This window comes from Streptomyces sp. NPDC056222 (genome assembly GCF_042264065.1).
Lineage (GTDB): Bacteria > Actinomycetota > Actinomycetes > Streptomycetales > Streptomycetaceae > Streptomyces.
In genome coordinates, this window is record NZ_JBHJTL010000021.1 from 1 (window position 1) to 57671 (window position 57671).

Consider the following 57671-nt stretch of genomic DNA (forward strand, 5'->3'; position numbering starts at 1 on the left):
GGCGTGTGCCGGTCGGGGCCTTCGGTGTGCGCGGCGTCCACGTGCGCGAGCACCCGCCCGCGGGGCAGGAAACACACCAGGCCCGGCAGATGGTGTTGAATTTCCTCTGGGGCCCTGGTGCCGTTCGGCACCGGGCCCCTCGACGCGTTCCCAAGAAGAGGTGCAGATGACAGCGGACGACTCGCTCGGTGGCCGACTGGACGACGACGACTACCCCGCCTACACGATGGGCAGGGCCGCCGAGCTGCTCGGCACCACCCCCGGCTTCCTGCGTGCCATCGGCGAGGCCCGCCTGATCACCCCGCTCCGCTCGGAGGGCGGACACCGCCGCTACTCCCGCTACCAGCTGCGCATCGCCGCCCGCGCGCGGGAACTCGTCGACCAGGGCATGCAGGTCGAGGCCGCCTGCCGCATCGTCATCCTCGAGGACCAGCTCGAAGAGGCCCAGCGCCTCAACGAGGAGTTCCGCCGCGCCGCGGGCACACCCCCCGACACGTCCGACTGAGCCGGCGCCCGACACGTCCTGAGCCGGCGCCCGGCCGCCGGAAGGCGGCGGCCCGCTGTGCCGGAATGCCCTCATGGCCGGCCTTGTCGCCTCCGCCTCGGTCCACGACTCCGCCGATGGCGCGTAACTGCTGACGGGCCGGCCGCCGCCTTCCGGGCGCGGCATCTGCAGGAAGTCGCAGGGTTCCATTGCAGCACCGCGGGGCCGGCGGCGCACTTCGAGTTCCACGCACGCCGACGCCCTGGCTCCCCCGTCGTCGAGACGACCGCGCCGTCGACATGCACCAGGCGAGGCATGGCGTCAGATTGGAGGCATCCGACCCGTCGCAAGCAAGCCTGCCCGGCGGGTCGGCCGGACGGCAGGAGGAACTGTCATGACCACACATGTGAGCGATCCCGGCCGGGGAGAGACCACGCGCGGCAGCGGCTGGCTGCTGTTCGCCGCCGTGATCATGATCTTCGGCGGCATCATGACGCTGCTCGCCGGCGTCTCGGCCATCGCGGAGGACGAGGTCTTCCTCACCACCCGCAACTACGTCTACGAGTTCGATCTCACCGGATGGGGCTGGATCCATCTCATCCTGGGCATCGTGATCACGCTGGCCGGCATCGCCCTGTTCTCCGGCGCAACCTGGGCCAGGGTCGTGGGCATCGTGCTCGCGGGCCTCAGCATGATCGCCAACTTCATCTGGCTTCCCTACCAGCCGTGGTGGGCACTGTTGATCATCGCGCTGGACGCCGTCGTCATCTGGGCGCTGTGCGTCGCCCCCCGGCCGCTGAGGGACTGACGTCCAGGCCGCCATGGCACGCGGGACGAGCACCGTGACGCTGCCGGACGTGGTTCTCGTCGTCGGTGTCTCCGGGTCGGGCAAGTCGACGGTCGGACGGCTCCTCGCGGACCGACTCGGCCGGCCGTATCGGGACGCGGACGAGTTCCACTCCGAGGCCAACCGCGCCAAGATGGCCGCCGGTCACGCTCTCACGGACAGCGACCGGGCGCCGTGGCTCGAAGCCATCGGCGCGTGGATGGACCGTGAGATCGCGGCCGGTCGTCCGGCCGTCGTGACCTGCTCCGCTCTCAAGCGCGACTACCGGGACAGGCTGCTGGCGGGGCGCCCCGGAGTCCGTCTCGTCTACCTGCACGGATCGCGTGATCTCCTTCGCTCCCGACTGGCCGCCCGGCACGGTCACTTCTTTCCGGCGGACCTCTTGGACAGCCAGCTCGCGGACCTGCAGGAGCCGGGGCCCGACGAACACCCGCTGGTGGTGGAGATCGACCGGACTCCGGAGGCGATCGTCACGGCGGTGCTCTCGCTCTTGCGCCGGGAATCCGCCTCCGGGGCTCTGCCGGCCGGATCCGTCACGGAACATGCCGCCGTCCATGAGGAGCCTTCGATGACCCCCAGTCCCACGGGCACACAGTGGCGGTTGACCCGTGACGGACAGAGCGCCGTGGTCGCCCAGTTGGGCGGAGCGCTGCGCGACTACGTCGTGAACGGCCGAGCGCTGCTCGACGGGTTCTCCGCCGAGTCCGCCGTCACGGGCGGGCGGGGGCAGCTGCTCGCCCCCTGGCCGAACCGCGTGGGTGGCGGACGCTACCGCTTCGGCGGCCGGGAGCACCAACTACCCCTGACCGAACCGGAGAACAACAACGCGATCCATGGGCTGGTCCGCTGGACGCCGTGGACGCTGCTCGCCCGCACCGACGACGCGGTCAGAGTCGGCACGACGCTCTGCCCTCAGCCCGGATATCCCTTCCTCCTGGAAGTCTGCGCCGAATACCGGTTGGGGCCCGAAGGGCTCGAGACCGCGATCTTCGCCACCAACTCCGGCACGGGGCCTGCTCCCTACGGAGTGGGCCAGCACCCCTATCTGACGGTCGGCACCGACCTCGTCGACAGCGCGCTGCTGACCGTTCCCGCCCGGTACCGGCTCCGCACCGACGGCCACGGACTGCCGATCGGCCAGGAGCCCGTCGACGGCACCGCGTACGACTTCCGCACCGAGCGCCCCATCGGCGGCCTGCGGCTGGACACCGCCTTCACCGGACTCGACCGCTCCCCCGGCGGCCGGGCCGTGGTGCGCCTGGCGCATCCGTCCGGGCTGCGGGGCGTCGATCTGTGGCTCGGCGACGGCACCCGGTGCGTACAGGTCTACACGGGCGACACACTGGCCGAACCGGAACGGCGGCGCCGCGGTGTCGCCGTCGAGGCCATGTCCTGTCCGCCGGACGCGTTTCGCACCGGCACGGATCTCACGGTCCTGGAGCCGGGCGCGACACACGTGCTCCGGTGGGGTCTCAGCCCGTGGGGGTCGCCGTGACCCCGACCCCGCGGCCTCCGCTCGTACCCGGCATGAGCGCGCAGGACTTCCGCGTGCTCTACGAGCGACTGCGGCGCGGGGCGTCCCGGTCGGCCCCGGACGGTCGGCCCGGCGCCCTGCGCCATGCGACGCCCGAGCGTGTGGTGGCAGCCGCCGCGGAAGTCCGCCTCGGACGTACGGTGTCGCTGGCCGCTCCGATCGAGACCGTACCGGGCCCCGACGACCCCGAGCCGGCCCGGCACCGGATGACCGGACCGGCCCCGGGCGAACTGGGCGCGGACGGGCTGCACTTCGCCACCGATCGCTTCGCCATGAACGTGCACGGGGACGCGGACAGCCATCTCGACGCCCTGTGTCACGTGGTGCTCGACGGGGAGTTGTACGGAGGGGTGCCGGCGAGCAGTGTGACGGCCGAGGGGGCCCGTGCGCTCTCCGTGGGCCTGGCGGCCGACGGCATCGTCGGTCGGGGCGTGCTGCTGGACATCCCCCGGCTGCGTGGCGTGCGCTGGCTGGAACCGGGCGACAGTGTGACCTCGGACGATCTGACGGCTGCCGAGGCCGCGCAGGGGGTACGCGTCGGGCCGGGGGACCTGCTGTTCGTCCGAGTGGGGCATCGCCTCCGCCGTACGGAACTCGGACCGTGGGACGCGGCGGCGGCTCGGGCCGGCCTCCACCCGACCGCCGTGGCGTTCCTGGCCGAGCGGAAGGTGGCGGCCCTGGGCGGGGACGGCAACAACGACACCGCGCCCAGCGCCGTGGAGGACCTCGCCTTCCCGGTGCATGTCCTCGCCATCCACGCCCTCGGCATCCATCTGATGGACTACCTGCAGTTCGAGGACCTGGTTCGGGTTTGCGTGCCGGTGGGACGCTGGAGCTTCCTGTGTGTGGTGGCTCCCCTACGGCTGCCCGGGGCCACGGGCTCGCCGGTGAACCCGATCGCGGTGCTGTGAGCCCGGTGCAGACAGTGCCCTCGGGTCGCCGTCTGTCAGGAGGGCGGCTACGTTCGTCGGGGTGGGGAAACGCAGGGTCTCCGCCGTCCGGGTGGGGACGCAGGGTCTGCGTGGCGCGGAGCGACAGGTCCTGACGCCAGGCAGGGCCATGAGCTCAAGGACGGTGGTCGCCGTGGGCGACGCTCCCCACTACGACGTCATCATTGTCGGTACGGGCGCCGGCGGCGGCACCCTCGCCCATCGACTCGCCCCGTCCGGCAAACGGGTCCTCCTCGTCGAACGCGGCGGCTACCTGCCGCGCGAGCGCGACAACTGGGACTCGACCGCCGTCTTCGTCAAGGGCAAGTACCGAGCCCCGGAATTCTGGCTGGACAAGAACGGCGACGAATTCCCGCCCGAGGTCAATTACTACGTCGGCGGAAACACGAAGTTCTACGGCGCCGCCCTGTTCCGGCTGCGGCCCCAGGACTTCGGCGAGCTCGCCCATCACGGCGGCCTCTCTCCCGCCTGGCCGATCCGGTACGAGGATCTGGAGCCGTACTACACGCAGGCCGAGCACCTCTACCTCGTGCACGGACGGCACGGCGAGGATCCCGGCGAGGGTCCGGTGAGCGCGCAGTACGCCCATCCGCCCGTGGAGCACGAGCCGCGTATCCAGCAACTGAGCGACGACCTGGAGAAACGCGGGCTGCACCCCTTCCACCTGCCGATCGGTGTCAATCTCAGCCAGGAGGACGGTGGCCGGGCCACCCACTCGAGTGTCTGCATCCGATGCAACCGGGTGGACGGGTTTCCGTGTCTGGTGCGCGGCAAGTCCGACGCCGAGGTGATCTGTGTCGAGCCGGCCCTGCGGCACCCCGACGTCGAGATGGTCACGGACACGCATGTGGTCCGCCTGGAGACCGATGCGAACGGACGCCGGGTCAGTGCGGTCGTCGGACGGCTCCCCGACGGCTCGGAGGTCCGGTTCACGGCGGATGTGGTGGTCGTCTCCTGTGGGGCGGTCAACTCCGCGGCGCTGCTGCTGGCCTCGGCGAACGAGCACCATCCCCACGGTCTCGCGAACGGCTCCGACGTGGTCGGGCGCTTCTACATGCGACACAACAACCTGGCGCTGATGGCCGTGTCGAAGGAACCCAACGACACCCAGTTCCAGAAGACTCTGGCCCTGCACGACTGGTATCTCGGTGCGGACGACTGGGATTTCCCGCTGGGCGGCATCCAGATGCTGGGCAAGTCGGATGCCGAGCAGATCCACGGCGAGGCCCCGCGGTGGGCCGGCGCGGTCGCACCGGACATGCCGTTCGAGGTGCTGGCGCATCATGCCGTCGACTTCTGGTTGTGCGGTGAGGACCTGCCGCTGGCCGACAACCGGGTCACCCTCGACGGCGACGGCCGCATCCACCTGGCTCTCGACGAGAAGAACAACGTCGAAGGCCTGAAGCGGCTGCGGCACAAGCTCCAGGGCATGCTCGGCCACCTGGGCATGCACAAGGACCACCTGCTGTCCCGCAGCATCTATCTGCACAAGGGCATGCCGATCGGTGCGACCGCGCACCAGGCGGGCACCGTGCGCTTCGGCACCGACCCCGCCACCTCCGCGCTGGACGTCAACTGCAAGGCCCACGAGCTCGACAACCTCTACGTCGTCGACACGAGCTTCTTCCCCAGCATCGGCGCGGTCAATCCGTCCTTGACGGCGATCGCCAATGCCCTGCGGGTCGGTGACCACCTTCTGGAGCGGCTGGGCTGAGGCCGGCGCCCGCTGGACCGATCGGACGAAGATGTTCGGCCCAACGGCTCAACGGCCGTTCTCCCTGCATGCCGACCACCTCGGCCGGTGATTGCGTGACCTCCGTGCCCGCCCCGGCAACAGCCCGGGTGGGACGCAGCCACGCAGCGAGGAGGCAGGGCGTCATGGGTTCGACCATGGAGGAAGCACCGCAGGGTGTGATCCCCGCACGTCTGCTGCAGGGCCAGAAGGCGCTGGTCACCGGCGCCAATTCGGGCATCGGCAAGGCCACGGCCATCGGCTTGGGCCGCGCGGGCGCAGACGTGGTGGTCAACTACGTCGCGGACCCCGAGTCCGCGGAGAAGGTCGTCGAGGAGATCGCCTCGTTCGGGGTGCGCGCGGTGGCCATCGAGGCGGACGTGTCCAAGGAGGACCAGGTCACGGCGATGATGGACCGGATGGTCGAGGAGTTCGGGACCATCGACGTCCTGGTCGCCAACGCGGGACTGCAACGGGACGCCCGGTTCACCGACATGACCCTCGCCCAGTGGCAGAAGGTCATCGACGTCAATCTCACCGGTCAGTTCCTGTGCGCCCGGGAGGCGGTCAAGGAGTTCCGGCGCCGTGGCGTGGTTCCCGAGGTGTCCCGCGCCGCCGGGAAGATCGTCTGCATGAGTTCGGTGCACCAGATCATCCCCTGGGCGGGCCACGTCAACTACGCGTCCTCCAAGGGCGGTGTGCAGATGATGATGCAGACCCTGGCCCAGGAGCTCGCACCGGAGAAGATCCGGGTGAACGCGGTCGCCCCGGGGGCGATCAAGACGCCGATCAACCGCGACGCCTGGGAGACGCCCGAGGCCCGGGAGGACCTCCTGAAGCTCATCCCGTACGACCGGATCGGTGACCCCGAGGACATCGCCAACGCCGTCGTCGCACTCGCCTCCGACCTCATGGACTACGTGGTCGGGACCACCCTGTACGTCGACGGTGGGATGACCCTCTTCCCGGGTTTCGCCACCGGCGGCTGATCCCTCCCGGACCGTCACGAACAGCGAAGGCGTGCATGTCCACCTCGTTCCATCTGCTGGCAGATGCCCCGGCCCAACTCCTGCCGGCACGCGAACTCATGGCCTTCACCCTGGCGTCCCACATCATCCTGGTCCCCTTGGGCGTCGCCTTTCCCTTCATCACGTTGGTCATGCACTACCGCGGGCTGCGCCGCAAGGACGAGACGGCCCTGCTCCTTGCGCGGCGCTGGTCGGCGGTCATGGCGGTGCAGTTCGCGCTCGGCATCGTCACCGGCACGGTGCTCTCCTTCGAGTTCGGCCTGCTCTGGCCGGGGCTGATGGGCAGGTGGGGTGATGTCTTCGGCATCGGATTCGGCGTCGAGGCCTGGGCGTTCTTCCTGGAGGCCGTCCTCATCGCCATCTATCTGTACGGGTGGCGGCGGCTGAAGCCCCGTACGCACTTCCTGCTCGGGCTGCCCCTCCCGGCCGCCGCGCTCCTCGGCGCGTTCGGCATTCTGGCCGCCAACTCCTGGATGAACACACCACAGGGCTTCTCCCTGGACTCCGAGGGCAACCCGGTCGACGTGAACGTCTGGAAGGCGATCTTCACCCCGATGTTCGGGCCGCAGTACTGGCACTTCGTCGTGGCGATGATCATCACCGCGGGGTTCGTGGTGTCGGGCGTCTACGCCGTGGGGTGGCTGCGCGGCCGACGGGACCACTACCACCGGCTGGGTTTCGCCGTTCCGTTCACCATCGCCGCGGTGGCCACTCCGGTGCAGTTCGTCCTGGGCGACTCCATCGCCCGGTCGGTGTTCCACAAACAGCCGGTGAAGTTCGCCGCGTTGGAGATCGTCTGGGAGACCGACACCCGGGTGCCGGAGTACCTCTTCGGACGTCTGCAGGAGGACGGGAGCGTCAAGGGCGGCATCAAGATCCCCCTGCTCGACTCCATCCTGGCCGGATTCAGTCCGGACACCAAGGTGGTGGGACTGACCTCCGTTCCGGCGGACCAGCGCCCCACGGCCACTCAGGCGACCATCGCCCACTGGGCCTTCGACCTCATGGTCGTGATCGGCTCCGTACTGGTGCTGCTCGCCCTCTGGTACGGGCTGGTCTGGCTGCGGCACCGCCGGCTTCCCGCCTCGAAGTGGTTCTACCGCTCGGCGGCCTGCGCGGGCGTCGCCTCCGTCGTGGCCGTCGAGTGCGGCTGGATCGCCACCGAGGTGGGACGCCAGCCCTGGATCGTCTACCAGAACATGCGGGTCGCCGAGGCGGTGACCTCGACCCGCTCCACCACCCTGTGGATCATGCTCGCCGTGGTGATGGTGGTGTACGTGTTCCTCTTCGGCTCATTCCTCGTCATTCTGCTCAGGATGCGTACGCGCTGGCGGCTCGCCGACGAGCAACGGGCCGCGGGAGGTGCGGTCCACGCGCCGGAGGCGGACACCCCCTACGGACCGAGGGAGCCCCTCCCCGCGGGCGACGCCCCCGCCGGCGGCGGAGCGGCCCGTGCCGAGGACGGCCGCCCATGACCGCCGACCTCATCGCCGTGGTGTTGCTCCTCGCCGTGGCCGCGTACGCCTGCGGGGGCGGCACGGACTACGGGGCCGGCTTCTGGGATCTGACCGCCGGGGGCACGGAACGCGGCAGGCGGCCCCGATGGCTCATCGACCATGCCATGGCCCCCGTCTGGGAGGTCAACAACGTCTGGCTGATCTTCGTCCTCGTCATCATGTGGACCGGCTTCCCCGTCCTGTTCCAGACCGTGTTCTCCGCGATGTGGCTCCCGCTGGCGCTGGCCGCCATGGGCCTCGTCCTGCGCGGCGCCGGCTTCGCGTTCCGCAAGCCCACCCAGCGGCTCGCCGGCCGGCGGCTGTACGGTGCCCTGTTCGCCGTGGCCTCGGTCGTCACGCCGTTCTTCCTCGGGGCCGCCGTAGGCGGGGTCGCGTCGGGGCGGGCGGCACGCGGCACCGAGGCTTCGGCGGACGCCTGGGCCAACCCCACCTCCGTGATGTTCGGGCTGGTCGCCATCGCGACCACGGCGCTCCTGGGCGCGGTGTTCCTCACCGGGGACGCCCGTCGGTTCGATGCCCCCGATCTGGTCGGCTACTTCCGGCTGCGGGCGCTGAGTGCTCTCGCCGTGCTCACCGTCCTGGCCGTGATCACCGGGTTCGTCACCCATGAGGACTCCCCGCACGTGTGGCGGGGACTCACGCACGGCCTGGGGCTGCTCTTCGTCGTACTGGCCGGGGTGGCCGCACTCGCGACGGCCTGGCTGCTCCTACGGACGCCGAGCGCGTGGCTGCGCGTCGCGGCGGTGGCGGTCGTCGCCTGCGCCGTCATCGCCTGGGGCATGGCCCAGCGCCCCTACCTGATCCCCACGTCACTGACGGTGGCCGACGCGGCGGGCGCACCCGCCACGCTGACCTGGCTGGCGATCGTCACCCTGGTGGCCCTGGTGGTGGTCATGCCTGCCGTCGCCCTCCTCTACTGGCTGGACACCCACGGCGAGCTGGAAGAGCTCACCGAGGCCGAACTGCGCAGTGGAAGCGGCGCGGACGGTGAGGGTGCTCCACCCGGCGGCTGACCGCCCGGACCCCGCTCGACATCCCCTCGCGCCCGGACGCCGACGAAGGAAGCCGCTGTGACCGACGACGAGATCCTCCTCGGACTCGCCCTGACGCTGGTGCTCGCCACCGGCTCGCAGATCCTGGCGAGCAAGCTGCGCCTCCCTGCGCTGATCATCCTGCTTCCGGTCGGGTTCGCCGCCGGCGCGATCACTGATGTCATCCATCCGGACAGGTTGATGGGGCCGGCCTTCTCCGCCCTGGTATCGCTGTCCGTCGCGGTGATCCTTTACGACGCGGGTCTGGGGCTCGACCTGCGCAAGCTCAAGGGCCACACCCGGGGCATCGTGGGACGACTCCTGGTGTACGGCGTGCTGCTGACGTTTCTGATCACCGCTTCGGTGTCACCCGCGATGTTCGACATGCCCCTCAGGGTGGCATCGATGCTCGGCGTGATCCTCGTCGTCTCGGGCCCCACCGTCGTGGGTCCGCTGCTCGACTTCGTGCGGCCGACCGACAAGGTGCGGCGCATCCTGATCTGGGAGGGGACGCTGACCGACCCGATCGGCGGCATCCTCGGCGCACTCACCTTCCACGCCATCGCCACGACGCACCAGGTAGACATCGGCCGGGGATACCAAATCGGCCAGTTCGCCATCAGCCTCGCCGTCGGTCTGGTCGGCGGGGCCGTGGGAACAGCACTCCTCTGGTTCACACTGCGCACCCTGAGACTCGGCGAGACCCTGGGGACACTGTCGCAACTGGCCACGGTGATCGCCGTGTCGGCGGGCTGCGACATCGTGCGGGACGACACGGGGCTCATCGCCGCGATCGTCGTGGGACTGGCCGTCGCCAACATCCGCGGCTTCGACATGCCCTCTCGGCGCCCCTTCCTCGAGACCCTCGTGCAGCTGATCATCGGTCTGCTCTTCATCTCCATCTCCTCCACCGTCACCCCGGCATCCCTGGTACCGGTCCTTCTTCCCTCGCTCGCCCTCATCGCGATCCTCGTCCTGGTGGTGCGGCCGCTCGTGGCCTACCTCTCGACGACGCACTCGGGTCTCACACGAGGCGAGCGGGCCTTCATCGGATGGATGGACCCGCGCGGCATCGTCGCGGCGGCCACGGCGTCGGCCTTCTCCGCCAGCCTGGTCGACCGGGGGATCAGCGGGGCCGGGAGGATCCTTCCCGTCACCTTTCTGGTGATCGTGGGAACCGTCCTGCTCTACTCGCTGACGGCGGCACCGGTCGCCCGACGGCTGGGCGTCGTCAGACAGGCGGGCACGCGCATTCTCCTGGTGGGCGGGGAGCCGTGGGTGGTCGACCTGGGACGGGCCCTGCGGTCCGCGGGACTGGACGTGCTGATGTGGGCGGGACTCGACGAGCAGCGCGAACGCATCAAGGAGACGGGGATCGACCTGGCCACAGGCGATTTGCTGGCCACGGCCATCAACCCCGGGGCCCGGCTGGAAGGAGTGACGGCCGTGTTCCTGGCCACCGACGACGACGACTTCAACGCGCTCGCCTCGGTCGTGATGCAGGACAACGTCGAAGGGCCTGTCTACCGAGTCGGCCCACCGCACGACAGCCACGGAGTGGTCGCTCCCTACACCGGCGGCGACATCCTCTTCGGCCGTTCCCTCGTCCGTCACGTCCTGACGGAGCGCTACGAGCGGGGCGCCCGGTTCCTGGTGCAGCCCGCCTCCGCCCCGGTGCCGCCGGAGCACGACACTCTCTTCGTGGTGCGGGCCGACCACCGACTGGAACCTGTCACCGAGCGGCAGCGGACCGTCCCGCAGGAGGGCGACACCGTCGTCCTCCTCGGTTCCGTCCCGACAGCCGCCGGACAGTGAACGTCGCGCACGGGCTCCGTGCGACTACTTCCCGCCCCTACGCGTTTCCTCGAGCATTTTGTCCAGGGTGATCGCCGCGTCGATCAGGGCAAGATGGGTGAAGGCCTGGGGAAAGTTGCCCAGCTGGCGCCCCGTCAGGCCGATCTCCTCGGAGAACAGCCCCAGGTGGTTGGCGTAGGTGAGCATCTTCTCCAGCACCAGTCTGGCCATGTCGGTGCGTCCGGCCCGTGCCAGGGCGTCGACATACATGAACGTACAGAGAGAGAACGTTCCCTCGGAGCCGCGCAGTCCGTCGGGTGACGCCTCGGGGTTGTAGCGGTAGACCAGGCTGTCGCTGACCAGCTCACGTTCCATCGCGTCCAACGTCGACTTCCACATCGGATCGTCCGGCGTGATGAACCCGACCGTCGGCATGCGCAGCAACGACGAGTCGAGCACGTCGTCGCCGTAATGCTGCACGAAGGCCTGCTTGTTCGGGTCCCATCCCCGGCTGAGCACCTGCGCGTAGATCTCGTCACGCGCGTCGACCCAGCGGCCGCCGGCAGCGGGTCGGCCGTCGTCGGTGGCGATCCGCAGGGCGCGGTCGAAGGCCACCCAGGACATCACGCGGCCGTACGTGAAGTCCTTCCGGCCGCCACGTGTCTCCCACAGTCCTTCTCCGGCGGCGTCCCAGTGGTCGACCAGCCAGTCGAGGAGCGTGTGCAGCGCTTTCCAGCCCCCGGTGTCGAGATGCATGCCGTGCTGGTGCGCGAAGTAGATGCTGTCGAGCGCCTCACCGTAGATGTCCAGTTGGAGCTGGCTCGCCGCCCCGTTGCCGATGCGGACCGGGGAGGATCCGCAGTACCCCTCCCAATGCTCCAGGGTCTCCTCGACCAGGTCGGAGGAGCCGTCGACGCGATACATGATGTTCAGTGGCCCGGTGCCGTCTCCTTCGCCGGCCTTCTCCTTGACGCGGTCGTGCAGCCAGCTGATGAACGCCCGCGCCTCGCCCCTGAAGCCCAGGCCCAGCAAGGCGTACACCGAGAACGAGGCGTCACGGATCCAGGTGAACCGGTAGTCCCAGTTACGCTCGCCGCCCAACTGCTCGGGCAGACCCGTCGTGGGGGCTGCCACCAGGGCGCCGCTCGGGGCGTAGGTCATGAGCTTCAGCGCCACCGCCGAGCGTTCCACCGCTTCCCGCCAGCGGCCCGAGTAGGTGGACTGGCCCAGCCACGAGCGCCAGAAACGGACCGTCTCGTCGAAGAGCTGCTCGAACTCCGTCAGGCGGACCTCGTGCGGCGGCCCGCCGGGGAACGACTCCATGATCATGCCGCGCTGCTGCCCCGCCTGCAGGGTCAGACGGAAACGGAGGTCCTTGTCTCCCGAGAGGGCGGTCAGCAGCCGGTCGTCCTGCGGCTCTCGGACGGCGTGGACGGCGAGGTCCATCACCTCCGAAGTGAACAGGGCCCCGTGCTCCGTGATGTGCATCTCGTGCGGCTTGCGGCCGTAGTCGAAGCGCGGAGCGATCTCCCCTTCGAAGGTCATGCTGCCCCGGACACAGCGCAGCATGCGGACCAGACGGTGCCGGTCCGTCGCCGTCGTTCCGGTCACCGGCATGAAGTCGACCACCTCGCCCGCCCCGGCCTCGGTCATGAAGCGCGTCACGAGAACGGCGGTGTCAGGGTGGTACAGCTGCTTGGTGGTGTAGGTGCCCGCGGCCGGCCTGACGGTGAAGTGGCCACCGTTCCGCCGGTCGAGCAGGGCCCCGAAGACACTGGGCGAATCGAAGCGGGGACAGCAGAACCAGTCGATCGTCGCATCGGTGGTCACGAGGGCCGCGGTCTGCAGATCACCGATGAGGCCGTGGTTCTCGATCAGGGGGTAGTCGTCCATCGTGAGCCCCTTTCGGCCCCGGAAGACGACGATCGGGCACCGTCCCGCAGAGCCCGAGGTGATCCAGGCGCCATTCGGCCAGCTTAGGCCGACGGTGTCGTCCCGTCCTGGCGAGCACGTCGCATCGGGCGTCGACAGGAGCTCTGCCGCTGCGCGGCTCCGAGAACCGCTCTACCGTGAGGTGACAGAGCTCCCGCTGAGGGAGCCCGCGGTCTCGTGTGCCTCGATGAACAACGGAACCCTCCGGGTGAAGGGGGCGTGACGTGGGCATCCTGACGTCCTGGGCGGCCAGATTCAGGCTGCGGCAATACATCAAGGCAAGCCTGTGGATCGTGCCGTTGCTCGGTCTCGTCCTCGGCGTCCTCCTCGCTGAGCTCGCCCTCACCGCCGACAGCACGGACTGGCCGCCGAGCGGGTGGCACTACTCCGCGACGACGGCGAGCGGCGTTCTCTCCGCCATCGTGGGGGCGATGGTGGCACTGCTCGGATTCGTCGTCACCATCGGCGTACTCGTCGTACAGCAGGCGACGGGAACCCTCTCCCCCCGCTACATGCGCCTGTGGTACCGGGACCGGCTGCAGAAAGCGGTACTGGCGACCTTCACCGGGACGTTCGCGTTCGCGTTCTCCTTGCTGCGCAGCGTCGAAACCGACTCCGTCCCCGACCTCGGGGTCACCCTGGCCGGCGTGGCGGTGGCCGTCAGTCTCGTGCTCCTGCTCGTCTACCTCAACCGGTTCACCCACAGTCTCAGACCGGTGGCCATCGCCGAACTGGTCACCCGCATGGGAGAGGCCGTCTTCGCCGGCGGAACCGTGGCGATCCGGAACGCGGCGCCACGCGGCGAAGGAGCCGGGCCGTTCGACGGCCCGGTAATGCGCCTGCGTACCGAACGCGGTGGAGCCATCCAGGCGTTCAACGCGGCCGGGCTGATCGCGGAGGCGGCGCGCCACGACTGCGTCTTCGTCGTGACCCGGCTGATCGGGGACTTCGTACCGCCCGGGACCGTCCTGGTCGAGGTCCACGGGGGCAGGTCGCATCCGGACCCGGAGCGGGTGACCTCGCTCGTCGCCCTCGGGGCCGAGCGCACCATCGAACAGGATCCTGCCTTCGCCCTGAGGGTCCTCGTCGACATCGCCATCAGGGCCCTCTCCCCCGCGGTGAACGACCCTACGACCGCGGTACAGGTGCTCAACTACATCGAGTCGTACCTGCACAGAGTCGGCAGCGTGAATCTCCCCGGTCGTTACGTCCTGGCCGACAGCGACGGGCACGCCCGGCTCGTGCTACCGGGGCGGAACTGGGAGAACTACCTTCAGCTCGCCGTCTGCGAGATCCGCGACTACGGAGAGTCGTCCGTGCAGATCTGCCGACGGCTCCGAGCGTTGCTCAACGGCTTGCTCGACGCCCTGCCGCCTTCTCAGCACGCCGCTGTGCGGGCGGAGATCAGCCTGTTGCAGGAGTCGATCGATCGGGAGTTCACCGACCCGGCCCGCCGGGCCATCGCGCAACAGCCCGACCACCAGGGCATCGGCGGGCTGCACCCCTCGTAGAGGAGCTCAGACGTACGGCGCGGGCCGCCCCGGCCGTCGATCAGGGGAGGCCGGTGTGCGGTGGCGGCCTGCGCGAGTCGGGAGAGGGGCAGCCGCCGCCCTCGCAGGGACCGCCCACGCCGCACCTGCCTCGGTTCGGCCCACGCCAGGGACCGGTGCGCCGGATCCGGCCATAATTGCACGACCATGGGCAAAAAGCTGACCTCAGCGCTCCTCGCGCAGAACACGGGACAGACCGAGCGCCGCCGTCCGTACCGCCGGGGCCAGTTGGGCGGGGCGGAAGCGCGAGCGCGGCACCGCCACGGTCAGGGCGGCCACCGCGACGCCTCCGGCGAAGACGAGCGGCGATGCAGCTCACACGCGGTGCGGCCTCCTGCTCCTCATAAGCGAGGCCCGAGACCTGGATCTTCTCCAGGGCCATACGCAGGCGGGCCGGGTCGGTGATCGAGTGCGGCGTGAGGCTGGGCAGTGGCCGGGACAGGACCTCCTCGGTCAGCTCCGCGCCGGAGAACGCCGGCAGGGCCTTGCCCACCCCGGTGAACAGACGTTGCCCCATCGAAGCGGTGCTGACTAGATCGACAGGTATCGCCATCCACCCGGGGACGCCGACGCGCACCGCACGTGACTCGCCCCCCACCGCCCAGGCCGGGGCGGAGGCGTTGGAGTTCTACCCGTACGAGCCGCCCGACGCCCCGTACCGGGGGCTCGCCCTCCACGGAGGCGTGGCACTGGGTGGCACTGGGCCATGTCCCGGGTCTTCGGTGACCGGTACGCGGAGGAACGCCCCGAACCGACCTTCGCTCCGGGTGAGTACGACGAACTCCGACCGGTGCGGGCCTGGTTTAATGATCTCCGTTTGAAATGAACATCGCCAACAGCGGCGGTCCGGCCTGGCGTTGAGTGCAGTGTCACGACCCCCCGCGCCACGCCCACTGTGCGTCAGTCAACGGCACGGCCGTACCCAACGATCCGATGATCGGTAAGACATGCCCTGGCCGAGTCACGGCGTGCCGCTCCCCGACAGGGGTGCGCGGGCGGTCCGTTGCGTGGGGAAGGGGCCAAGGGCCGAGCACAGCAGGGGAGCCCACACGGACGTACCGCTGAATCCGCCGCCACCGGCCGGAGCCGTGGTCATCACGACGCGGTCGGGGCGCAGGAGGACCGCGTCCGCCCGGCCCGCACGCAGCCAGGCTGCGAGGGTTCCGTCGTCGACGACGACCGTTTCGCCGGGGTCGGCGTCGACGACGCCCGAGGCGTACAGGTGAATGATCCGTGCGCCGAGAGCCTGGGCGACGGCCCGGACGACAGGCGCGGGCGGCACGGCCGACAGGACCGCGAAGGAGTCGCCGAGCACGTCGTCGAGGCGGGCGCGCTCGCCGTCCGTCGTCACCCACGGCTGGGGCACCAGCGTGCCCGCCAGACGGCGGCCGGACAGGCGCCCGTGCTGCACCAGGGCGCCACGGACCAGGGCCGGGCCGAGGCCGTTGACGGAGAGGTACGAGGCGAGGCCGGGGATACGGCAGACCGCCCCGAGCGCGGTACGGCGTACGGCGGCGGCCTTGTCCTGACCGCCGGTCATCGCCCAGCCCATGGCGACCGCGAGGCGGATCATGTGCCGGACGTGGGGCTTGCGCTCACTCTCGTAGGAGTCGAGCAGGCGCTCGTGCGCGCCCTGCTCCAGCACGCGGGCAAGCTTCCAGGAGATGTTGTAGGCATCGCGCAGCCCCGAGCACAGGCCCTGCCCGACGAACGGCGGGGTCAGGTGCGCGGCGTCCCCGAGGAGGAACACGCGGCCCCGGCGCCAGCGGTCGGCGATGCGCGCCTTGAAGGTGTACCGCGTCTGCCGTACGACCTCGAAGCCGGCGCCGTCGTGCGGGACGTCAACCCAGGGCGCCACCAGTTCGCGCAGGCGCCCGGGATCCGGCTGCTCGCCGTCTCGCAGCCGGAACTCCCAGCGGTAGCGGTCCTCGCCGACGCGCATGAAAGTCCCCGGTCGGGCGGGGTCGCAGACCTGGTCGACTCCTTCCCAGGTCCGTACCGGCAGGCTGGTACGGACGTCGAGGACCGTCCACGCCTCCTCGAAGTTCAGGTCCTCCCACCCGGCGCCGATCTCGTCACGGGTGAGACTGTTGGCACCGTCGCAGCCCAGGACGGCGTCCGCCCACATGTGCTCCACCGTGTCCGTGGCCTCGTCGCGCAGCGTGACCCGCACCCGGCCCGGTGCACCGTCCGGTGCGTCCTGCGCGTCCTGCTCGACGGCGATCACCTCTGCCCCGCCCCGCAGTTCGCACTCCGGATGGCGAGCCAGGGCGTCCCGCAGCAGCCGTTCGAGTTCGGGCTGGTCGTACAGGGTGGTCTGCGGGAAGCCGTGGTGGCCGTGCGGATCGTCCCGCCGGAACTCGGCCATCACCCGGTGCCCGGCGTCCAGCAGCCTGAGGCCGTTGGCGGGCCGTGCGATGGCGGTGAACTCCTCGTGAATGCCCACGGCCTGGAGGATCCGGCGGACCTCGTCGTCCATGGCCACGGCGCGCGGCAGCGGGTACACGTCCCGGTGCCGCTCCAGCAGGATGCTGCGCACCCCTCGGCGGGCGAGCAGGATCGCGGCGGTGACACCGACGGGACCCGCCCCGACGATGACCACCGACGCCGCCCGGGCTTCGCCGCCCGGAACGTCCTGGGTCGATTTCATGCGCGGCTCACTCCGTGTGCTGGTCGGCGTGGGTGACGGCGGTGCGCTGTTCGCCGAGGTCGATCCGCCCGTCCGGCGTGGCGATGGTCGCCGTCACGACATCGCCCTCGTGGAGGTAGTGCGGGTTCTTGGCCTGGCTCCTGAAGAACGCCTTCCACTTCACGGCGGGCGGGAGGAGCGCGCCGATCTTCTCGACCGGCTTGGGCGGGGCCTTCAGAGCGGTGCCGCCGGGGGTGCCGGTCAGCAGCAGGTCGCCCGCGTCGAGGGTCTGGAAGCGGGCCAGCAGGGTCAGCGCCTCCGCCGGCCGGACGATCATGTCGGCGAGGGTGCGGTCCTGGCGCAGGTCACCGTTGACGGACAGCTTCAGCCGCAGGTTCAGCAGGTGGGCGAAGTCGTCCGGCTCCAGCAGGGCGAGGTGGGGCCCGGTGGGTGTGAAGGTCGGGTACGACTTGCTCTCGTAGAACTGCGTCTTGGTCAGCTGGACGTCGCGGGCGCTGACGTCGTTGGTGATGACGAGCCCGGCGACGTACGTCGGCAGGTCCTTCTCCGTGACGACGGCGCCCAGGGGCAGCGACGCGCCCAGGACCAGGCCGAGCTCGACCTCGTAGTCGAGGAACTTCACGTGCGACGGGCGGACGATGGGCTCGGCCGGGCCGCTGACCGAGCCTGACGCCTTACGGAAGAAGGCCGGCGGGATGTCACCGGTGAAGCCCGAATCGCGGGCGTGACTACGGTAGTTGACCATCTGTGCGACCACCCGGCAGGGCGTGGTGACCGGGGACAGCACCACCAGTTCGGCGACGGGCGTGCCCTGCTCGCCGGAGACGGCGGCCTCGCGCACGGCCTCGCGGTCGGCGAGCAGTTCTGCGGTGGTCCCGGCCTTGGTCTCGACGCGGACGGCGCGGCCTTGGGGCAGGGCCGCCCACCAGCCGTCGGGGGTGCGCAGGACGTTGATGCTCATGTCAGTGCCTTTGTGAGTTGCGGAAGTCGAATGTCTTGAGAGGTCAGGAGTTGGCGGCCTTCAGCAGGCCCAGCAGACGTGCGGGGTCGATCTCGTTGTCACCGCGCATGGCTTCGACGACCTCGCGGAGTCTCTTGGGCGAAGGGCTTGCACCGAGGAAGTCGCGGGTGGCCGGCGGCCCCCACTGGGCGAGGCCACTTGTCGACATCGGCGCCCAACCGGGTTCGACGTCGCAGGAGAAGAGGTCGCCGTCGGCGAAGTGCTCCAGCATGAATCGATCGGGGTCGCGCCAGTAGTCGAAGAGCTGACTGCCCTGGATGTGCCGGCCGATGCCCCAGCTCCGCTTGTAGCCGCGCTCCCCCAGGTACTCCCCTCCGGCGGCGATCGCATCGAGGTCGGTGACCTGGTAGGCGGAGTGCACATAGCCGGTGCCCGGCCCCAGGTGCATGGCCAGGGTGTGGTGGTCCACGGCCAGGCCGCCCTGGTCGCAGCGGATGAACGCCATGGTGGGGCCACGGTCGCGCTGCCCGTCCAGGAACAGGAAGTCGGACACGATCATCCCGAGCGTGTCCAGGTACCAGTGCAGGGCCTGGGTGAACACCCGGGTCTCCAGGACCACGTGGCCCAGGCGCTGAATACGGGACGGCTCGCGCGGCGGGCGCTGGGTGACGTTCGTACGACGGGGCTCGGTGCCGAAGTTGAGCAGGACGGGCTCCTGCTCGGGCAGCGCCGGCAGCCGTTCTCCGCAGTGCACCACGCGCACCGGGAAGCCGGAGGGGTCGAGCAGGTCGACCGCCTTCCCTCCTCCGGGGACGTTCGCGTCCCGTACGACGGAGCCCGTGACCCGGGCCAGCCGGTCCAGGTCGGCCCGCTCGGCCGCACGGAACGCCGGGCCGATGAACCGGGACGCACGCCCCCGGCGGATCACCATGCAGGGCGAGCCGGCAAAGGTGCCGCGCAGCCACAGTTCCCGCTCGTTACGGGCGGCGATCCCGAAGCCGAAGTCACGAGCGAACACCTCGGCCCGGTGCAGGTCGGGCTTCTCGAACTCCAGCCAGGCCAGGTCGGCCGCCTTGATCACCGGGTTGCGGGAGCGGCCGGGGTGTTCACCCCGGAGGGCGCCCCGCTCGCTGTGCAGGTCCTGGTGGGCCGTCTTTGCATCGGTCGTGTTGATGCGGGGGTCAGGCATGGTGCCCTCCGTCGTCGACGGGGTCGGATGGTCCCTGCTGTTTGATGAAATCATCATCTCTGAGTACATCCTCGTCAACGGCTCGAGGGAGATTTCTGAGGAATCCATCAGAACTGTGGATCGTGGTTACACTTGGCCCATGCCGATGTCAGCCCCACCCACCAACCGGTTCGAACGGCGCCGCGCGACGACCCGGCAGGCACTCGTTCGAGCGGCCCGGCAGATCCTGGCCGAGTCCGGCGACACCAGCGTGAGCATCCAGGTGATCGCGGACCGGGCGGACGTGGGCTTCGGCTCCTTCTACAACCACTTCGACTCGAAGGCCGCCCTCTTCGACGAGGCGGTGATCGACGCCCTCGAGGAGTACGGCCGGGCGATCGACGAGTTCCTCGACGGCGTCGACGACCCCGCCGAGCGGATCGCGTTCGGCGTGCGACTCAGCGCCCGCATGGCCGGGACGCACCCGGAGATCATGCGGATCCTGCGCCACCGGGGACTCGGACACATCCACTCCGACCGCGGTCTGTCCCCTCGCGCCCTGAACGACCTCAAGACCGGCTCGGCCTCGGGCCGCTTCACCTTCGCCGACCCCGAGATCGCCCTTTCGGCGCTCGGCGGGAGCGTGCTCGCCCTGCTCGAACTTCGACTCGGCCGACCCGACGGCGACAGCGACGAAGCCGCCGGCGCCATGGCGGAGATGATGCTGCGCATGCTGGGCGTCCCCCCGGGGGAGGCCCGGGAGATCACCAGCCGCCCGCTTCCCTCAGCCGGCTGACGCCCGGTCGGCGACTGCAGACGCCGGACCGGACCGAAGCGATGGAAGACCTCCGCGTCCGACGTGCTGAAGTGCACCGGATGGAAACGGCCGACGGCCGGCGCTCACTCCTGGAAGAGAACGATCAGGTAGGCCACGACGAGGGCGGCCGAGAGAATCACGGGTGCCGGCGGGGGAAGTGCGATGCGACGGAGCCCACTCCCCTTCCGCTGAGGCAGGAGAGAGCGGGGCCGGGGACGTCGGAGAGTCAGGCCGTGTCCGGGCCTGGCAGCCGACCGCCGACCGCGTCCGGGGACGGCTGGGGAATCGCCGTCACCGCCGCCGCCCGGCAAGGCGCTCCAGGGTGTCCAGTACGGGCTGTGCCCCGTCCTCCTGGGCCAGTTGTTCGGCGAGGAGACGGGAGCGGAAGCGCAGGCCGGGGTCGCGGGTCGCGGTGGTGATCGCGGCCGCGAGGCGCTCTGCCGTCAGGCGCTGGTAGCGCAGTGGGGGCGGAGCGACGCCGAGGCGGGTGAGCCGGGCGGCCCAGAAGTGCTGGTCGAGCTGCACCGGCACCGGCACGGCCGGAACTCCGGCGCGCAGACCGGCCGCGGTCGTACCGGCGCCGGCGTGGTGGACGACGGCGGCGGTTCTCGGGAACAGCCAGACGTGCGGGACCTCCTGGACGGTGAGCAGGTCGTCGCCCTCGGCGTGCAGCCCGCTCCAGCCCGCCTGGACGATCCCGCGCACCTTCGCTCGGCGCAGGGCCTCGACGAGCAGGGCGCTCAGCCGCTCGGCCTCGGCGGTGACGAAGCTGCCGAAGCCGACGAAGACCGGCGGCGGGCCGGAGTCGAGGAAGTCCACCAGCCGGGGGTCGGGGCGCCAGCCGGGCGTCGTTGCGGGCCACCAGTAGCCGCAGACCCGGTGGCCCTCGGGCCAGTCGGCAGGCCGCGGGACGATCCGGGGGCTGAAACCGTGCAGGACCGTCCGATCGCGCGGCAGGGCCGGCGGGCCGCCCCACCGCCGGGGCGGCAGTCCGAGCTCGCGCCGGAGTTCACCGACGGCGGGGGCGAAGATCCGGTCGGTCGCGACCCACAGTGCGTGCGTGGCCAGCCGGTTGCCGTACGGTCCGAACGACCGGCGCCCCGTCATCATCGGCGGAAAATCCGCGGTGGGCTGGAGCGGCTGCAGGTGGAGACCGACGCTCGGCAGACGCAGCGCCTCGGCGAGCACCGAGCACATGGGTTCCGTGACCGTGGAGCTCAGAAGTACGTCGGCTCCCTGGCGTACGGCGTCCGCGACACCGGCGCTCAGCCGGGGCATGAACGCCGCTGCCATGCGCGCGATCCGCGCCATCTCCACCGGCGCGCCGACCGCTCTGGCCAGGCCCTGCCCGCTCGCCGACGCCAACTCCTCCCGGGGGTCGACCGGCAGCGGCCGGAAGCCGAGTCCGTGAGCCGTCACCACCCGCTCGAAACGCTCGTGGGTCGCGAGCACGACGTCATGGCCCGCCGAGCGCAGTCGCACGCCCAGTCCCGTGTAGGGGGCGACGTCGCCCCAGCTTCCCGCCGTCACGATCAACACGCGCACCGGGGCAGCTTGCCAGACCCAAGGGACTTTGTCGGGGACGCACTGTCACACGTCCTGAATACGCCGGAAGGGCTGCTCCGCCTCCAGGGCGAACGCGACCTCCAGCAGCGTCCGTTCACCGCCGGGGCGACCGGAGAACATGACGCCGATGGGCAGTCCTTCCTCCGTGGCGCTCGTGGCGGGCAGCGAGATCGACGGTGTGCCGACGACATTGTTGACCGGCGTGAACGCGACGTACGCGAGGATCCGTTCGATGAGCGTCGCGTACGGAACGGTCGGGCTGAGGTGGCCGATGGGCGGCGTGGTGTGGGCGAGCACGGGAGACAGGATGAGATCGAGACCCCGGAAGGCCGCCGCGTACGCCCGCACCGTCCGCTTCAGCCTCCGCAGCACGGCCGGAGTGCGCTGCCAGTTCTCGAGGTACGCCTCGCGCAGGCCCCGGCTGAGGCCGTCCATGCGGCGCCGGTCGAAGTCCGTGCCGAGGGTCCGGCCCGTGACGCCGAGGAGGAACGACAGCATCCCCCAGTAGGTGAGGAAGTCTTCGGTGAAGCGGGGATCGAGGGCCAGCTCGACCGGCTCCACGGTGTGGCCGAGCCGTTCGAGCGTGGCCACGGTCTCCGTGACGGCCGTCCGGGTGGCGGTGTCGGCCTGGACACCGTTCGGCGAGTCGAGCAGGAACCCGATCCGCAGACGCCGGCCCGAGGGGCCTTCGACCAGGCCCAGGGGAGGCAGCTTCGGATTGCGCCAGTGGGTCTCGGCGGCGGCGAGGAACGCGGCGGTGTCCCGCACCGAGCGGCTCACGACACCGTCGGAGACGAGGTCCAGCGGCAGTTGACGGCTCTGGGCGTTCGCCACGACCCGGCCACGGGTCGGCTTGAGACCGACGAGTCCGCAGCAGGCGGCGGGGATCCGGATCGACCCGCCGCCGTCGTTGGCGTGCGCGATCGGGACCGCCCCGGCCGCCACGAGCGCGGCGCTGCCGCCGGACGAACCGCCTGCCGAGTAGCCCGTGTTCCAAGGGTTGCGAACGGGCTCGGCGCCCTCGTACTCCGTGGTCGGGCTGAACCCGAACTCGGGCAGCCGGGTCTTGCCCAGCACCGTGACGCCGCTGCTCAGGAACTGCCGGGCGAACGGCGCGTGCTGTCGGGCGGCCCGCGGAGTGAAGGCCGCGCTGCCGTGGCCGGTGGGCAGCCCCTGGTGGTCGGTGTTGTCCTTGACGAAGGTCGGCACCCCGGCGAACACACCGCCCGCGCCACCCGCACCGCCTGCGCCGGCCGCGTGCGCCGGGGAGTCCACATGCGCCTGGACCGCGTTGAGCCGCGCCTCCACCGCCCGCACCCGCTCCGCGGCGTCCCGCGCGACCTCGGCGGCGCCGACCTCGCCCCGCCGAATCGCCGAGGCGAGACCGACGGCGTCGTGCTCCCCCAGGGCGTCGTCCCGGAAGGCGTGCACCGTCGTTCGTTCGTCGAAAGTCGTCACCGCTACCTCAGCCCCGGCCGTGTGATGGGTCGTCCCCCATCATTCCTTACTGTCAAGTAACACGCGAGGGGTTCGCGACTCCGCCACGACGCGGCATCGAAACCCGCCGCCCTGCACGAGATATGACAAGCAATCAAACATGACAGGTGCATGACGGATGGGGGTGAGAGGGCATACCTTCGGAGGGCCCCGGGAGGTTCGGCAACCGACCACCCCGGTCGACCAGTCACCAGCGCCGCTCTTCCCGCACTCTCGGTTCCGCGTGGTTCCGAGCCCCCACGAGTGAAGGAGCAGCAATGCCGCTCTACACATGGCTGAAGGCGGGAACCACCGCCGCAGCGGTCGTTCTGGCCACGGCGACGGCGGCGAGCGCCGCGGCCGCGCCCACGTCGATGCCGTCGACGGCAAGCGCTTCGGCGGTGGTGACACTTCGTTACGACGACAGCCGGGCCGGCGGCTGGGAGGCGGCGATCACCGCCGGAGTCGCTTCCTGGAACGCGAACGTGACCAACGTGAAGCTGGTCGAGGCCGCGCCCGGCGCGCGCGCCGAGATCGTCATCGTGGCCACGACCGGTTGGCCCCAGGCCACCCTCGGCCCCGTCCGCCCGGGCAGGCAGGTCCGCGTCGAACTCGGAAGCCAGGCGGTGACCCAGGGATACGACAAGACCCGTATAGCCGCCCATGAACTCGGCCACAGCCTGGGCCTGCCCGACACCAAGCCCGGCCCGTGCTCGCAGCTGATGTCGGGTTCGAGCCCCGGCACGAGCTGCGTGAACGCGGTCCCGAACGCGACCGAGCGAGCCCGGGTGGAGTCCGCGTACGCCAACGGCGCCGCCGCCCTCCTCCCTCTCGACGGCCGGATCCTGGTGGACGCCCCGTAGCCGAGGCCGCGAACGGCAGGGTGCCCGACCGTGCTTCACGGTCGGGCACCGTGCCGCCAGTCGGCCTTCTGCGTCGGGCAGCGTGCCGCCGAACGGTCTTGCCCCTGCGTCGGAAGCGGTCATCGATACGACGGAAGCGGTCGCCGAACACCGCGCGCGAAGCCGGCGCTCTCCACGGTGTCACCACAGGACGGGTGCACGGTGTCCACTCGCCAGTGGCCGGGACATGCCAAGCTCGGCCTGAACCACCCACCGTGATCCGTCTGTCGGGCACCACGTCGGGGCCTGCCGATCGCCGGAACGAGGCGCCGTGCCCGCCGAGCGAGAGGACACCCCCCACACATGTCCGCTCACCACAGGCAGCGCCCTTGGCGGCGCCCCGTCCTGAGCATCGTCGCGATCGCCGCGATCGCCGCCTCCACAGCGGCCTACGCATCCGGCGCCCAGCCCCCGCCTGCCGGCGCCGGCACGCCCACTCCGGCGGCCGCGCCGCTGGACGACACGTACTACGAAGGAGCGCTCGGCAAGACCGGTGCCGAGCTGAAGAACGCCCTCCACACGATCATCGGCGAGCAGACCAAACTCTCGTACGACGAGGTCTGGGACGCGCTGAAGACCACCGACGAGGACCCGGCGAACCCGGAGAACGTCGTCCTGCTCTACTCAGGGCGCTCGCAGGCCAAGGACACCAACGGCGGCGACGCGAACGACTGGAACCGCGAGCACGTCTGGGCCAAGTCGCACGGCGACTTCGGCACCGCCACCGGCCCGGGCACCGACATCCACCACCTGCGCCCCGAGGACGTCACCGTCAACTCGACCAGGGGAAACCTCGACTTCGACAACGGGGGCGACCCGGTCGACGAGGCTCCCGGCAGCCTCTCGGACGGTGACTCGTTCGAGCCGCGGGACGAGGTCAAGGGCGATGTGGCCCGCATGATCCTCTACATGGCCGTCCGCTACGACGGCGGCGACGGCTTCCCCGACCTCGAGCCCAACGACCAGGTCGACAACGGCTCCGCGCCCGCGATGGGCCGCCTGTCGGTCCTCAAGCAATGGAACGACCAGGATCCGCCGGACGCGTTCGAGAAGTCCCGCAACGACAAGATCTTCGGCATCCAGAAGAACCGGAACCCCTTCGTCGACCACCCCGAATGGGTGGCCGACATCTGGAGGTGACGGAGGCTCCCGCGCGCATGGGAGCCTGACCGCCCGCGGGCTCAGGCTCCCATGCCGAGGACGGCGAGGTTCAGCGCACGCATGTCCGGAACGGAAGGCAGGTCGTGCGGCTCCTCGCCGCGCCCCTCGTACATGGCACGGACGGGACGCAGGCCGCCGACGCCGCCGGTGGCCCAGGGGGCGTCGAGCGGAGGCAGGGACAGGGTCATGCGACGGCCGTCGGGGAGGCTGGTCTCGAAGGTGGTGTCTTCACTCGACTGCATGGGCGGCTCTCTTCCGTGAGTGGTGCATGCGTCGGCGATGATCGCCCTCGCCCCGTATGACGCTCGACGACGGCCGCAGGTTCCCAAGACCCGCCGGCTCACGGCGAGGTGCGCCGGCGGGCGTAGAGCCTGCCGAGGGGCTCGGCGCTCACGCCGTGCAGCACGATGCTGACCATGACGGTGATCACCATCACCCGGGAGATGAAGTCACCGCCACCGGCGGCGGGCAGCTGGATCGCGGCGAGGAGACCGAAGACCACCGAGGTCACACCTCTGGGCCCCATCCATCCCAGGAAGAGCCTGTCGGTCAGGGACAGATCCGTACCGATCAGCGCGAGCATCACGGGCACCATCCGCACAAGGGTGACGGCGAGGAGACCGTAGAGGATGACGGAGAGATGGAAGCCGTCCCAGAACTGGTCGTTGACGATCTGGCCGAAGAGGAACCACAGGGCGAGCGTCAGCAAGGTGACCAGATCGTCGGTCATCGCCACGGCGTCCTTCGGCAGATTCCTCATCGCGGGTGCCATGCAGACCCCGGCCACGAAGGAGGCGACGAAACCGTTGCCGTCCAGGGACGAGGAGAGGGTGTACGCGGCGATGGGCACGCTCAGCACCGCGAGCCTCGTCGCGGCGGGCTGCGTCCAGCCCCTCGCCCAGGACCGGCGCAGCACCCATCCGGCCAGGTAGCCGACGAGGGATCCGGCCCCGATGGCCCAGCCCGCCGATCCGATGGCGTCGACGACGGCCTCGGCGTAGTCGTCGCTCGCCGTGTGGGACTCGACGGCGGCGGCGACGCAGAGCAGGAACACCGGCGAGATGATCCCGTCGTTCAGGCCGCCCTCCACGTTGAGCACCTCCCGCAGGCGGGCCGGGATGCGCTTGTCCCGCACCACGGCCGCGGTGGGCGCCAGATCGAGGGGAACGACGACGGTGGCGAGCGCCGCCAGAACCCATCCGGGCTGGTGGGGGAAGAAGGCGAGCGCGGTCAGGAAGGCGGCGCCCAGGGTGAGCGGCAGCGCGACGCCCAGGAGTCGGGCGACGACGCTCCTCTCCCGGCGGATGACTCCCTCGGGAACCTCGGTCGCGTCGACGAAGAGGAGCAGGGCGAGGACGACCTCCACCGCGTGCTCGAAGCCCGCCATGTCGCCGAAGTCGAAGACGAGCGGCGGGTCCGAGCCGCTGGTGAGGGCGATGCCCGCCACCATCATGGCGATCGGCGCGGTGATGCTCCATCGCGCGAGCCGGTGCGACAGGACGCACCAGGTGAACAGAATGCCCGCGATGACGGTGACGGCGATCAACAGCATCCGCGCTTTCGAAGGGGCCCTCGGACAGACGCAGCGTAGGGCGGGAAGCCCCTCCGACCCGTGCGAGCACGCCGACGAGGACCCGTCCCACCCCCGACCGGCGGCCGACGGCACCCCCGACCCTCCGCGACGCCCCGCCGCGCCACCGCGGGACTCGATCTCGAATGGGATTCGATTTCACATGCCTGTCGATGCGGAACCGCCAAGATCTCCTGAGGGGCGCGTGCCCCGGTCCTTCGGTACGTTTTCCGGTATGGCGACAGATGTCGATGTATTTCTTCGTCGTCTGGCTCAAGAGCTCAGGCCACGGGTGCACCAGTCGGCCGACGTACTGGTGCGGCGTATGCGCAGCGAGCTTCCCGAGCTGTGGGAGTACGAGGACCTCTCCTCCATGGCCCTCGAGGAAACGGCCGGGCACGTCACCGCCTTTCTGGACGTCCTGGAGAACGGCCTCGACGTGGCCCGGGCCGGCACACCTGCCACCACCGTGGAGGTCGCTCGCAGGTTCGCCCGGAGCGGGGTGCCGGTCAGCAAGCTCCTGCGCGCCTACCGGCTCGGCCATGTCGCCCTGTTGCAGCTGGCGCACGACACGGCCGCCGGTCTCACCGACGACTGGGAGCTGATCGACGCCGCGTGGATCAGACTGATGGCCTTGGGTTTCGCGTACGTCGACCTCGGCTCCGAGCACGTCGTCGTCACCTACCAGGAGGAGCGAGACCGGCTGCTCCAGCGACGGCTCATCCTGACCAACGAGGCGAGCATCCGGATCGGGACCACGCTCGACACCGCCCGTACATGCCAGGAACTGGCGGACGTCGGAGCCGAGGACTTCGCCGACCTCGTCACCGTGGACCTGCTCGACTCCGTTCTCCGCGACGAGGCCGCTCATCCGTCACCGGACGCGCCGGTGCTGTGCCGCATCGCCCAGCGGTCCGTCCTCGACGGCTGCCCGGACTCCGCGGTCGCCACAGGTGCCATGCACGCCTACCCGGTGGGATCGCATCCGGCTCGCGCGATGGCCGACAGGCAGTCCCTCCTGCACCGCATCACGGCCTCCGACGTCCCCGTGTGGCTGGCGCCGTCCGAGGAGCAGCGACACGCCTTGCGCGCCCATGGCTTCCACTCGGTGCTGCTCGTGCCCCTGCACGCGCGCGGACACACCCTCGGCCTGGCCGAGTTCTTCCGCCATCGCACCGTGGCCCCCTTCGACGACGACGATCTCCTCCTGGCTCAGGAGATCGCCTCCAGGGCGGCGGTGTACATCGACAACGCCCGCCTTTACACCCAGGAGCATTCGACCGCTCTCACCCTCCAGCGCAGCCTGCTGCCACAGCGCGCGGTGGAGCAGTCGGCCGTCGAGATGGCCGCCCGCTACCTGCCCAGTGGATCGCGCGCGGGCGTGGGCGGTGACTGGTACGACGTCATTCCGCTGTCGGGAGCCCGCGTCGCCCTCGTCGTGGGCGACGTCGTCGGCCGCGGCCTCCACGCCGCCGCCACCATGGGGCGCCTGCGGACGGCCGTCAGCGCCTTCGCCGACATCGACCTGATGCCCGACGAACTGCTCACGCATCTGGACGACGTGGTCATCCGCATGCAGCGCGAGGAGGCGTCGGACGCGGGCGAGACCAGCGCCACCTGCCTGTACGCGGTCTACGACCCCGTCTCCCGGCTGTGCTCCCTGGCCAGCGCCGGGCATGCGCTACCGGTCGTGGTGACCCCGGCCGCCGACGGTGACGCCCCGGCCTCCCGTGTCCTCGACTTCCCGGAGCTGCCGATCGGCCCGCCCCTGGGCCTGGGCGGGCTCCCCTTCGAGACCGTCCAGTTCGAACTGCCGGAGGGCAGTCTGCTGGCTCTGTACACCGACGGCCTCGTCGAGAGCCGAACGCGTGACGTGGACACCGCGCGCACGATGCTGTGCGACATCCTCACCGAGGCGTCGGAGCCGGCGAGGACCGCGGAATCCGTGGAGCCCGTGGACTTCGTGGAGTCGCCGGACGAGATCTGCGACCGAGTGCTGGCCACGCTGTTGCCCAGCCGTCCTCCCGACGACGTCGCCCTCCTGGTGGCGCGAACCCGAGCGCTCGACCCCGGCCATGTGGCCACGCTGGACGTCCCGTCGGACCCGGCGGCCGTGTCCGAAGCCCGTGGCCTTGTCACCGAAAGGCTGACCGCCTGGGGGCTGGAGGAGCTGACCTTCGCCACGGAGCTCATCGTCAGCGAACTGGTGACGAACGCGATCCGCTACGGCAAGAGCCCGATCCAACTGCGGCTGATCCTCCAGTCCACGCTCACCTGCGAGGTCTCCGACGCCAGCAGTACCGCTCCGCACCTGCGCCGAGCGCGGACCTTCGACGAGGGCGGGCGCGGCCTGTTCCTGGTCGCCCAGCTCGCGGAGCGCTGGGGCGCGCGGCACAACCGCGAGGGAAAGGTCATCTGGGCGGAACAGGCCCTCCCGGCCGCGGTGGACGCCGGGAGCCACGTCTGACAGCCCGCCCCGCGCGCCGGGCGGCGCGGGAAGCGGGCTGTCCACGTGCGGACCGTCCACGTTCGGACCGTCCAGGTTCGGACCATCCACGTGCGGACCGTCCAGGGAGCGCTGCCGTCAGATGATGCCCTGGGCCGTCATGGCCTGAGCCACCCTCAGGAAACCGGCCACGTTGGCGCCGAGCACGTAGTCCTCGGAGTTGCCGCCGTACGCCTCGGCGGTGGCGCGGCACTGGGTGTGGACGTCGCGCATGACCGTGGCGAGCCTGGACTCGGTCTGCTCGAAGGTCCAGCTGTCGCGGGACGCGTTCTGCTGCATCTCGAGCGCCGAGGTGGCCACACCGCCCGCGTTGGCGGCCTTCCCGGGCCCGAAGAGGACCCCGGCCTCGCGGAACATCTTCACCGCCTCGGGGGTACAGGGCATGTTCGCGCCCTCGGCGACGGCGAGCACCCCGTTCTTGACCAGGGCCACGGCGTCGTCGCGGCCGAGCTCGTTCTGGGTCGCGCAGGGAAGGGCGATGTCGCACGGGACGTCGTACACCGTGCCGCGGGCCGTGAAGCGCGCGGTCGGCTTCGCCTCCGCGTAGGCGGAGATCCGGGCGCGGCGCACTTCCTTGACGTCCTTCAGCAGCTCCAGGTCGATGCCTTCCTCGTCGACGAGGTACCCGGAGGAGTCGCTGCAGGCCACCACCCGGCCGCCCAGAGCCTGCACCTTCTCCGCCGCGTACACGGCCACGTTCCCCGATCCGGAGACCACCACCCTGCGCCCGTCGAAGCCGTGGCCGCGGGTGGCGAGCATCTCCTGGGCGAAGTACACCGCGCCGTAGCCGGTGGCCTCGGTACGGACGTGGGAGCCGCCCCAGCCGACCGGCTTCCCGGTGAGGACACCGGACTCGTAACGGTTGGTGATCCGCTTGTACTGGCCGAAGAGGTAGCCGATCTCCCGCCCGCCCACGCCGATGTCCCCGGCGGGCACATCGGTGTGCTCCCCCAGATGCCGGTACAGCTCGGTCATGAACGACTGGCAGAACCGCATGATCTCGCCGTCCGAACGGCCCTTCGGGTCGAAGTCGGAGCCGCCCTTGCCGCCGCCGATCGCCATGCCCGTCAACGCGTTCTTGAAGATCTGCTCGAAGCCGAGGAACTTCACGATGCCCAGGTTGACGCTCGGGTGGAAGCGCAGTCCTCCCTTGTACGGGCCGAGTGCGCTGTTGAACTCCACCCGGAAGCCCCGGTTCACCCGCACGGCGCCCTGGTCGTCGACCCAGGGCACCCGGAACATCAACTGCCGCTCGGGCTCGCAGAGCCGCTCCAGGAGGCCGGTGTCGACGTACTCGGGGTGTCGCTCGATCGCGGGTGCGAGGGACTCGAGGACCTCGGCCGCCGCCTGGTGGAACTCCGCCTCGCCGGGGTTGCGCCGGCAGACTTCCGTGTAGACGGCTTCCATATGTGCGCTGACGTTCATGCCTGTGTCTCGCTTTCTCCGAAAGTTCCGTTGCCCGGGGGCGACGTCACACAGTTCTCGTCGGACCTTAGCCCGCGCGGGTGTTGGGACGATCCGCGATCCGGTCCACCGCCCGGACAGCGCGCGGTGTCGCGGCGGCTGGACGAAGCAGCCCCCTGGACGGGCCGGAAGGCACCTCGTACGGGGCGGTCCCACCCCGCGCCCCGCTCGTCCCGCACGGGGATCCTCCCCCTCCGTACCGCGCGGCTGATGCCGGTGACGTCCGATGGCTGACCTGGGACTTTGCCGGGTCGTCCACCTTCCGGACGCGCCGGCCGGGGCCCGGGGATAGCGTGGAAGTACAGCAACCAACAGGTGACGCCATGCCCCACAAGACCTACGACGCCATCGTGGTCGGAGCGCGCTGCGCCGGTGCGCCGACCGCGATGCTGCTGGCACGACAGGGCCACCGGGTCCTCCTGCTGGACCGGGCCCATTTCCCGAGCGACACCGTCTCCACGCACCTGATCCATCCGCCGGGCCTGGCGGCGCTGGACCGCTGGGGCCTCCTGAGCCGGGTGACCGCCGGCGATCTGCCGATGATCACCACGTACTCCTTCGACCTCGGGCCGGTCATCCTGGCCGGTTCCCCGGCCGGGTGCGGTTTCTCCGGCTCGTACGCGCCGCGCCGCACGATCCTGGACAAGATCCTCGTGGATGCCGCCGTGGCGGCGGGCGCCGAGGTGCGCGAGGGGTTCTCCGTCGAGGAGCTGGTGAACGGGGGTGAGAGCGCGGGCAGTACCGTGACGGGGATCCGGGGACGCGAGCACGACAGCCCCCGGGTGACGGAGCACGCCCGGGTGGTGATCGGCGCGGACGGCGCCCACTCGTTCGTCGCGCGGACCGTCGGAGCCGCCTCCTACGCCGAGAAACCGAAGCTGCAGGCCAGCTACTACACCTATTGGTCGGGGCTCGGCTTCGACAGGTTCGAGGCGTTCCTGCGGCCCGACCGGGGCTTCGCGGGCTGGCCCACCAACGACGGTCTGACCCTGCTCATCTGCGGCTGGCCCATGCGCGAGTTCGAGGCGAACCGGACCGACTCGGAGGGCGAGTACCTGGCCACCGTCGCGCTGGCTCCCACCCTGGCCGAACGGATCGCGTCGGCCACCCGAGTGGAACGCTTCGTCGGGACCGCGGTCCCGAACTACTTCCGCACACCGTACGGACCGGGCTGGGTCCTGGTGGGGGACGCCGGCTACCTCAAGGACTTCATCACCGCTCAGGGCATCCAGGACGCCTTCCAGGACGCGGAACTGTGCGCCCGGGCCGTCGATGAGGCCCTCACCGGACAGCGCCCCTTCGAGGAGGCCATGCGGAACTACCAGGAGGCTCGCGACGAGCGCGTACGGGAGATGTACGAGTTCACCGCCGACTTCGCCTGCCTCGATCCGCCGACTCCGGAGATGCAGCAGGTGTTCGGCGCCATCGCGCAACAGCAGGAGACCATGGACGGCTTCGCCCGGGTGGTCGCCGGGGTGACCACTCCCTCGGAGTTCTTCTCCGACCCGGCCCTGACACCCGCGGCGGGCTGAGCCGCCTCACCGCGTGCGCCGGACCTCGCCCGACACCGGCGGTCAGCGGCACAGGAGCGCGGCGCGCAGATCGAGTTTGTGGTCGAGTCGGGAGAGGTCGCGTCCGGTGAGGGCCTCGATGCGCTGGATCCGGTAGTGGACCGTGTTCACGTGCAGGTTGAGGGTCTCGGCGGTCCGTGCCCAGGAGCAGTTGAGGCCGAGGAACACCTCCAGGGTCTCCAGGAGGACGCGGTGGGAGGCACCGGCACCGTCCAGAAGCGGGCCCAGGGTCTTGGTGCTGTACACGGCCTTGACGTCTGCGGGGACCCCGGCCAGCAGTGCCTCGACGGTGTCCAGTTCCTCCACCCCCCTCACCCGCGCCTCCCCCGCTCCTCCCGACCTGGCGGCGGCCGACGCGTAGCGCGCCTGTTCCAGGGCTCGTCGTAGGCCGTCGGCGTGCGGTACGGGTGCGCTGAAGCCGGCACGCAGAGCGGTCGCCCCCTGCGGATGGCAGCCGGCCAGGAGGGGCCAGATGTCCGCCAGTCGGCTGCTCGTCCCGTCGTCCGCGGTGGCTTCGAGTACGCCGATGGCTTCGCCACCGGGCGCGGTGCCGACCGCGAAGACGGGCGCGAGGTGACTCAGTGCCTCGGTGAGCGCGTCGGCCGCGGTCGCGCTGCCGTCGGCGTCGTCCATCGAGGCGACGACCACGCGGTATCGCGTGTCCCGAGACGGTAGGCCGCAGGCGCGGAGCGCACCGTCCACGGCGGTGGCGTCGGGCGCGGGGGTGTCGATCAGGCCGACGAGTGCGTCGGCGGCCTCTCGTTCCGCCCTCCTCCGGCGGTCGTGGTGGTCCCGGTACTGGGCCATGACCTCGGCGATCTCGTGCAGGACGCGCGGCGGTGTCGTCGCCTCGGCAGGGAGGTAGAGGTGCCAGGCGTCGAACGGTGTGCCGCCCGTCCCGGCCCGCAGGGTCGTGCCCGTCGTGTCGTGGAGGCTGCTCGCGGCCTGGTGGGCCGTCAGTTCGGGGGCGGACGCGGTCCGTGCGACGGTCCGGCCGCTGCTGGTCAGCAGATGGCAGGGAGGTGTTCCGAGGTGCGCGAAGGCCCGGTCGAGGAGCTCTGCCGGTGTGGGCCCGCGTTCGAGCACTCGGCTCAGGTCGTTGCGGACGTTCTCCGGGAGGGCGTGATGGAGGGTGGGGCGGCGGCTGAGGTCTCCCCACTGCCGCAGGTAGACGGCCTCGGTCACCGCACGGAACGTCGTCTGCGACGGCACCGCGAGCAGCGGTATGCGGTGCGCCTCGCAGGCGGCGACGAGATCGGCGGGGACCGTGCCGTGCGTCTCCTCGCCGGCCAGGAGCGCGGCGGCGCCGGCGGAGCGGAGCGCGGCGACGAACCGGTCGGTCCTTGCGCGGCTGTCGTCCGGGTTCCACCACACCAGCCCGCTCAGGACGATCTCGCCCGGCTGGAGGAAGCGGGTGGGGTCCTCCAGATCGGTGGCTGTCACTCCGCTGATCTCGTGACCGAGAAGGCCTTCGTCACCCCAGACCAGGGCGAGGCGAAGGCTGTCCAGTTGGAGGAGGTGTCCGACGTGCATGCGCTGCCTCCCTGCGCGACCCCAGGTCGATCCATGTGCCTCACATTAACAAGGCAAGAATGTGTTCCTGCATCGTAAATGCTAAGGCTATCCAGGAAAACGCCTCTTGGTTGATCAACCAATCCCTGCCCTGGCCCGATGGTGCATTCCGTGTGCGCAACCAGTCGTTTGCGCCCCGCCGCGCGGGTTTCACTGACGGAAGGCAAGTGGCCGAAAGGGCATGGGGAGACATGGATCTGAACACGGTGCTCGACGTACGCGACGCTCGCCGTCGCGAGACCTGGCGGCCGGGGGACGCCTGGCTCGGCGGTGGGACCTATCTCTTCTCGGAGCCGCAGCCGCACATCCGTCGGCTGATCGACCTGAGCCGCATGGGCTGGGAACCGCTCGTACGGCATCCGGACGGGTCGCTGGAGATCGCGGCCACCTGCACGGTCGCGCGGCTTTACCGCTACGCCCGTACGCTCCCGGCCTCCGCGGCGCTCCTCGTCGAGCAGTCGTGCCGGGCGTTCCTCGCCTCGTTCAAGATCTGGAACATGGCGACCGTCGGCGGGAACCTGTGCAACGGACTGCCCGCCGGACCGATGATCTCGCTGACGGCGGCCCTCGACGGCGAATGCCTGCTGCTCGGCCAGGGTGGTTCGCTGCGCCGCAGGAAGGTGGCGGACTTCGTCACGGGCGCGGGGCGCAAGGACCTCGCCGAGGGCGAACTGCTGCGGTCGATCACGATTCCGGCCGCCGGCCTGAGCTGTCGGACGGCCTTCCGCCAGGCGTCGCTCTACGGTCTGGGACGCTCAGGCGCCCTGGTCATCGGCGCGCTCGACCCGCGGGACGGGTCGCTGGCCGTCACCGTCACCGCGGCCACGACCAGGCCCTTCCGCTTCTGGTTCCCGCTCCCACCGACGGCGGACGCCCTCCGGGGCTCGATCGACTCGGCCGTGGCCGATCACGAGTGGTTCGACGACATCCACGGGCTGCCCCAGTGGCGGCGGCACATGACCCTTCGCTTCGCGGAGGAGATCCGCCGCGAACTCACCCAGGAGTCCGCACGATGAGCTTCCGTATCCAGGTCAACCAGGAACTCTTCGAGAACGAGCCGCGTGCCGGCCAGTGCCTGCGTACGTATCTGCGCGAGCGGGGCTGGTTCGGGGTGAAGAAGGGCTGCGACGCCGGGGACTGCGGTGCCTGCACCGTGCATGTGGACGGCGAGCCCGTGCACAGCTGTCTGTATCCGGCGGTACGCGCCGAGGGCCGGTCGGTCACCACCGTCGAGGGTCTGGCCTCCCCGGACGGGGAACTCCACCCCGTGCAGCAGAAGTTCCTCGACGCGCAGGGGTTCCAGTGCGGCTTCTGCACGGCGGGCTTCCTGATGACCACGGCAGCGCTGGAGGCGGAGCGGGGCACGGGGCACGACGACGGCAAGCTGGACGATCTACCGCGCGCCTTCAAGGGCAACATCTGCCGCTGCACCGGGTACCGGGCCGTCGAGGACGCGGTGCGGGGCGTCAAGCACACCGAACGCCCCTGCGCGGGCAAGGCCGTCGGCAGGAGCCTGGGCGCCCCCGCCGGGCCCCTCGTCGTCACCGGCACCGCCCGTTACACCTTCGACGTCGAGGTCCCCGGGCTGCTCCACATGAAGCTGCTGCGCTCCCCGCACCCGCACGCCCGGATCGTCTCCATCGACACCTCCGACGCCCTGCGCGTGCCGGGTGTCCACGCGGTCCTCACCCACCACGACGCCCCGGACCGGCTGTACTCCAGCGCCCGCCACGAGCACCCCACCGAGGATCCGGAGGACACCCGCGTCCTGGACGACGTGGTCCGTTTCGTCGGCCAGCGCGTGGCGGCCGTCGTCGCCGACAGCGAGCAGGCGGCCGAGGAGGGCTGCCGCCGCGTGGTCGTCACGTACGAGGAACTGCCGTACGTGATCGACCCGGAGGAGGCCATGCTCCCGGGCGCCCCCGTCCTCCACCCCAAGGGCCCCGAGTCGCGCATCGCCCGCCCCGGGAACAACGTGTGCGGCGAGGTGCACGGCACGATCGGCGACATGGAGGAGGGGTTCGCGGAGGCGGACGTCGTCCACGAGCAGACCTTCCGGACCCAGCGCGTGCAGCACGCCAGTCTGGAGACCCACGGCAGCGTCGCGTATTTCGAGCCCAAGGAGGACGGCGACGGCGAGCGCATCACCGTCCGCTCCTCCACCCAGGCGCCGTTCCTGACCCGGCGGGCGCTGTGCGCCCTCTACGACCTGGGAGAGGACGAGGTCCGTGTCGTCGCGGGCCGCGTGGGCGGCGGGTTCGGCGGCAAACAGGAGATGCTCACCGAGGACATCGTGGTCCTCGCCGCCCTGAAGCTGCGGCGGCCTGTGAAGCTCGAGTTCACCCGGGCCGAGCAGTTCTACGGTGCCACCACCCGCCACCCCTTCAAGATCACCGTCAAGATCGGTGCCAGGGCCGACGGCACCCTCACCGCGCTGCGCATCCGCGTGGTCTCCAACACCGGCGCGTACGGCAACCACGGGCCGGCCGTCATGTTCCACAGCGTCGGCGAGTCGTTCGCCGTCTACAAGGCGCCGAACAAGGAGGTGGAGGCGTACTCGGTCTACACCAACGGTGTACCGGCGGGCGCCTTCCGCGGCTACGGCCTGGGCCAGGTCCTCTTCGCCCTCGAATCGGTGATGGACGAACTCGCCGTCCGGCTCGGCATGGACCCGCTCGTCCTGCGCGAGAAGAACGTGATCGGCCCCGGCGACTCCATGGTGACCCCGATCGGCCACGAGGAGGACCTCTTCATCGCCTCGTACGGGATGAAGCAGTGCATGGACGTCGTCCGCAGGGCGATCGCCGAGGACCGCAGCCACGAGGACGTCCCCGAGGGCTGGCTCACCGGGACGGGCACGGCGGTCGCGATGATCGCGACCGGCCCGCCGGGCGGCCACTTCGCCGACGCCCGGGTCAGCCTGCTGCGCGACGGCACGTACGACATCGCGGTGGGCACGGCGGAGTTCGGCAACGGCACGACCACCGTCCACAAGCAGATCACCGCGGGCGCGCTGAACACCACGGTCGACCGGATCGCGGTCCGCCAGTCGGACACGGACGTCGTCCGCCACGACACCGGAGCGTTCGGTTCGGCCGGCACGGTGGTGGCGGGCAAGGCCGTGATGCTGGCGGCCGATTCGCTCGCGGAGCGTCTGCGGACGTTCGCGGCCCGGCACACGGGCGTGGCCCGGCACCTGTGCAGGCTGGAGGCCGAGGCCTTCGACTGCGCGGGCCGGATCGTCACCCTGAAGGAGCTGTACGAGGCCGCGTACGACAAGGGCAGGCTGGACGAGCTGGCGGCGGACGGCCACTGGGGCGGCTCGCCGCGCTCGGTCGCCTTCAACGCGCAGTGGTTCCGGCTCGCGGTCGACCCGGACACCGGCGAGATGAGGATCCTGCGCAGCGTGCACGCGGCGGACGCGGGCAAGGTCATGAACCCGATGCAGTGCCGTGGTCAGGTCGAGGGCGGCGTCGCCCAGGCGCTCGGGGCGACGCTCTTCGAGACGGTGCGGGTGGACGAGCGCGGCGAGGTGACGACGGCCGCGTTCCGCCGCTACCGGCTCCCCCAGTACGCCGATGTGCCACGCACCGAGGTCCACTTCATGGAGACGAGCGACGCGATCGGCCCGCTCGGGGCCAAGTCGATGAGCGAGAGCCCGTTCAACCCGGTCGCCCCCGCCTTCGCCAACGCACTTCGGGACGCCACCGGCATCCGGTTCACCGAGCTGCCCGTCACCCGCGACCGCGTCTGGCTCGCGCTCGACCGGCACCGGGCGCACGGGGTCACGCCGCACGCATCGGACGAAGGACCGGAACAGGCAAAGGAGCTCTTCGTACCTTGCTCACAAAAGCGAGGCGATAGGCCCTGAATCTGGTGCACATGTGGTTTCCGAAGGACGGGGCGGGTATCACTGGCGTCAGCCGCCGCACCGACTGCCTGAAGGGGAACCCCATGAGCAGCCTCACCGCGCCGCCCCGAACCGACCCCGTACGCGCGGGCCGTTTCACCATCCACGGGGAGGTGGCCCGCCCCCTCACCCTGAGCGTCGCGGACCTGCGGCGCCGCTGGGGTCAGCACGAGGCGACGGTGACGTTCGACTGCGCGACCAGCGGCCCGCAGGAGCACCGGTTCCGTGGCCCGCTCCTGCGGGAGGTGATGGAAGCGGTGACGCCGTCCTTCGACCCCCGCCGGCGCAAGGAGCGCGCCCGGTTCCTGGTGGCGTTCACCGGCGGGGACGGACACCACGCGGTGCTCTCGTGGGCGGAGTTCGACACCGATTTCGGGAACGGTCCGATCCTGCTCGCCACCCGCATGGACGGGACCGAGCTCGACGAGGCGGGCTGCCAGCTCGTCGTCCCCACCGACCACTGCGGCGCCCGTTACATCAGCGCCGTCACCAGCGTCTGGATCGGCACGTGCCGCGTGCCGCACGCCGGGCCCTGAGAGGCAGCCGTGCCCCCGCACGCGCGGGCACCGGATCCGCCGAGGGCGCGTCAGGCGCCGGCGAGCGAGATCTCGGTGGCCTTGACGAGCGCCACGACCGAGGTGCCGGCCACGAGGCCGAGGTCCGCGACGGCGTCCTTGGTGATGGCCGCGGTGAGAGTGCCTCCTTCGACGTCCACCTTGACGCCTGCCATCGCGCCACCGGTCGACACCTCGCTCACCGTGCCGGGCAGCTGATTGCGGATGCTGAGCCCGTCCACGGGTCCGGTGGCCAGAGCCACCTCGGTGGACTTCACCAGGATGCGCACCGCCGCGCCCTCACCGAGACGGAGATCCTTGACGGCGTCGGCCGTGATGGCGGCGGTGATGTTCTGACCACCGTCGAGGCGGATCTTGACGGTCGCCATGGCTTCGCCGGTGGTGACCGACGTGACGGTGCCGGGCAGCTGATTGCGAATGCTGAGACTCATGAAGTGATGCCCCACTCTGCTCTGACAAGTCGGCTTGATCACACTCTGTGCAGCACTGTAGTCCCACGCGTCGTTCATCTCGCCGCAGGCTTGGCCCTTTCTCCAACCGGGTTGGCATCTGCCGTGAGGAATCCACGAATCAGTTGCATTTGAGAGGCTCAGGCTCCTACGGTGGCGCTTATGCAGTCCTACACCATCGGACAGGCGGCGCGTCTGCTCGGCGTCAGCCCCGACACCGCCCGCCGCTGGGCCGACGCCGGCCGGGTCGCGACCCATCGCGACGAGAGCGGGCGTCGCCTCATCGACGGCCGTGATCTGGCCGCCTTCTCCATCGAGGTCGGCCAGGGCGGAAGCGGCGACGAGGACGCCTCGTACACCTCCGCCCGCAACGCCTTCCCCGGCATCGTCACCGCGGTCAAGCTCGGTGACGTCGCCGCGCAGGTGGAGATCCAGGCGGGTCCCCATCGACTGGTGTCCCTGTTGACCAGGGAGGCCGTCGAGGAGCTGGGACTCGAAGTCGGCATGCAGGCCACCGCCCGCGTGAAGTCGACCAGCGTGCACATCGACCGCACCTGACCCCTCACGCATACAAGCGGCGCCACCGTCACGGGCGCGGCTCACCACCATTCGCCCGGACGGCTCATGCCGACCACAGCCCCAGGAGAACCACCCTCATGTCTCTCACGTTCACGAGACGCCGCGCCGCCGCTGCCGTCCTGACGGCCGCCCTGCTCGTACCGCTGGCCGCCTGCGGCAACGACACCAAGGACTCCGGCGCCAAGGCCACCGGGTCCGGCGCCCCGAAGGCCGACCTGACGGTCCTGGCCGCCGCCTCCCTGACCGACGTCTTCAAGACCGCGGGCGCCGCCTACGAGAAGGCGCACCCCGGCACCAAGGTGACCTTCTCCTTCGCCGGCTCGCAGGAGCTGGCCGCCCAGGTCAAGCAGGGCGCCCCCGCCGACGCGCTGGTCACCGCCGACACCAAGACGATGGACGGGCTGAAGGCCGACACGGGCACGCCCACCGTCATCGCCAAGAACCGTCTGGTGATCGCGACCGTCGAAGGCAACCCGAAGAAGGTCGACGAGCTGAAGGACCTCGGCGACACCCGGCTGAAGGTCGTGCTCGCCGCGCCCGAGGTCCCGGCCGGCCGCTACAGCAAGAAGATCCTGGACGCCCAGAAGATCACGGTGAAGCCGGTCTCCCAGGAGCCCAACGTCCGGGCCGTCCTGAGCAAGGTCGAGCTGGGCGAGGCCGACGCCGGCCTGGTCTACAAGACCGACGCCGAGAAGTCCGCCGACAAGGTCGACGCCGTCGAGATCCCCGACGCCCAGAACGCGATCGCCGAGTACCCCGCCGCCACGCTCAAGGCGTCGAAGAACTCCGAGGCCGCCGCCGCGTTCGTCGCCTGGCTGAGCACGCCCGAGGCGCAGAAGATCCTCCAGGACGCCGGCTTCCAGCAGCCGTAACCGCACCATGCCCGCCTACTGGGGCTGCCCGGGGCCGGGGGGCCGGGCAGCCCCGGTACGGCTCTGCGCCCCCTCCTCCGAGCACGGGAACCCTCGATGAAGCGCCTCCGCACCCGCCCGCCGACGTCGGCGGAGAGGCCGCGTGCCACGCGGGCCCGCGCACCGCTCGCCCTGGCGATCCCCGCGCTGCTGGCCGTCGCGTTCCTGCTGCTCCCCCTGATCGGGATCCTCGCCCGGACCTCCTGGGGCGAGCTCGGCTCGCATCTGACCAGCCCGGGCACCACCCAGGCGCTGCGGCTTTCGCTCGTGGTCTCGCTCTGGGCCCTCGGTCTGTCCCTGGTCCTCGGTGTGCCGTTGGCCTGGCTGCTGGCCCGGGTGGACTTCCCTGGCAAGGCCTTCGTCCGTTCCCTCGTCCTGCTGCCGATGGTCCTGCCGCCCACCGTCGGCGGTGTCGCCCTGCTGCTGGCGTTCGGCAGGCGCGGGCTGCTCGGCCCCTGGCTGGAGAACACGTTCGGCATCACCCTGCCGTTCCACACCTCCGGCGCGGTGCTCGCCGCGACCTTCGTGGCCATGCCCTTCCTCGTCATCAGCCTCGAAGGAGCGCTCGGCGGACTCCGTCCCCGTTACGAGGAGACAGCCGCCTCGCTGGGTGCGTCGCCGCTGCGCGTGTTCTTCACCGTGACGATGCCCATGGTGGCACCGGGGCTGATCGCGGGCGCCGCCCTCACCTGGGCGCGGGCGCTGGGCGAGTTCGGCGCCACGATCACCTTCGCCGGCAATCTCCCCGGCACCACCCAGACCCTGCCCCTCCAGGTCTATCTGCTGCTTCAGGAGGAGCCGGAGGCCGCGACGTCCGTCTCGCTCCTGCTGCTCGTCATCGCCATGCTCGTCCTCATCGCGCTGCGCGGCCGCTGGACCGGAACGCCGAGCGACCGCGCCCACCGTGCCACCCCCGCGGCGGACGAGCCGGACCCGGTCACCGCGACGCCGCCCGCCGAGCCCGAACCACCGGCGACGCAGGACCGTTGGCGCCTTCGCGCCGAGGTCACCGGCTTCACCGAACTGACCCTGGACGCCGAGCCGGGCACGACGATCGCCGTCGTCGGCGCCAACGGCGCGGGCAAGACGACGCTCCTGCGCGCCCTCCTCGGCCTCACCCCCCGCGCCCACGCCACCGTCCGCCTCGGCGACACCGACGTCACCGCGCGACCGCCGCACCGTCGGGGAGTCGCCTGGGTCCCCCAGGACGGCGCCCTCTTCCCTCACCTGACGGCTCTCGCCAACACCGCGTACGGCCTGCGCGCCCACGGCGTCTCCCGCGCCGAGGCGCGCCGCGAGGCACAGCAGTGGCTCGACCGGCTGGGCGTCGGCCATCTCGCGCGCCGCCGGCCGGCTCAGCTCTCCGGCGGCCAGGCACAGCGCGTCGCGCTCGCCCGGGCGCTCGCCGCCCGCCCCCGGCTGCTGCTCCTCGACGAACCGCTCGCGGCCCTCGACCAGACCACCCGCGCCCATGTCCGGCACACCCTCCGCCGGCATCTCGACGGCTTCGGCGGCGTCTGTCTGATCGTCACCCATGACCCCGTCGAGGCCGTCTCCCTCGCCGACCGGGTCCTCGTGCTCGACGACGGACGGACCCTCCAGGACGCCTCGCCCGCCGAGGTCACGCGCCACCCCCGCTCACCGTGGGTGGCCCGGATGCTGGGGCGGAACGCCTGGCCCGGCACGGCTACCGCGGACGGCCTCGAACTCGCGGGCGGGGGGCGGCTGGTGATCGCGGAAGCGCTGCCCGCGGGCAGCGACGTGCTGGCGATCATCGCGCCCGAGGCCGTGTCCGTGCACCGCGACAGGCCCGGCGGAAGCCCGCGCAACGTCTGGCCCGGCACCGTACGGGAGATCACCTCGTCGGGCAGCCGGCTCCGGGTACTGATCACCTCCGACGAGGCCCCCGACCTCGTCGCCGAGATCACCCCCCAGGCGGCCGCCGAACTCGGCCTCGCCGACGGCACGGCCGTGTGGACCAGCGTCAAGGCGACCGAAGTGACCGCCGTGGCCCTCTGACGGGCGGGCGCCCACCGGCCGGTGTCAGTACACGTCACGGCCGTAGCGCTGGTCGGCGGCGAGCTGCTTCACATACACGGCGGCCTCGTCCTCGCTGAGCCCGCCCTGGGTCATGGCGATCTCGCGCAGCGCGCGGTCGACGTCCTTGGCCATCCGGCTCGCGTCGCCGCAGACGTAGAAGTGAGCGCCCTCCTGGAGCCAGGACCACAGCTGAGCACCGTGCTCGCGCATCCTGTCCTGGACGTAGATCTTGGCCCGCTGGTCGCGGGAGAAGGCCAGATCGAGGCGGCTCAGCGTGCCCTGCCGGTGGAACTCCTCCAGCTCCTGCCGGTAGTAGAAGTCGGTGGCCCGGTGCTGTTCACCGAAGAAGAGCCAGTTGCCGCCGTGGTGTCCGAGGGCTCGGCGCTGCTCAAGGAATCCCATGAAGGGGGCTATGCCGGTGCCCGGACCGACCATGATCGCGGGGGTGCCCGGGTCCGCCGGAGGGCGGAACTGCGCCGAGCGCTGGACGAACAGCGGCACCTCGCCGCCGGCTTCGGCATCCGCGAGGAAGGTCGACGCGACTCCCTTGCGCCGGCGGCCCGACGGGCCCTCGTAGCGCAGCACGGAAACGGTCAGGCCGACCTCGCGCGGGGTGGCGAGGGGGCTCGAGGAGATCGAGTAGAGCCGCGGTTGCAGCCGCTTGAGCCGCTCCGTCCACTCCTGGGCGCTGAGCCGGACCGGGAACTCGGCGACGACGTCGACGGCCTGCCGGCCCCAGGTCCACTGCGCGAGGCCGTCCTTGTTGTCCGGCCGCGTCAACTGCCTGAGCAGGCGGGCGCCGGTGCGCTCGGTGGCCAGGCGCAGCAGGTCGGCCGTGATGCGCGTGATGTCCAGGTGGCGGTGGAGCGCCTGCGCGAACGGCATCGGTTCCGAGCCCGACAGAACGACCTCGGCGTCCGGGGAGAGACCGGTGACGGCAAGCCACTCCGCCACCAGCTCCGGACAGTTGACCGGCCATATGCCGAGGGCGTCGCCCGCCTCGTACTCCACCCCGCTCTCGCCGAGGTCGAAGGTGAACCGGCGGATCTCCTTGCCCGCTCCGGGCAGGCTGAGCAGCTGGTTGCCGGACAACCGGGCGAGGTACGGGGCGGCCTTGCTCGGCTGCGGCGAGGGAACCGTCCGCTCCCCGACGGCGACCGACGCCGTGACCGTCGGCTCTGTGGGGGTGGCGAGGGCGGGGATCACGCGGTCCAGCCACTGTCCCGCGGGCTCGTCGTAGTCCGGCTCGCAGTCGACGCGTGGCAGGAGTCGTACGGCTCCGAGATCGGCGAGGCGCTCGTCGAGGCGGCGGCCGTGGCCGCAGAAGTCGTCGTAGGCGGAGTCGCCGAAGGCGAGCACCGCGTACCGGACGTCCTGCAAGGGGGTCGCGTCGGTGGCGCTCAGTGCCTGCCAGAAGCCGGACCCGTTGTCCGGGGCGTCACCGTCTCCGAACGTGCTGGTGACCACCAGCACGTCCGTGCCGGACGACAGGGCCGCGGGAGTCCGGTCCGCCATGCTGTGCACGGCCACCGGACGGCCGGCGTCGGCCAGGCGCGTGCCGATGGTGGTGGCGTACGCCTCCGCGTTGCCCGTCTGGGACGCCCAGAGGACGACGATCTGCCGCGTGTGCTCGCTCGCGGCGGTGCTCGGCACCGGATCCCCCGGCCGCGCCGCCGGCAGCATCGTCGACGGCTTCGGAGACCGGGAGAACGTACCTGCCAGCAGGCCCTCGACCCAGAGTGCGTTCGGCGCCTCGAACGGGGCGTCGGCGGGGAGCGTCGGCACGGCCGTCCCGGGCGGGGCGGCGGCGACTCCGGCGAGGAATCCGGCCAGGTAGCGGCGCTCGTGGTCCGTGAGGTCCGGAGGAGTCAGGTCGGTCAGACCGAGCAGGTCGGCGATGGCGGCCACCGGCGAGGCAGTCGAAGCCTGCTCCGTGTGCGCCAGGGCCGGCAGAGTCCCTGGCGCGTGCCCTTCGGTCGCGGCGCCCCGCAGACTGCCGGTGACCGGCTGGGCGGCGGCCGGACCCGGTACGGGGCGCGGTGCCGTCGTCTTGGTGAGGGTCACCGCGCAGACCTTGAACTCGGGCTGGAAGGAGAGCGGGTCGACGGCGTCGTTGGTGACGGCGTTGACGCTGAGGTACTCCCCGAACAGGTCGTTCCAGTGGAACGGCGCGAAGCAGTCGCCGGGCCGGACCCTGTCGGTGACGACCGCGGGCAGCACCGCCCGGCCACGCCGCGAGGCCACCTCGACGCCGTCGCCGTCCACGATGCCGAGCGCGGTGGCGTCCTGCGGATGGAGTTCGACGAAGGGGCCGGGGTTGAGCTTGTTGAGTTTCGCGACCTTTCCGGTCCGGGTCAGGGTGTGCCACTGGTGCTGCAGCCGACCGGTGTTGAGGACGAAGGGGTAGTCGTCGTCCGGGAGTTCGGCGGCCGGCAGATGCGGGCGGGCGAAGAACGACGCCCGCCCGGACGCGGTCGGGAAGACCAGGCGGGGCCGGCTGCCGTCCGGGCGCTCGACCAGGGGCGTGCTGACGCCGTCGTTCACGTAGCGGATCGGGTTGCGCTCAGGACCGTCCACGGTCGCCGCGGGCCACTGCACCGGAGCGCCGCGCAGCCGCGCGTAGGTGACGCCCCGCAGATCCCATCCGGTCTTCGGGTTCCATGCCCGCCGGAGCTCCTCGAACACCTCCTCCGCGGACGCGTACGTGAACGCGTCGGCGAAGCCCATCTCACAGGCGACACGGGCGATGAGCTGCCAGTCCGGCAGCGCCTGCCCGGGTGGGTCGACGGCTTCCTGGACGAGGGTGAGGTTCCGCTCGGAGTTGATCATCACCCCGTCGGACTCCGCCCAGAGGGTGGCGGGTAGCGAGATGTCGGCGTAGGCGTTGGTCTCCGTCTCGGCGAACACGTCCTGGGTGATGACCAGTTCGGCCGTCTCCAGCGCCTCGATCACGGTGCGCCGGTTGGCGACCGAGGCCACCGGATTCGTACAGATGATCCAGCACGCCTTGATCTCGCCGGCCACCATTTTCTCGAACATCTCGACCGTGCCGCGGCCGACGTCGGTGCGCAGGGTGCCCTCCGGCACTCCCCAGAGGTCCTCGACGAAGCGGCGTTCCTCCTCGACCAGCACCGAGCGCTGTCCTGGCAGGCCCGGCCCCATGTATCCCATCTCGCGGCCGCCCATGGCGTTCGGCTGGCCCGTGAGGGAGAACGGGCCGCTGCCGGGTCGGCAGATCGCGCCGGTCGCCAGGTGGAGGTTGACCAGGGCGTTCGTGTTCCAGGTTCCGTGGGTGGACTGGTTGAGGCCCATGGTCCAGCAGCTCATCCACTCGCCGGCTTCGCCGATCAGCCGGGCGGCCCGCCGGATGTCGGCCTCCGGAATGCCCGTGATCTCGGCGACCTTCGCGGGCGGGTGGTCCGCGAGGAAGCCGGGCATCTCCTCCCAGCCCTCGGTGTACTCGGCGATGAAGTCCGGATCGGTCCAGCCGCCTTCGACCAGCAGGTGCAGCAGGCCGTTGAGCAGAGCCAGGTCGGTGCCCGGACGGATCTGCAGGAACAGGTCGGCCTTGTCCGCGGTGGCGTTGCGCCGGGGATCGACCACGATCAGCTTGGCGCCACCGGCTTTGACCCGGTCCATCATCCTCAGGAAGAGGATCGGATGACAGTCGGCCATATTGGCGCCGATGACGAGGAAGACGTCGGCCCGGTCGAAGTCCTCGTACGAGCCGGGCGGCCCGTCGGCGCCGAGCGACAGCTTGTAGCCGGTTCCCGCGCTCGCCATGCAGAGCCGGGAGTTGGACTCGATCCGGTTGGTACGGATGAACCCCTTGGCCAGCTTGTTGGCCAGGTACTGAGCCTCCAGCGACATCTGACCGGAGACGTAGAGCGCCAGTGCGTCGGGGCCGTGTTCGTCGAGGATCGCGCGAAGGCCCCGGGCGGTCCTGGTGACGGCCGTGTCGACGTCCACGGCCTCGGGCTCGGCGCCCCGGTCGGCGCGGATCCGCGCGGTGGTCAGCCGGCCCGGGGCGGCCAGCATGTCGGCGTGGGTGGCGCCCTTGGTGCACAGCCGTCCGCCGTTGGCCGGATGTTCCTTGTCGCCGGATGCCTTGACGACCGTACGTCGGCCGTCGGGGCCCTCGGCGATGTCCAGCACGATCCCGCAGCCGACCCCGCAGTACGAGCAGACCGTCCGCACCCGCTCGTTCACAGCCGTCGTCTCCGCCACAGGAACGCCCCCTCAGATCGTCGTTCGACGGCCCCGGCGCGGAGCCCATCGGCCACCCGCGCGGGTCGAGCCCGTCGCCGCCCACCCTATGAAGCCCCTGTTGCCCGACCGTGACCGGCTGCGCCACCAGGCGTTACGCCGCCCGCACCGGAAGCGGCACGCGACTGTGAGCCGGCCCTCCCGTCCCCGCACCGGGCGACAGCCGAACCGACGCGTCGGCGCGAGCGCCACCGGCGGCCGGTCGCGATATGGCCGACCTCGAACGGAGCACCGCCGTGCGGAAGCCATCGGGCCTCCTTCCGCATACGGGACAGCAACCTCGTCAAAGGTGTGCCGCCGTGTCGGAGGAATTCTTCACCGCGGAGTTGATGCCTCGTCAACCACTCAGGCATTCAGGGCATTCCGCGGCCCTGATCGAGGTGATCGAGGTCGCCATGTCCTACCTTTTCGTAGCCTGGCATGCGTCGAATCCAAGGGCGTACAACCCTGGCGAATTCACCTCGACGGAAGCGTGACGACGTACTCGGCGAGGGTCCTCCGGACCACGTGCATCAGTGCACTCCCCCGAAGCGTCCACAGCCCCTGAAGGAGCCCAGTGAACAACCCGCACCTCTTCCGCCGCACCGCCCGGGTCGCGGCGGCGACCGCCGTCACCTTCGCCACCCTCGGTGCCACCTCCCCGACGGCGCCCGCGGCGGCGCAGCCGCCGGACGGCGTGCGGAGCATCGCGCTGTACGGCTTCGATCCCGGCCGGCGCGCACTGCCGGCTCGGCGCACGGAGCCGTTCAGCATGGTCGGCGTCACCTGGGCGGACTCGCGTGCCGAGCTCGGCGGCACGGCGCAGGTCCGTACCCGCGACAGTGTCACCGGCGTGTGGTCCGGCTGGCGTGACCTCGAACTCGACGTGCGTACGCCCGCGATCGAGGCGGGCGCCGGGGCGGGGGTCGACGGGATGCGTGCGGGAACGCAGCCGCTGTGGACGGGGCCGTCCGACGGTGTGCAGGTCAGGGTGACGGGGCAAGGCGGCGCGTCGAGGCTGCCGGCCGGACTGCGGGTGGAGCTGGTGGACCCGGAGAGCGATGCGGCCGAGGCCACGTCGGACGCCGCAGCGGCCGACGCCGCCAGGTCGGACGCCGCCGACAGCACGGCTCCGGAGCCGGTCGTGGTCCCGCGCGCGGGCTGGGGAGCCGACGAGTCGCTGGTCCTGAGCCGGGCGAAGTACACGACGGACACGAAGGTGGTGTTCACGCATCACACGGCGGGCACCAACGACTACACCTGTGCGCAGTCCGCCGACATCATCCGCGCCATCTTCCTGTACCACGTGCAGGGCCAGGGCTGGAACGACATCGGCTACCACTTCCTCGTCGACAAGTGCGGCACGGTCTTCGAGGGCCGTGCGGGCGGCATCGACGAGCCGGTCGTCGGAGCACATACCTACGGCCTCAACACGGACACGGCCGGCGTCGCCGTCCTCGGCAACTACAACACCGCGACCACCCCGCAGCCCGTCCTCGCAGCGATCGCCGGGGTAGCGGCCTGGAAGCTCGGCCTGTACGGGTACGACGCCGCCGGCACCGGCGAACTCACCGCGGCCAACGACAACGGCAAGTTCATCACGGGGCAGAAGGCCGTCCTGAACCGCATCTCGGGCCACCGCGACGGGTACCCGACCGAGTGCCCCGGCAACAATCTGTACGCCGACCTGACAGCGATCCGCGCACTCGCCACGGCGGCGCAGACGGACTGAGGACCAGGCTGTCGGAAACCCCCCTGGGTTACGCGTCCGGTTCGGGCGCGTCGTCCTTGGCCTGGGCGCGACGGCCGACCACGGCGGCCGCTGCCAGGGCACTGGCGAGGAAGGCGGTGGCGACGACCCAGGGCCGGTCGAGGACGTGACCGGTGGCGTGGTCGAGGGAGTAGCGGCCGGCGCCCGCGATGCCGATGCCGGCCGCGGTGAAGCCGAGGAAGGCCGGGTACTCGAAGCCGCCGGACTGGGCGAAGAAGCCGGCGGGCAGATGCACGGCGACCGCCCCCGCCATGGCTCCGGCCGCGGCGGCGCCGGCTGCCGGAGTGGCCAGGCCCAGAGCGAGCAGCGCACCGCCGCCTGCCTCGCCGAGGCCCGCGGCGATCGCGCTCTCACGGGGCGGCGAGAAGCCCATGGCCGCCATCCCCTGTGCGGTGCCCTCGATGCCACCGCCGCCGAACCAGCCGAAGAGCTTCTGGGTCCCGTGCGCGGCGAGTACGGCACCGGTGCCCACCCGCAGTACGAGAAGCCCGAGGTCGCGTCGGTTCAGGGTGGTCATCGGAGTCTCCCGGGGCAGCCGAAGGTCGGTCACCTTCCACTCTCGCCGCCACGCGCGCCGGGCCCTCTGTGTTGTTGCTCCACTCGGGTCATGTCCCGCCCGGCCGGGGGCCTCGGCTTATGCGCTACATTTTGCCGGTCCTTGACCGCGATCATTCACGATCCCTTCCTTCTCGGAGCCGGCAACCCATGAGCGACATCGTCAACGGCCTCGGCCGGGCCACCGCCTACGGCGCACTCGGCGTGGTGCTGCTGATCCTCGGCATCGTCCTGGTGGACCTGCTGACGCCGGGGAAGCTCGGCCGGCAGATCTGGGAGGAGCGGAACCGCAACGCCGCGACGCTGCTCAGCTCCGCCCTGCTCGGCATAGGCGGGATCGTCTTCACCTCGATCTGGACGACGTACGACGACTTCGGCAAGGGCATCGCCTCCACGGCCGCGTTCGGTCTGCTGGGCCTGGTGATGATGGCCGTGGCCTTTCTGGTCGTGGACCTGGTCACGCCGGGGAAGCTGGGCGCCACCCTCGTCGACCCCCAGCCGCATCCGGCTGTCTGGGTGACGGCCTCCTGCAACATCGCCGTCTCCGCGATCGTGTCCGCGTCCATCGCCTGAGCCCTTCAACGCCCCATCGGCTCGACCTCCAGGAACCGCCTGCGGCGTGGCCCCCGGTACAGCAGCGCCTCCCAGCCGAGCCGCTCCAGGACGGGCACGCAGGCGGTGAGCGCGGCCTCCTCCTCCTGCGCGGCCCCGCCGCCGGGCGGGCCCACCCACTCGACGACGGCGGTTCCGGGCCGTTCACCGGCCGTGACCCGGTAACCGGTCGCCACCCGGGCGCCCGTGGCGTCCACCGCCGAGGCCGCCGTCCTCGCCACCTCCAGGGCGAGGGCCACGGCCCGGACCGGCTGTCTCAGCTCCCACTCCGCGGGCACACCCGGCGAGTCATCGCCCTGCCGGTCGGTCAGCCGCCTGATCTGAAGCAGCCCGTCGAAGGCCGCCCGCGCCTCCCGTGACCGCTGCTCCCTCTCTCCTTCGTCCAGGGGCGGCCCGTCCCCCGTGGCCGCCTCGAACGTCCCCCGGTTCGTCGTCATGCCCCCACGGTAGGACCCGCCACCGACAACCACCCGGGTGCCGCCGTCCAGGTGTCAGCGCTGGCTGCGTCCGCTCGTGACCGCGTAGTACTGGAGGTCCTGCTTGTCGATCGGGCGGCGTACCGGGTAGCGGGTCGTGACCGTCGTCGTGGTCTTTCCGGCACGCACGGCGGTCGCCGAGCTGTGACCGGTGCGCAGGGGCAGGAGACGGGCGTGGACGCCGGACGGCGCTCGGTAGGTGCTGTCCGTGGTGCCGGTCGTCGTGCGCACCTGGGCGGGTACCGTGAGGAAGGAGAGGATCTCCACGGTGTCCCGGGGCGTTGCCGTGCCCCTGCGGGGCTCTATCAGCCGGGGCTGGCGTGCGGTGGACGGGGCGGCGTCGACGAACTGGACGCGAGAGGTCAGATAGAGGGTGTCACGAACGATCTCCGGCCAGGCGCCGGTCTTGAAGCGGGTCAGGTAGTAGGAACTGAGGTCCAGGTAGGCGTAGCCGTTGTGCAGTGAGGGAGCGAAGTGGGTGCCCTCGGAGTAGTCGTTCCAGGTGGTGAGCTGGACCCAGTCGGCGCCGGAGTCGATGGCCGCTCCCCAACTCGCACGCAGCGTCTCGGTGTTGCCCGCCTCGTCGTACACGCCCTGGTTGGGGCGGGCGTCCTGCACGGAGACCGGCTGCATCCAGATCTTGCCCAGCCGGCGCGCACGGTCGGCGGCGGCGCCCGCTCCGCCCTGCCGGTTGGCGCTCCGGGCGCCCCACTCGGAGAAGCCGTGGCTGATGGCCGCGTACCGCTCGTGTTCCGGGGTGAAGTCCAGGAAGAGCGGGACGAGTGCGGTGCGGATGCCGTGCCGGGACTCCAGCTCCCGCATCATCGACCGCCACCAACCGGGGTCCTTCTCCTCGGCCTTGAAGGGGGAGACGACGAGGCGGCCGTCCGGCAGGCGGTGCGCCGACGGGTGACGGGCCAGCCGGGCGAGCGTGTCGGCGAGGGAGGCGGGCGTGGTGCTCAGCGAGGTCATGTCGGGCATGAGCTGGATCCGGAATCCGGGGTCCTCCTCGCGGGCGGCCCGCAACAGCAGCTCGGCGCGGTCCCGGTTGCGTCCGCTCTCGGAGAGCAGGTCGAGGGTGAAGCCGTCGAGCCCGGCGTCCCGTGCGGTACGGATCTCCTGGCGCAGATGGGCCAGTTCCCAGTTCCCGCTCTCGGGCGCGGTGGGCAGCGGTCGGTCGCGCAGCAGCCCTCCGTACGCCCGGTGCTTGCCCTTCTCGCCCTCCGGGGTCAGGTAGTTGCGGCTGTAGTAGTCGCGGTCCGCGGGCTCGTTGTCCAAGGAGAGCGGGTACGGGGTGAAGTAGTGGGCGAAGACGAGCTTGCCCGAGCGGCGCAGTTCGCGGGGCGGGGGCAGGTCGAAGGGGAGTGCGGTGCTGTACGCCGCCGGGGGCGCCGAGGCCGGCTCGGCGGGGGCGTCGTCGCGGAGCACTCCGGCCGTTCCGATGCCGGCCCAGGCGCCGAGGAGCAGCACGCCCAGGGCGAGTCCCGGGAGCAGCCGTCGACGGCCCGGTGCCCGATGGGTCCGGGCTGAGGGCTTGTCCGCCATGGGCGTCCTTAGGGTCGGTCGGAGCTGCTGCCGCGGGCCCGCGGGCTGGCTGTAGTACAACCGATCGCAAGCGGCGGAACAACCACCGTCGGGTGCGTGCCGAACGGTCCGCGCGAGTCCGTCGCGTACCGCTTCCGGCGTGGTCGGCCGGAGTGACCGGCGGCTCGGAACGTCGTCGACTCGTTCCGCATCTCGGGCCGCGCCGCGTCGGATTGCTCGTGTTCGAGAGCGGTGATCGATTGACCGCCAACCGGCACGGACGCATTTCGCGCCCTCTCGGGGGGCTTCCCGGCGGTGTGGTTTCGGACACAACCGGGGCCTCCTCCCCCGCCGTTGCCTCGTGTCCCTTGCGCGACCTCCGACACGTTCCCGCCCGTGCGCCGCATGGCCTCACGTGCGTCAACTCCTGTCGCACAGCCGTATCATGCGAGCGGCCGTGTCCACACCGGCCCCGATGTCACGAGATGAATGAGCCGTCACCTTCTGAGGTCGTTCGTGTGAACAGCAGCGGACGTGCGTGTCTTTGTCGTACTGTTCCGGGCGTTGCGACACTTGTTCATCGATCAGGGGGTCGAAGGGCGGGGTGTCGCACGTCTAAACGTGCCTGGGGGGTACATGTGGCATGCCCGCACAACTGAGACCGACAACTCCGCCGGGACCGAAGCCGGTTCCGTGGCGACACCGCCGCACCCGCGCGCCAAGGCGCGCTGGTACCCGGCCGTCGCGCTGACGGTCGACATCCTCGGCGTGGGGCTGCCCACGGCGCTGATCATGGGCGTCGAGCGTCAGCCGTACGCCTACCTCAGTGCCCTGGTCGCCGCCCTCTGCTGGGTCGCGGTCCGCGCGCTCCGCAGACGGTACGCGCGCAGGGAACTCGGCGAGTCACGGGGCAGTCTGCCCGTTCTGCACGACTGGTTGATCCTCCTCGGGGTGCTCGCCGTGCTGCGCGCGGCCGCCGATCTGCACCATCCGGCGCTGCTCTGTCTCGCGGCGTTGATCCCGGCACCCGTACTGACCCTGACCTGCTCGAAACTGACCTGGCATCACCTGGTCGCGGCCCGCCGCGAGGCGCAGGTGGTCACCCGGGTGCTCGTCCTCGGCGAACCCACGGCCGCCGGTGATGTGGCGGAGCACCTCGCCGGACGCACCGAGCACCCGTACGTGGTGGTCGGCGTCGTGGCGATCGGGGACGGCCCGGTCCGCACCGGCGCCCCCGTGGCGACCCGGCTCGGCGTCCTGATGCCGGAGGCCGCGGACGGGGACACCACCCTCGTCCTGGCCGCCGCCCGTGAGCTGGAGGCCGATGTCGTCCTCGTCGCGGCCGGCCCCCGGATGGCGGGCGAACGGCTGCGGCGGCTCTCCTGGGGTCTGCACGATGCCGGTACCGAACTCGCCCTGGCTCCCGGCCTGGTGGAGTTCGCCGTGAAGCGGCTGGAGACCACGTCGGCGGCCGGAATGGCGCTGCTCCGGGTCGCGCCGCCGGTGCGCAGTGGTGTGCAGCAGGTCCTGAAGTCCGTCATGGACCGCGCCGGAGCGGCCCTCGGACTCCTCGCCCTGTCGCCGTTCTTCCTCGCGATCGGCGCCGCGGTGCGGCTCACCTCGCCCGGGCCGGTGTTCTACAAGCAAGTGCGGGTCGGTCAGGGACGGACCCCGTTCGTGATGTGGAAGTTCCGCACCATGTATCTGGACGCCGATGCCCGCAAGGCGGAGCTGTCGCAGGCCAACGAGCACGACGGGCTGATGTTCAAGATGCGGCGCGACCCCCGGGTGACCCGGGTGGGCAGACTGCTGCGTCGCACCTCGCTCGACGAACTGCCCCAGCTGATCAATGTGTTCCTCGGTTCGATGTCCCTGGTCGGACCTCGTCCGCCGCTGCCGGACGAGGTGGCGCGGTACGGGGACGTGGAGCTGCGCCGGCTCGCTGTGCGCCCCGGGATGACCGGACTGTGGCAGATCAGCGGCCGTTCGGACCTGTCGTGGGACGAGACGGTGGAGCTGGATCTCCACTACGTGGACAACTGGTCGTTCACCAGCGATGTCGATGTCATGGCCCGTACGTTCCGCGCCGTCGTCGACGGTCGCGGAGCGTACTGACGGGCCGGCCGCATGACGTCAGTTCTGTTCCCGCCACCAGGCGTACGTGGCGGCGATGCCGTCGGGCAGTGCGACGGCCGGCTTCCAGCCGAGTCCGGTCAGCCGGGACACGTCGAGAAGCTTGCGCGGCGTGCCGTCGGGCTTGCTCGTGTCCCAGGCGATACGGCCCTCGTACCCCGTCACCTCGGCCACGGTCTCGGCGAGTTCGCGGATCGTGAGGTCCTCGCCGCAGCCGATGTTGACCGGCTCGTCGCCGTCGTAGCTGCGCAGCAGCACGGCGCAGGCGGCGGCCAGGTCGTCGACGTGCAGGAACTCCCGGCGCGGGGTCCCGGAGCCCCAGAGCACGATCTCCTCGCGGCCCTCCTCACGGGCCTCGTGGAACCGGCGGATCAGCGCCGGCAGGACGTGCGAGGTCTCCAGGTCGAAGTTGTCGCCGGGCCCGTAGAGGTTCGTGGGCATCGCGGAGACGTAGGCCGCTCCGTACTGCTTCCGGTACGACTGGACCTGCACGATGCCGGCGATCTTGGCCAGTGCGTAGGCCTCGTTGGTGGGCTCGAGCGGGCCGGTGAGGAGCGCGTCCTCGGGGATCGGCTGGGGCGCGAGCCTCGGGTAGATGCAGGACGAGCCGAGGAAGAGCAGTCGCTCGACCCCGGCGGCGTGCGCGCCGGCGACGACCGCGAGCTGGATCTGGAGGTTCTCCTCCAGGAACTGCACGGGGTAGGTGCTGTTCGCCATGATGCCGCCCACCTTCGCGGCGGCGAGCACGACGGCGTCGGGGCGGGTCTCGGCGAGGAAGGCCGCGGTCCGGGCCGCGTCGCGCAGATCGAGCTCGGCGCGGGTCCGGGTGATCACTTCGTGCCCGTCCGCGGTCAGCCTGCGGGCGATCGCGGAGCCGACGAGGCCGCGGTGGCCCGCGACGAATATCCGGGCCCGCTCGGGCAGATACGACGGGGCTTCCGTCAGGGCGGTCGTCGATTCAGTCATGGCCCGGATCATGCCAGGCCGGCAGGGACCGCAGTACAGCAGATCCGGATTTAAGGCTCGGATCACATCATATCCGCAAGTTACGGACCGGCTGGGGGCCGGTCCGTTCGGGAGGGGCACCACGCATGAGCAAGACCGCACTCATCACCGGAGTCACCGGGCAGGACGGCTCGTACCTGGCCGAACTGCTGCTGTCCAAGGGCTACACGGTGCACGGCCTCGTCCGTCGCTCGTCCAGCTTCAACACCGAGCGCATCGACCACGTGTACCAGGACCCTCAGCAGGCGAACCGTTCGTTCGTGCTGCACCACGCCGACCTCTCGGACGGGGTGGCGCTGGTGAACCTGCTCCGTGACATCTGCCCCGACGAGGTCTACAACCTCGGCGCGCAGTCCCATGTGCGGGTCTCCTTCGACGCACCGCTGTACACGGGCGACGTGACGGGCCTGGGCGCCCTGCGGCTCCTGGAGGCGATCCGGGCGAGCGGGGTCGACACCCGGATCTACCAGGCGTCCTCCTCCGAGATGTTCGGCGCCACACCGCCGCCGCAGAACGAGCAGACGCCGTTCCACCCGCGCAGCCCGTACGGTGCCGCCAAGGTGTTCGCGTACTGGACCACGGTCAACTACCGTGAGGCCTACGACATGTTCGCGGTGAACGGGATCCTGTTCAACCACGAGTCGCCGCGGCGGGGCGAGACCTTCGTGACGCGCAAGGTGACGCGCGCCGTGGCCCGCATCAAGGCCGGGCTGCAGGACCGGCTCTACCTGGGCAACCTCGATGCCGTTCGCGACTGGGGGTACGCCCCCGAGTACGTCGACGCGATGTGGCGGATGCTGCAGCGCGACGAGCCGACCGACTACGTGGTGGCGACCGGAGTCCCGGCGACCGTAAGGCAGTTCGTGGAGACGTCCTTCTCCCATGCGGGGCTCGACTGGGCGGAGCACGTCCGCTACGACCCCAAGTACGAGCGCCCCAGCGAGGTGGACGCCCTGATCGGCGACGCGAGCAAGGCGCAGGAGCTGCTTGGCTGGAAGCCCGCGGTTCAGGTGGACGAGTTGGCCCGGATCATGGTCGATGCCGATGTCCGTCTCGTCGAGGACCAGTTGGCCGGCGCGACGGTCCGCATCGACCGCTGACCTGCACCTTTCTTCGACACGGCCGCTCCGGAGCGACAGCCGGGGCGGCCGTTTCACGCGATGTGCGGAGGTGCGCAAGGTAGCGGATTGGCCAAATTGGCTCATCCGCTTGTCACTTCGTCGTACAGTTCGCATTCATCAGATGGCAGTTGCACCACTTCTCGCCACATTGACTGGGCTATCACGCCTGGGGGGAACATGCGTAGATCCTGGGGGCTCACCGCTGCCCTCGTCCTGACCGTCGCGGCCGGAGCCGGAGGCTCTCTGGCCCCGACGGCCGCGGCACTGACGCCGCCGGTGGCCTTCACCGCGGACGATCTGCCGACCTGGCAGACCAACGGCATCGTCTGGGCACTCGCCGAGGCGAACGACACCGTCTTCGTGGGCGGCACCTTCTCCGAGGTGCGCCCGCCCGAAGGCGGCACCGGCACTCCGAAGGGGGCCGTCAACTTCGCGGCGCTGGACGCGGCGACGGGCGCGCCCACCGACTGCACTCTCTCATTCACCGTCGGCAGCGGCACGGCGACCGTGCGGGCCCTCGTGGTCTCGCCGGACAAGAAGACGCTGTACGCGGGTGGTTACTTCGGTGCCGTCAACGGCACCCCGGTCTCCAGCGTCGCCGCGATCGACATCGCCACCTGCACGCCGAAGGCGGCCTTCACCCCGAGCTTCCCCGCCACCGTGCGGGCGCTCGCCGTCACCGACACCACCGTCTACGCGGCCGGCGACTTCGGCACCGTGGAGGGGCAGACCCGACAGCGGTTCGCCGCCGTCACCACCGACGGCGCGCTGCTGCCGTTCACAGCGAACGCCGACGAGCCGGGCCGGGCCATCGAGGTCACCCCGGACGGGCAGCGCGTGCTGCTCGGCGGCGACTTCTTCACCGTCAACGGGGCCAACTCGCACGCGCTCGCCGTGGTCAACTCCACGACCGGCGCCGTGACCAAGGCGTACCCCAACGGCTGGATCCCGACGAACTCCGTCGTCAAGGACATCGAGACGGACGCGACGGGCTTCTACACCGGCAACGAGGGCACGGGCGGCGGCGTCTTCGACGGCCGCATCGCCCTGAACCTCTCCGACTTCGAGCAGCGGTGGCGCGACACCTGCCTCGGCGCCACCCAGGCGGTCCGCTCCTACCAGGGTGTGCTCTACAGCGCCTCGCACGCCCACGACTGCTCCAGCGTCGGCGAGTTCCCGGACGGGCGCCGCTACCACCTGCTCGCCCAGCCGACGACGTCGACGGGCAAGCTCGGCTGGTTCCCGGACACCAACGACGGCCTCGGCGAGGGCATCGGACCGCGCGCCTTCACCATCTCCGGCACCGGGACGACCAAGTACCTGTGGGTGGGCGGGGAGTTCACCACCACGAACGGTGCCCCGGCGCAGGGTCTCACCCGCTTCGCCTCCGGCCCCGACACCGGCGCGCCGACCGTCCCGGTGGTGAGCGCCGCCGCGGTGACCCCGAACGCGGTGCAGATCCGCTGGCGCTCCAGCCTCGACCTGGACGACTCGACGCTGACGTACAAGGTCTACCGCAACGGCGCCGCGACCCCGATCGCGACCGTCCAGGGCGACTCGCTGCACTGGTCCCGCCCCCAGGTCTCGTTCAAGGACACCACCGTGACCCCGGGCCAGACCTACACCTACCGGGTGACGGCCGAAGACGCGGACGGCAACACCAGCGCCCTGTCCGCGACGTCGACGGTGACGGTCCCGACCTCGCCGGAGCCGTACGCCTCCCAGGTGATCGCCGACGGCGCGGGGCTCTACTGGCGCTTCGACGAGTCCACCACGCCGTACGCCGCCGACTCCTCCAACGGGAACAACAGCGGCCTGTACGTCAACGCGCCCGTCCTGCGCCAGACCCCGGCCGCCGTCAGCGGAGCGTCCACCGCGGTCGCGCTCAACGGCACGGACGAGCAGATCCACAGCGACCGGCGTCAGGAGGTGACCGGCTCGTTCACCATCGAGACGTGGTTCAAGACGACCACGAACCGTGG

Annotated in this window: 43 protein-coding genes and 1 pseudogene (1 of these 44 running past the window's edge); 27 read left to right on the forward strand and 17 right to left on the reverse strand. The window is 70.8% G+C overall.

The genetic code is table 11. From position 1 onward, the window contains the following. The first annotated feature begins 166 nt into the window (after positions 1-166). The 9 genes from ACFC0D_RS12890 (at position 167) to ACFC0D_RS12930 (ending at position 10938) form a co-directional block, all read left to right on the forward strand. Entirely contained in the window at positions 167-505 is a 339-nt protein-coding gene (locus ACFC0D_RS12890) for a MerR family transcriptional regulator (RefSeq protein WP_376434134.1), read from the forward strand. Positions 506-878: 373 nt separating this feature from the next. Further along, entirely contained in the window at positions 879-1292 is a 414-nt protein-coding gene (locus ACFC0D_RS12895; RefSeq protein WP_376434136.1) for a hypothetical protein, read from the forward strand. 34 nt (positions 1293-1326) lie between these two features. Further along, positions 1327-2826 (forward strand): gluconokinase, GntK/IdnK-type, encoded by a 1500-nt coding sequence (locus ACFC0D_RS12900; RefSeq protein ID WP_376434138.1) that lies wholly within the window; start codon positions 1327-1329, stop codon positions 2824-2826. Positions 2827-2858: 32 nt separating this feature from the next. After that, positions 2859-3776 (forward strand): cyclase family protein, encoded by a 918-nt coding sequence (locus ACFC0D_RS12905; RefSeq protein ID WP_376434140.1) that lies wholly within the window; start codon positions 2859-2861, stop codon positions 3774-3776. 148 nt (positions 3777-3924) lie between these two features. Then, on the forward strand, positions 3925-5529 hold the full coding sequence (locus ACFC0D_RS12910) for a GMC oxidoreductase (protein WP_376434270.1): 1605 nt from the start codon (positions 3925-3927) through the stop codon (positions 5527-5529). Positions 5530-5693: 164 nt separating this feature from the next. Further along, positions 5694-6536 (forward strand): SDR family oxidoreductase, encoded by an 843-nt coding sequence (locus ACFC0D_RS12915; RefSeq protein ID WP_376434142.1) that lies wholly within the window; start codon positions 5694-5696, stop codon positions 6534-6536. Positions 6537-6571: 35 nt separating this feature from the next. Beyond that, positions 6572-8050, forward strand: coding sequence for a cytochrome ubiquinol oxidase subunit I (locus tag ACFC0D_RS12920; protein WP_376434144.1), 1479 nt, complete (start codon positions 6572-6574; stop codon positions 8048-8050). Beyond that, positions 8047-9105 carry a cytochrome d ubiquinol oxidase subunit II gene (locus tag ACFC0D_RS12925; protein WP_376434146.1) on the forward strand — a complete coding sequence of 353 codons (1059 nt, stop codon included), beginning with the start codon at positions 8047-8049 and terminating at the stop codon, positions 9103-9105. Before ACFC0D_RS12920 ends, ACFC0D_RS12925 begins: the two co-directional genes overlap by 4 nt. A 57-nt stretch (positions 9106-9162) precedes the next feature. Beyond that, positions 9163-10938 (forward strand): cation:proton antiporter, encoded by a 1776-nt coding sequence (locus ACFC0D_RS12930; RefSeq protein WP_376434148.1) that lies wholly within the window; start codon positions 9163-9165, stop codon positions 10936-10938. Positions 10939-10962: 24 nt separating this feature from the next. On the opposite strand, the gene ACFC0D_RS12935 is transcribed toward ACFC0D_RS12930, so the two are convergent. Then, complete coding sequence (locus tag ACFC0D_RS12935) at positions 10963-12810, reverse strand: glycoside hydrolase family 15 protein (protein WP_376434150.1); 1848 nt, start codon at positions 12808-12810, stop codon at positions 10963-10965. Between the two features lie 263 nt (positions 12811-13073). On the opposite strand from ACFC0D_RS12935, the gene ACFC0D_RS12940 reads away from it, so the two are divergent. Then, on the forward strand, positions 13074-14360 hold the full coding sequence (locus tag ACFC0D_RS12940) for a DUF2254 domain-containing protein (protein ID WP_376434152.1): 1287 nt from the start codon (positions 13074-13076) through the stop codon (positions 14358-14360). A gap of 204 nt (positions 14361-14564) precedes the next feature. Here the strand turns inward: ACFC0D_RS12940 and ACFC0D_RS12945 are convergent. From ACFC0D_RS12945 to ACFC0D_RS12960, 4 genes and pseudogenes are all read right to left on the reverse strand, one after another. After that, positions 14565-14898, reverse strand: a pseudogene (locus ACFC0D_RS12945) (IclR family transcriptional regulator C-terminal domain-containing protein); the annotation flags it as partial. Between the two features lie 462 nt (positions 14899-15360). Then, the gene (locus ACFC0D_RS12950; protein WP_376434154.1) at positions 15361-17049 is read right to left on the reverse strand and encodes a bifunctional 3-(3-hydroxy-phenyl)propionate/3-hydroxycinnamic acid hydroxylase; all 1689 of its coding nucleotides are present in this window, start codon (positions 17047-17049) and stop codon (positions 15361-15363) included. A 7-nt stretch (positions 17050-17056) separates the two neighbouring features. Beyond that, on the reverse strand, positions 17057-18010 hold the full coding sequence (locus ACFC0D_RS12955; RefSeq protein WP_376434156.1) for a fumarylacetoacetate hydrolase family protein: 954 nt from the start codon (positions 18008-18010) through the stop codon (positions 17057-17059). A 43-nt stretch (positions 18011-18053) separates the two neighbouring features. Beyond that, complete coding sequence (locus tag ACFC0D_RS12960; protein ID WP_376434158.1) at positions 18054-19199, reverse strand: VOC family protein; 1146 nt, start codon at positions 19197-19199, stop codon at positions 18054-18056. Between the two features lie 139 nt (positions 19200-19338). Here ACFC0D_RS12960 and ACFC0D_RS12965 point away from each other — a divergent pair, with 139 nt between their 5' ends. Continuing rightward, positions 19339-19974, forward strand: coding sequence for a TetR/AcrR family transcriptional regulator (locus ACFC0D_RS12965; RefSeq protein WP_376434160.1), 636 nt, complete (start codon positions 19339-19341; stop codon positions 19972-19974). 312 nt (positions 19975-20286) lie between these two features. On the opposite strand, the gene ACFC0D_RS12970 is transcribed toward ACFC0D_RS12965, so the two are convergent. Beyond that, positions 20287-21540: a glycosyltransferase gene (locus ACFC0D_RS12970; RefSeq protein ID WP_376434162.1), complete on the reverse strand. Its 1254-nt coding sequence runs from the start codon at positions 21538-21540 to the stop codon at positions 20287-20289. A gap of 45 nt (positions 21541-21585) precedes the next feature. After that, entirely contained in the window at positions 21586-23019 is a 1434-nt protein-coding gene (locus ACFC0D_RS12975; protein WP_376434164.1) for an amidase, read from the reverse strand. A 296-nt stretch (positions 23020-23315) separates the two neighbouring features. On the opposite strand from ACFC0D_RS12975, the gene ACFC0D_RS12980 reads away from it, so the two are divergent. Further along, positions 23316-23900, forward strand: coding sequence for a snapalysin family zinc-dependent metalloprotease (locus ACFC0D_RS12980; protein ID WP_376434166.1), 585 nt, complete (start codon positions 23316-23318; stop codon positions 23898-23900). 342 nt (positions 23901-24242) lie between these two features. Beyond that, the gene (locus ACFC0D_RS12985) at positions 24243-25079 is read left to right on the forward strand and encodes an endonuclease I family protein (RefSeq protein WP_376434168.1); all 837 of its coding nucleotides are present in this window, start codon (positions 24243-24245) and stop codon (positions 25077-25079) included. 41 nt (positions 25080-25120) lie between these two features. Here the strand turns inward: ACFC0D_RS12985 and ACFC0D_RS12990 are convergent, their stop codons facing one another. After that, the gene (locus ACFC0D_RS12990; protein WP_376434170.1) at positions 25121-25342 is read right to left on the reverse strand and encodes a hypothetical protein; all 222 of its coding nucleotides are present in this window, start codon (positions 25340-25342) and stop codon (positions 25121-25123) included. Between the two features lie 98 nt (positions 25343-25440). Further along, positions 25441-26652: a cation:proton antiporter gene (locus ACFC0D_RS12995; RefSeq protein WP_376434172.1), complete on the reverse strand. Its 1212-nt coding sequence runs from the start codon at positions 26650-26652 to the stop codon at positions 25441-25443. A 253-nt stretch (positions 26653-26905) separates the two neighbouring features. On the opposite strand from ACFC0D_RS12995, the gene ACFC0D_RS13000 reads away from it, so the two are divergent. Then, positions 26906-29137: a SpoIIE family protein phosphatase gene (locus tag ACFC0D_RS13000; RefSeq protein WP_376434174.1), complete on the forward strand. Its 2232-nt coding sequence runs from the start codon at positions 26906-26908 to the stop codon at positions 29135-29137. Positions 29138-29254: 117 nt separating this feature from the next. On the opposite strand, the gene gdhA is transcribed toward ACFC0D_RS13000, so the two are convergent. Continuing rightward, entirely contained in the window at positions 29255-30601 is a 1347-nt protein-coding gene (gdhA, locus tag ACFC0D_RS13005) for an NADP-specific glutamate dehydrogenase (RefSeq protein WP_376434176.1), read from the reverse strand. Positions 30602-30963: 362 nt separating this feature from the next. Here gdhA and ACFC0D_RS13010 point away from each other — a divergent pair, with 362 nt between their 5' ends. Continuing rightward, positions 30964-32172, forward strand: coding sequence for an NAD(P)/FAD-dependent oxidoreductase (locus ACFC0D_RS13010; protein WP_376434178.1), 1209 nt, complete (start codon positions 30964-30966; stop codon positions 32170-32172). A 42-nt stretch (positions 32173-32214) separates the two neighbouring features. Here ACFC0D_RS13010 and ACFC0D_RS13015 read toward each other — a convergent pair whose 3' ends face one another. Next, entirely contained in the window at positions 32215-33744 is a 1530-nt protein-coding gene (locus tag ACFC0D_RS13015; protein ID WP_376434180.1) for a PucR family transcriptional regulator, read from the reverse strand. Between the two features lie 230 nt (positions 33745-33974). Here ACFC0D_RS13015 and ACFC0D_RS13020 point away from each other — a divergent pair, with 230 nt between their 5' ends. The 3 genes from ACFC0D_RS13020 (at position 33975) to ACFC0D_RS13030 (ending at position 38229) form a co-directional block, all read left to right on the forward strand. Next, entirely contained in the window at positions 33975-34799 is an 825-nt protein-coding gene (locus ACFC0D_RS13020; RefSeq protein WP_376434182.1) for an FAD binding domain-containing protein, read from the forward strand. Further along, complete coding sequence (locus ACFC0D_RS13025) at positions 34796-37654, forward strand: molybdopterin-dependent oxidoreductase (protein WP_376434184.1); 2859 nt, start codon at positions 34796-34798, stop codon at positions 37652-37654. Before ACFC0D_RS13020 ends, ACFC0D_RS13025 begins: the two co-directional genes overlap by 4 nt. Positions 37655-37737: 83 nt before the next feature. Continuing rightward, the gene (locus ACFC0D_RS13030; protein WP_376434186.1) at positions 37738-38229 is read left to right on the forward strand and encodes a molybdopterin-dependent oxidoreductase; all 492 of its coding nucleotides are present in this window, start codon (positions 37738-37740) and stop codon (positions 38227-38229) included. A 50-nt stretch (positions 38230-38279) separates the two neighbouring features. Here the strand turns inward: ACFC0D_RS13030 and ACFC0D_RS13035 are convergent, their stop codons facing one another. Further along, positions 38280-38699 (reverse strand): molybdopterin-binding protein, encoded by a 420-nt coding sequence (locus ACFC0D_RS13035; RefSeq protein ID WP_376434188.1) that lies wholly within the window; start codon positions 38697-38699, stop codon positions 38280-38282. Between the two features lie 180 nt (positions 38700-38879). Here ACFC0D_RS13035 and ACFC0D_RS13040 point away from each other — a divergent pair, with 180 nt between their 5' ends. The 3 genes from ACFC0D_RS13040 (at position 38880) to ACFC0D_RS13050 (ending at position 42226) form a co-directional block, all read left to right on the forward strand. Continuing rightward, positions 38880-39275 carry a molybdopterin-binding protein gene (locus ACFC0D_RS13040; RefSeq protein ID WP_376434190.1) on the forward strand — a complete coding sequence of 132 codons (396 nt, stop codon included), beginning with the start codon at positions 38880-38882 and terminating at the stop codon, positions 39273-39275. Positions 39276-39373: 98 nt separating this feature from the next. Beyond that, the gene (gene modA, locus ACFC0D_RS13045; RefSeq protein WP_376434192.1) at positions 39374-40168 is read left to right on the forward strand and encodes a molybdate ABC transporter substrate-binding protein; all 795 of its coding nucleotides are present in this window, start codon (positions 39374-39376) and stop codon (positions 40166-40168) included. 96 nt (positions 40169-40264) lie between these two features. After that, the gene (locus ACFC0D_RS13050) at positions 40265-42226 is read left to right on the forward strand and encodes an ABC transporter permease (RefSeq protein WP_376434194.1); all 1962 of its coding nucleotides are present in this window, start codon (positions 40265-40267) and stop codon (positions 42224-42226) included. Between the two features lie 24 nt (positions 42227-42250). Here the strand turns inward: ACFC0D_RS13050 and ACFC0D_RS13055 are convergent, their stop codons facing one another. After that, positions 42251-46474 (reverse strand): molybdopterin-dependent oxidoreductase, encoded by a 4224-nt coding sequence (locus tag ACFC0D_RS13055; RefSeq protein ID WP_376434196.1) that lies wholly within the window; start codon positions 46472-46474, stop codon positions 42251-42253. 338 nt (positions 46475-46812) lie between these two features. Here ACFC0D_RS13055 and ACFC0D_RS13060 point away from each other — a divergent pair, with 338 nt between their 5' ends. Then, positions 46813-46989: a hypothetical protein gene (locus ACFC0D_RS13060; protein WP_376434198.1), complete on the forward strand. Its 177-nt coding sequence runs from the start codon at positions 46813-46815 to the stop codon at positions 46987-46989. An 80-nt stretch (positions 46990-47069) separates the two neighbouring features. Continuing rightward, entirely contained in the window at positions 47070-48224 is a 1155-nt protein-coding gene (locus ACFC0D_RS13065) for an N-acetylmuramoyl-L-alanine amidase (protein WP_376434200.1), read from the forward strand. 28 nt (positions 48225-48252) lie between these two features. Here ACFC0D_RS13065 and ACFC0D_RS13070 read toward each other — a convergent pair whose 3' ends face one another. After that, positions 48253-48780: a DoxX family membrane protein gene (locus tag ACFC0D_RS13070; RefSeq protein WP_376434202.1), complete on the reverse strand. Its 528-nt coding sequence runs from the start codon at positions 48778-48780 to the stop codon at positions 48253-48255. A 188-nt stretch (positions 48781-48968) separates the two neighbouring features. On the opposite strand from ACFC0D_RS13070, the gene ACFC0D_RS13075 reads away from it, so the two are divergent. Continuing rightward, entirely contained in the window at positions 48969-49391 is a 423-nt protein-coding gene (locus ACFC0D_RS13075) for a DUF350 domain-containing protein (RefSeq protein WP_376434204.1), read from the forward strand. Between the two features lie 5 nt (positions 49392-49396). On the opposite strand, the gene ACFC0D_RS13080 is transcribed toward ACFC0D_RS13075, so the two are convergent. Then, positions 49397-49867 carry a hypothetical protein gene (locus ACFC0D_RS13080; protein WP_376434206.1) on the reverse strand — a complete coding sequence of 157 codons (471 nt, stop codon included), beginning with the start codon at positions 49865-49867 and terminating at the stop codon, positions 49397-49399. Positions 49868-49921: 54 nt separating this feature from the next. Then, on the reverse strand, positions 49922-51451 hold the full coding sequence (locus ACFC0D_RS13085) for a glycoside hydrolase family 71 protein (protein ID WP_376434208.1): 1530 nt from the start codon (positions 51449-51451) through the stop codon (positions 49922-49924). Between the two features lie 600 nt (positions 51452-52051). Here ACFC0D_RS13085 and ACFC0D_RS13090 point away from each other — a divergent pair. Further along, positions 52052-53545: a sugar transferase gene (locus ACFC0D_RS13090; protein ID WP_376434210.1), complete on the forward strand. Its 1494-nt coding sequence runs from the start codon at positions 52052-52054 to the stop codon at positions 53543-53545. Between the two features lie 18 nt (positions 53546-53563). On the opposite strand, the gene ACFC0D_RS13095 is transcribed toward ACFC0D_RS13090, so the two are convergent. Beyond that, positions 53564-54529 carry a GDP-L-fucose synthase family protein gene (locus ACFC0D_RS13095; protein ID WP_376434212.1) on the reverse strand — a complete coding sequence of 322 codons (966 nt, stop codon included), beginning with the start codon at positions 54527-54529 and terminating at the stop codon, positions 53564-53566. A gap of 125 nt (positions 54530-54654) precedes the next feature. Here ACFC0D_RS13095 and gmd point away from each other — a divergent pair, with 125 nt between their 5' ends. Beyond that, positions 54655-55668, forward strand: coding sequence for a GDP-mannose 4,6-dehydratase (gene gmd / locus ACFC0D_RS13100; protein ID WP_376434214.1), 1014 nt, complete (start codon positions 54655-54657; stop codon positions 55666-55668). A gap of 198 nt (positions 55669-55866) precedes the next feature. After that, positions 55867-57671, forward strand: the 5' portion of a protein-coding gene (locus ACFC0D_RS13105; RefSeq protein WP_376434216.1) for a DNRLRE domain-containing protein. It continues 916 nt past the right edge of the window; the window shows 1805 of its 2721 coding nt (coding positions 1-1805); it begins with the start codon at positions 55867-55869; the stop codon falls past the right edge of the window.

What these genes read in the sequence shown, in the direction of transcription:
- ACFC0D_RS12920 (WP_376434144.1), top strand. Translation starts at nt 6,572, where the DNA reads ATGTCCACCTCGTTCCATCTGCTGGCAGATGCCCCGGCCCAACTCCTG.
- ACFC0D_RS12955 (WP_376434156.1), bottom strand. Translation starts at nt 18,010, where the DNA reads ATGAGCATCAACGTCCTGCGCACCCCCGACGGCTGGTGGGCGGCCCTG.
- ACFC0D_RS13015 (WP_376434180.1), bottom strand. Translation starts at nt 33,744, where the DNA reads ATGCACGTCGGACACCTCCTCCAACTGGACAGCCTTCGCCTCGCCCTG.
- ACFC0D_RS13095 (WP_376434212.1), bottom strand. Translation starts at nt 54,529, where the DNA reads ATGACTGAATCGACGACCGCCCTGACGGAAGCCCCGTCGTATCTGCCC.
- ACFC0D_RS13050 (WP_376434194.1), top strand. Translation starts at nt 40,265, where the DNA reads ATGAAGCGCCTCCGCACCCGCCCGCCGACGTCGGCGGAGAGGCCGCGT.
- ACFC0D_RS13000 (WP_376434174.1), top strand. Translation starts at nt 26,906, where the DNA reads ATGGCGACAGATGTCGATGTATTTCTTCGTCGTCTGGCTCAAGAGCTC.
- ACFC0D_RS13070 (WP_376434202.1), bottom strand. Translation starts at nt 48,780, where the DNA reads ATGACCACCCTGAACCGACGCGACCTCGGGCTTCTCGTACTGCGGGTG.
- ACFC0D_RS12990 (WP_376434170.1), bottom strand. Translation starts at nt 25,342, where the DNA reads ATGCAGTCGAGTGAAGACACCACCTTCGAGACCAGCCTCCCCGACGGC.
- ACFC0D_RS12965 (WP_376434160.1), top strand. Translation starts at nt 19,339, where the DNA reads ATGCCGATGTCAGCCCCACCCACCAACCGGTTCGAACGGCGCCGCGCG.
- ACFC0D_RS12935 (WP_376434150.1), bottom strand. Translation starts at nt 12,810, where the DNA reads ATGGACGACTACCCCCTGATCGAGAACCACGGCCTCATCGGTGATCTG.
- ACFC0D_RS12925 (WP_376434146.1), top strand. Translation starts at nt 8,047, where the DNA reads ATGACCGCCGACCTCATCGCCGTGGTGTTGCTCCTCGCCGTGGCCGCG.
- ACFC0D_RS12915 (WP_376434142.1), top strand. Translation starts at nt 5,694, where the DNA reads ATGGGTTCGACCATGGAGGAAGCACCGCAGGGTGTGATCCCCGCACGT.
- ACFC0D_RS13025 (WP_376434184.1), top strand. Translation starts at nt 34,796, where the DNA reads ATGAGCTTCCGTATCCAGGTCAACCAGGAACTCTTCGAGAACGAGCCG.
- ACFC0D_RS12995 (WP_376434172.1), bottom strand. Translation starts at nt 26,652, where the DNA reads ATGCTGTTGATCGCCGTCACCGTCATCGCGGGCATTCTGTTCACCTGG.
- ACFC0D_RS13040 (WP_376434190.1), top strand. Translation starts at nt 38,880, where the DNA reads ATGCAGTCCTACACCATCGGACAGGCGGCGCGTCTGCTCGGCGTCAGC.
- ACFC0D_RS12895 (WP_376434136.1), top strand. Translation starts at nt 879, where the DNA reads ATGACCACACATGTGAGCGATCCCGGCCGGGGAGAGACCACGCGCGGC.
- ACFC0D_RS13030 (WP_376434186.1), top strand. Translation starts at nt 37,738, where the DNA reads ATGAGCAGCCTCACCGCGCCGCCCCGAACCGACCCCGTACGCGCGGGC.
- ACFC0D_RS12910 (WP_376434270.1), top strand. Translation starts at nt 3,925, where the DNA reads ATGAGCTCAAGGACGGTGGTCGCCGTGGGCGACGCTCCCCACTACGAC.
- ACFC0D_RS13020 (WP_376434182.1), top strand. Translation starts at nt 33,975, where the DNA reads ATGGATCTGAACACGGTGCTCGACGTACGCGACGCTCGCCGTCGCGAG.
- ACFC0D_RS13080 (WP_376434206.1), bottom strand. Translation starts at nt 49,867, where the DNA reads ATGACGACGAACCGGGGGACGTTCGAGGCGGCCACGGGGGACGGGCCG.
- modA (WP_376434192.1), top strand. Translation starts at nt 39,374, where the DNA reads ATGTCTCTCACGTTCACGAGACGCCGCGCCGCCGCTGCCGTCCTGACG.
- ACFC0D_RS12960 (WP_376434158.1), bottom strand. Translation starts at nt 19,199, where the DNA reads ATGCCTGACCCCCGCATCAACACGACCGATGCAAAGACGGCCCACCAG.
- ACFC0D_RS12890 (WP_376434134.1), top strand. Translation starts at nt 167, where the DNA reads ATGACAGCGGACGACTCGCTCGGTGGCCGACTGGACGACGACGACTAC.
- ACFC0D_RS13075 (WP_376434204.1), top strand. Translation starts at nt 48,969, where the DNA reads ATGAGCGACATCGTCAACGGCCTCGGCCGGGCCACCGCCTACGGCGCA.
- gmd (WP_376434214.1), top strand. Translation starts at nt 54,655, where the DNA reads ATGAGCAAGACCGCACTCATCACCGGAGTCACCGGGCAGGACGGCTCG.
- ACFC0D_RS13035 (WP_376434188.1), bottom strand. Translation starts at nt 38,699, where the DNA reads ATGAGTCTCAGCATTCGCAATCAGCTGCCCGGCACCGTCACGTCGGTC.
- ACFC0D_RS13085 (WP_376434208.1), bottom strand. Translation starts at nt 51,451, where the DNA reads ATGGCGGACAAGCCCTCAGCCCGGACCCATCGGGCACCGGGCCGTCGA.
- ACFC0D_RS12905 (WP_376434140.1), top strand. Translation starts at nt 2,859, where the DNA reads ATGAGCGCGCAGGACTTCCGCGTGCTCTACGAGCGACTGCGGCGCGGG.
- ACFC0D_RS12985 (WP_376434168.1), top strand. Translation starts at nt 24,243, where the DNA reads ATGTCCGCTCACCACAGGCAGCGCCCTTGGCGGCGCCCCGTCCTGAGC.
- ACFC0D_RS13010 (WP_376434178.1), top strand. Translation starts at nt 30,964, where the DNA reads ATGCCCCACAAGACCTACGACGCCATCGTGGTCGGAGCGCGCTGCGCC.
- ACFC0D_RS12950 (WP_376434154.1), bottom strand. Translation starts at nt 17,049, where the DNA reads ATGAAATCGACCCAGGACGTTCCGGGCGGCGAAGCCCGGGCGGCGTCG.
- ACFC0D_RS12980 (WP_376434166.1), top strand. Translation starts at nt 23,316, where the DNA reads ATGCCGCTCTACACATGGCTGAAGGCGGGAACCACCGCCGCAGCGGTC.
- gdhA (WP_376434176.1), bottom strand. Translation starts at nt 30,601, where the DNA reads ATGAACGTCAGCGCACATATGGAAGCCGTCTACACGGAAGTCTGCCGG.